Raw genomic sequence first — 57,671 nt, 5'->3', positions numbered from 1 at the left:
TACCACTGAGCTATTCCCGATCGACTCGAGGGCGAATTATACGCATCGCTGCGCGCTTGTCAAACAATCAATTTATCAACGGGTTCAAAGAGCTACTGTGCTGCTGACATTTATGCTGCCTACATTGAGCGACTAAGGTGCGGCCAAGCAGCTTTTAGATACTGAGCCATTGACCAAAGCGTGAGAGCAGCGGCAGCGTACAGAACAACCACGCCCAGTAGCGCGATTTCGTGCCCTGGCGGGAAGGCCAGCAGCACCAGAATGGCGACCATCTGCAGCGTGGTTTTTAGTTTGCCAACCCAAGAGACCGCCACCATGCCGCGTTTACCCATTTCGGCCATCCACTCCCGCAGGGCTGAAATAACGATCTCACGACCGATAATCACCAGTGCGGGCAGCGTCAGGATCAGCGTGTCGAAACGCTCAATTAACAGTGCAAGCGCCACGGCGACCATAAGTTTGTCTGCCAAAGGGTCTAAAAAGGCACCGAAGGGTGTCGACTGATTCCAGCGGCGGGCCAGGTAGCCATCGAGCCAGTCGGTGACCGATGCTAGGGCAAATAAACCAGCGGCAATCGGCATGCTGCAACTGAAAGGTAGATAAAACAGTACTACCAGTAGCGGGATAAAAAAGATTTTTGCCAGTGTAAGTATGTTGGGTATATTCATCGCAGGGCGCGATCCTTGCCGGAGAATCATGAAGTCGGAGTGTAATGTGCGGGTTATTCTATCCCCCTTAGCGCATTGCATCCATGTTAAGAACAAGTTTATCCATTCAGTGCCGTATAAATGCTCTCTGCGAGGGCTGCATTAATTCCGGGCACCCTGGCTAGTTCATCACGGCTGGCCTTTTGTACGCCCTGTAGGCCACCAAAAAAGCGCAGAAGTTCACGCCGCCGTTTAGGGCCTATGCCAGGAATATCCTGCAAAGTAGACGTGCGTCGCGCTTTGTCTCGCGCTGCCCGGTGGCCTGCAATCGCAAAGCGGTGGGACTCATCGCGGATATGCTGGATTAAATGCAGTGCCGGAGAAGCCGGATCTAAAGGCAGCGGGTTATCGCTGGTCTCTAAGAAGAGAGTTTCCAGCCCGGCCTTGCGAGTGGTTCCTTTGGCAACGCCTAGTAGAATGATGTTGGTGACCGAAAGGTCGTTTCGTACCCCGCGTGCCATATTGAGCTGCCCTTTGCCGCCATCCACAATCAGAATATCGGGGGCCACTGCTTCTCCGCTTTTTACCCGCTTCAGGCGCCGCGTCAGCGCTTGTTGCATGGCGGCGTAATCATCCCCTGCTGCGATGCCTTCAATGCGGAAGTGGCGATAGTCACTTTTACGCGGGCCTTGATGGTCAAACACCACGCAAGACGCCACGGTGGCTTCGCCCTGGCTGTGGCTGATATCGAAACACTCAAGCCGCTCTGGCAGTTTTTCCAGTCCCAGCGCTTTTTGCAGTGCCTCAAACCGCTGAGTGAGCTGGGTTTTATTGACCAGCTGTGATGCAAGCTGCTGCTCGGCGTTGGTCATGGCGAGGTGCTGCCATTGGGCGCGATGCCCGCGCACTTGGCTTGCTACTCTGACTTTTTTGCCTGCTTGCTGAGAGAGGGCATCGGCAATCAGAGTGCTATCTTCCAGCGGGAGGCTAGTAATTACTTCTCCGGGTACGTTATGCGGCTGGCCAAAATAGTATTGACTAACCACTTCGGTCAGCAGCATTTCTGGCGGCAGGTCTAGATCATTCTTTGGCGTATGGTGCCGAGCACCCAGTAGACGACCATCACGCACGCTCAATATGGAGATGCCGAGTGCGCCAGGGCGTTGGGCTAAGGCGAAAACGTCTGCGTCGCCGCTCTCGTTATCCACAAACTGGCGCTGCTGCAGCTGGCGTAGCTGCTGGATTTGGTCACGCAGGCGTGCGGCCTCTTCAAAGTTGAGCGCTTGGCTGGCTACTTCCATTTCTTGGGTTAATAGCTGGGTCACGTGCTCGCTTTTGCCTTCTAGGCACATCACCGCATGTTCCACATCCCGGCGATACTCCTCTTCTGAGATGTAATCAACACAAGGGGCGCTGCAGCGCTGAATTTGATACTGCAAGCAAGGGCCGAGAGCGGTGGTCAAAAACACTGTCTTCGCAGTTACGGATGCGAAAAATTTTCTGCATCAGCGTCAGGCTCTCTTTTACGGCCCCGCTGCTGGGGTAGGGGCCCAGGTAGCGGCCATCGTCGCGACGCTGGCGTGCTCGCTTATATTCCAACGCGGGGTAGGGGTGGCGGTCAGTGACAAACACAAACGGGTAGGATTTATCATCCCGTAGCCGGATGTTGTAGGGCGGGCGAAGCTCCTTGATTAATGTTTGTTCAAGCAGCAGTGCTTCGGTTTCGCTACGGGTGACCGTAATTTGAATATCGGCAATGCGTGCCACCATCGCCTGGGTTTTGGTATTGAGCTGGCCGCGGAAATAGCTTGCCAGTCGTGCTTTCAAACGCTTCGCTTTGCCGACATAGAGCGTGTTTTGCTCCTCATCCAGCATGCGGTAAACACCGTGTGAAGTGCTGACAGAGCTTAAAAACTGCTTGGCATCAAAAGTCATAGCTGGGCATTGGAGCTCTTAAATGGCAGAAGCTGCGATGGTAGGTCTATCCCATAGTGGCGTCAAAACCTTCGACTAGACCGTGGCGTAAGGCGAGATGGGTCAACTCGACATCACTGGTGACATGTAGCTTATCAAACAAGCGATAACGGTAAGTGTTAACGGTTTTAGGGCTAAGGTGTAGACGGTCAGAAATATCTTGTACTCGCTGACAGTTGACGATCATCAAAGCAATTTGTAGCTCGCGATCAGAAAGCTGGTTAAATGGGCTATCTTCGTCAGTGAAGTGGGCGAGTGCTAGCCGCTGTGCAATTTCTTGGCTTATATAGCGCCCGTTGCGGAAGACTTGGCGAATGGCATCGGTCATTTCCACCGCATCAGCCCCTTTGCTTAAAAAGCCCGATGCCCCGGCTTCAAGCATGCGCCTCAGGACGCTGTCCTCTAAGTGGGCGGTAAGAATGATAACCTTAATGTAAGCCAGGGTGCGTTGAATACGCCGTGTGGCTTCTAGCCCGCCGATACCCGGCATACGAAGATCCATGAGGACAATGTCAGGCTTTAGTTGTCGGCACTGGGCGACGGCGCTCTCTCCATCATCCACTTCGCCCACAATTTTAATATCGGACTCTTCGTTTAGCAGGTGGGCGATGCTGGTTCTCACCAGGTGGTGATCATCGGCAATTAAAACGTTGATCAAAGGTCTGGCTCCTGCAGGTAATCATCGTGGACTCAAGCGATACGCACGCTGCGAACCTATAGAGTGCCACAGCTCTCAGCAAAGGAGAATTAGATGATTCTGGTTTGCTTTAATGCTTGACTCTTACAGTGCTGTGAATTAGTATTCGCCCCGCTGCACGAAACTGGCAGCATGTGGGGCCTTAGCTCAGCTGGGAGAGCGCAACACTGGCAGTGTTGAGGTCAGCGGTTCGATCCCGCTAGGCTCCACCAATATTTCTAAACGCTACGTTATTTATAACGTGGCGTTTTTTTATGCTTGCTTTGTACCCGGTGTAGTGGCGTTTGCTTTCGAGGGCATTGTGCACAAGCCCGCCCTGCAAAGCATACAGGGCGGGATAGAGGTTAGGCGATAGAGGTTATGCGTCGACTTTGCCTAGCAACAAAAACTCGATCAATGCTTTTTGAGCGTGTAGGCGGTTGCCGGCTTCCTGCCATACTACTGCCCTTGGGTCGTCCAGCAGCGTGAGGCTGATCTCTTCGCCTCGATGAGCAGGCAAGCAGTGTAAAAACAGCACGTCAGATTGGGCGGAGTCGAGCAGGGCTTCAGTTACCTGGAAGCCTGCAAAGTCGGCTTCTCGTTTTGCCTGCTCCTCTTCCTGGCCCATGGAAGCCCATACGTCAGTAGTGATTAAGTCAGCACCTTTAGCCGCTTCTTGTGGGTCGTGGAGCAGGGTGACGCAGTCACCCGCAGCGGCCATGATATCTTCGCGTGGTTCATAGCCTTCCGGGCAGCAGACCCGCAGATGAAAGCCGAACTGGCGGGCGGCGTTGATCCAGGAGTGGCACATATTATTGCCATCGCCAATCCACACCGCGGTGCGACCTTTGACGCTGCCGCGCAGCTCTGTCCAGGTATCACATCTGCCAGCAGTTGGCAGGGGTGGTAGTCGTCGCTTAGGGCATTAATCACCGGCACGCTGCTGGCGCTGGCATAGGTTTCCAGGCCTTGGTGGGAGAAGGTGCGAATCATGACTGCATCCACCATCTCAGAGAGCACGCGTGCGGTGTCTTCGATTGGCTCACCGCGGCCAAGCTGGGTATCACGAGGAGAGAGGAAGAGCGCATGGCCACCAAATTGCGCCATGCCTGTTTCAAAAGAGACGCGGGTTCGGGTGGACGATTTTTCAAAAATCATCGCCAGCGTGCGGTTTGGTAGCGGTGTGTACACCGGGCCATTAGCTTTAAGATCCGTCTTGATCTTAATGGCACGCTGGATCAAATACGCCAGCTCATCTGGGGTCAAATCCAATAGGGTAAGGAAATGGCGTGTCGCCATGGACTTCTCTCCGCGCAAAAACACCATCCTAGCGATGCGGCAGGGGATGCGCAACGCGGGCGGCATGCGTAGAATGGCTGCCACGCGTTAAGGCCGAGTAGTTTGCTCGGGTATTGGTGTAATCACCAATCCATGGCATTACTAGGTCGTGGGGTTAAAGCCAGTTGACGAATTGCGTAAACTGACTTGGATCACATCACTTGTTTAGGAGCACATCATGAGCACCACTGCCGAAAATATTCAGCGTCAAATCAGCGAAAACCCGATTTTGATCTACATGAAAGGCACCCCCCAACTGCCCCAGTGCGGCTTCTCTGCACAGACAGTGCAAGCGCTGATGAGCTGCGGCGAACGTTTTGCCTTCGTCAACGTATTGGATAACCCGGATATCCGTGCTGAGCTGCCGAAAATTGCCAACTGGCCGACCTTTCCCCAGCTATGGGTAGAAGGCGAGCTGGTAGGCGGCTGCGATATTGTGATTGAAATGCATCAAAACGGTGAGCTTGAAAAGTTGGTAAAAGAAGCCGCCCAACGTGCTGGTGCCGCTGAAGGTGGCGATAACGCCTAAGCGTAACGCCTCATGCCGCTCGGCATCTGCCGGGCGGTTGGCGGGCTGCGGTGCAGCCGCTAGAATGGTGCTCTATGAAGCACCAACAATTAGCATCTACGGTTTACGATAGGCTGTTTAGCATCGACAGTCAGCCCGCCTAAGGAAGTTTTGCTCAATGAGCTATCAGGTTCTGGCCCGCAAATGGCGGCCGCGTACATTCCACGAGCTCGTGGGCCAGGCCCATGTTCAACGCGCCTTGGTCAATGCCCTTGATCAGGGCCGCTTACACCACGCTTACCTGTTTACTGGCACGCGTGGCGTCGGCAAAACCACGCTGGCGCGCATTTTGGCGAAATGCCTTAACTGTACCGCTAATGGGCGCGGGGATGAGGGAATTACCTCGACACCCTGCGGTCAGTGCGATAGTTGCCAAGCCATCGATGAAGGCCGTTTTGTCGACCTGATCGAAGTCGACGCTGCTTCGCGAACCAAAGTAGAAGATACCCGCGAACTGCTCGATAACGTTCAGTACGCGCCTACCCAAGGGCGCTACAAGGTATACCTCATTGATGAGGTGCACATGCTCTCCACCAGCAGCTTTAATGCGCTGCTTAAAACGCTGGAAGAGCCGCCACCCCATGTAAAATTTCTGTTAGCGACCACCGATCCGCAGAAGCTCCCCGCCACGGTACTATCCCGCTGTTTGCAGTTTACGCTCAAGCATATGCCGCCTGAGCGGGTAGTCGAGCACTTAACTTATGTGCTGGGCGAAGAGGGGGTTGAGTATGATGAAAGCGCGTTGTGGCTGTTAGGCAAGGCTGCTGAAGGCTCCATGCGCGATGCAATGAGCCTGACTGATCAAGCCATTGCCTTTGGCCAAGGGGCTGTGCGCCATGCTGATGTAGCGGCAATGCTGGGCACGTTGGATCATCGCCATGTGCTGGCCTTGGTTGAAGCGCTAGCAGCGGTAGATGTTCAGAAGTTGCTGGCAGAAGTGGCCCAGCTAGCCGAGCAGGGACCTGATTTTGCCGCCGTGCTAGATGAGTTAACTGCCATACTCCACCGCTTGGCCGTGGCGCAAATGGTGCCGGATGCAGTGGATAATAGCCACGGTGACCGAGCGCAAATTCAGCAGCTGGCCAGCCGTTTTACCGCTGAAGATATCCAGCTCTACTACCAGATTGGTATCCAGGGGCGTGGCGATATGGTACACGCCCCAGACTTGCGTAGTGCTCTGGAGATGACGCTGCTACGGATGCTGGCTTTCCGCCCTCAGGGTGTTCCCAAGCCACCTGCGACGCCGCTGCCGCTACGCCCTGAGCCTGCGCCTTCAGCAGATGCAACGCCAGCCCCCGCAGCCCCGCCAAGCGCCCCTGTGTTAGCGGAGCCAGCCGCAAAAAAGCCTGAGCCTGCACCCGCCGCTGCCGAGGCTGAGCCGCCTGAGCCTGCGGTGCAGGCAGCTCCACCAAGTGAGGCGCCCGAGGCATTAGAGCCGCAATATGATGCGCCGCCGCCCTGGTCGCTTGAAGAGGTAGAAAGCGCCGCTACGCTCTGCCAGAGCCAGAGCCAGAGCCAGAGCCAGAGCCAGAACCCGCTCCATCCTTTAATGTGGCGCCTTCCTCTCTCTCGGCTGAATCGCTGGCCTCGGGAGATCTCTTAAACCACGCCGCATGGCTGGCTTGTTTTGACGCCTTAGGTTTAGGCGGGCTGACGCGTAACTTGGCGGCACATTGCCAGTTAGCAAGCGATGATGGTGGCACTGTGGTGCTGCGGCTTGACCCCAGCCAGTCCGCCATGAAGGCCGAGGTTCATAACGTGCGCATTGAGCGAGCGCTGAAAGAGATCGGCATACCAAGAAGGGTTCAGTTCAGCGTGGCTGAACTTGACGCCACGCTGGAAACACCCCGGCAACAGGAAGAGCGTTTACAGCAAGAACGCCATGCGCAGGCTGTTGATCTATTGCATCACGACCCCAATATTCAGAAGTTGCAGCAGGCGTTTGGGGCTACGCTAATTGAGTCAACCGTAAAACCAGCGCCAGAGCCACGTTCCTAACGGCCGACGGCTACCAACTCGCTTATTAATGATTTAGGAGAAGACCGCATGTTTAAAGGCGGAATGGGCAACATCATGAAGCAAGCCCAAGAAATGCAGGAAAAAATGCAGCGCGTTCAAGAAGAAGTGGCCAAAGCTGAAGTGCACGGCGAAGCGGGTGCGGGCATGGTAAAAATTACCATGAACGGCCGCCATGATGTCAGCGATGTCACGATCGACCCAAGCGTGCTGGAAGAGGATAAAGAGCTGCTTGAAGATTTGCTGGCGGCAGCGGTCAACGATGCTGTACGCAAAGTAGAAGCGAACTCCAAAGCGAAAATGGAAGAAGCAACAGCCGGTTTAAATCTACCGCCCGGCTTTAAGATGCCGTTCTAAACCATGCGCTTTTCTCCGCTTGTTGAGCAATTGATGGACGCGTTTCGCGTGTTGCCAGGCGTTGGGCCAAAAACGGCCCAGCGCATGGCGATGCATTTACTAGAGCGTGAACGCCCAGGTGGCCAGCGATTAGCCGCAGTGATTCAGCAGGCGATAGAGGAAGTAGGCTACTGCCAGCGCTGCCGTACGCTCACCGAAGCCGATATTTGCGCGCTGTGCGAGAGCTCTCGCCGTGATGATGCACTGTTGTGCGTGGTTGAATCGCCCGCAGACCAGCTAGCGATTGAAGAGGCTGGCGGTTTTCAAGGGCGCTATTTTGTACTGCATGGTCACCTTTCACCGCTAGATGGTATTTGCCCGGCAGCTATCGGGCTGGAGTTGCTAGAAAGCCGTGTAGCTGAAGGCAATATTCGTGAAGTCGTTCTTGCTACTAACCCTACGGTAGAGGGTGAGGCGACAGCGCATTACATTGCCTCCCAGCTTGCGCATTACGGTGTATCCTTTTCTCGTCTCGCCTATGGCGTGCCGATGGGCGGTGAGTTGGAGTATGTGGATGGCGGTACATTAAGCCGCGCTTTTAATGGTCGCCAGCCCTTTGCTAGCGATTAATGCTGATAATAAACGCAAGCGCTGATGCGGTTGTGCCAACCCGGAAGATTTCTTTGTCCTCTTCAACTTCTGCTTTGTATCAATGGATTGATAGCGCCGAGGCGTTAGACGCCGCCTGTGAACAGGTTTCCGGTGCCAGCGTTATTGCCTTAGACACCGAGTTTTTCCGCGAGAATACGTTTTTCCCCATACCGGCGCTGATTCAGTTTGCCAGTCATGAAGTGGCATATTTAGTCGACCCGTTATCAACACGCTGCACCAACGCTTTTAAAGCGCTATTGCAAAATAGAGCGGTGAAGCTGCTGCATGCCTGCAGTGAAGATTTAGAAGTCTTCCAACACTGGGCGGGCGTGTTGCCTACGCCGCTGGTGGATACCCAGGTGGCGCAAGCCTTCTTAGGCGAAAATCCTGGCATGGGTTACCAAAAACTCGTAGAGCACTGGGTAGGCGAAACGCTTCCCAAAGAGGAGACACGCTCTAATTGGCTGGAGCGTCCGTTAACGTCTTCTCAATGTGAGTACGCCGCGCTAGACGTAATTTACTTGCTTAAGGTGTGGCAGTTTCAAGCGGAAAAACTCGACGCCTTAGGGCGGCGTGAGTGGTTGGACAGCGAGTGCGCCAGCTTGATCGAACAGGCAGGACGCAGCGTTGAAAACGACGGCCAGTGGTATACCCGCCAGCGCCAGCTTTGGCGATTGACGCCTCGCCAGCTTGAGGCCTACCGGCTAATGACGATTTGGCGCGAGGGCGAAACCCGCCGTCGAGATTTACCGCGTAATTGGCTGGTGAGCGATAAGCTGCTGTTCGTTGTGGCAGAAAAAATGCCCAAAAACCGCTATGAGCTAGCCGAGGTTGAGGGCATTAAGCCGCCGCTGGTCAAAAAAGAGGGCGATGCTCTACTGGCGCTAGTGAAGCAGGCCCAGCACGGTCCAGAAAGCGACTTACCTACGCGTTGGCCAGACCCCATGCAGCCTGCGTTTAAGCGCCGTTTCAAGGCGATTAAGGGAGTAGTTGCCGAAAAAGCAGCGGCTCTTAATATTGCTCCGGAAATGTTGCTGCGTCGCCGGGATATTGAGGCGCTGGTCATGCAGCGGCTTGCACACCAGCCATTACAAGAACTGAGTGGTTGGCGCGATACCTGCTTAACGCAAGCTATTCATCAGGCGCTTGAGGAGTCATCTTTATGAGCGAAAAACTGCTATGCGAGATTTTTAAAAGCTCGCGCAAAGACGAAATGTACCTCTACGTGGATAAGCGTAAAGGAATGGAGACAGTGCCTGAGGCGCTGATGGAGACCTTTGGTAAGCCGGTTCCTGTGCTAACGATGATTCTGACCGCTGATAAGCCGCTTGCCCGCGTGAAGGCCTCCGATGTGATGGCTGCGATTGAGGAGCAAGGATTTTACCTACAAATGCCGCCTGCCAAAGAGCCCTACTTACTGGACATTCATCGCGCTCAGACGACAGATCGCTCGTGAGTTATCGGCGCATTAGCGTGGCGCAAAAGCGATGAACTTTCTTGCCCACGCATGGCTGGCTCAGCCGGGGGACGACGGCTTTCTTTACGGTAATTTGATTGCCGATGGTGTGAAAGGCAGCGACCTTTCTGCTTGGTCGCCAAGCGTTGCCTGTGGCATTCGCCACCATCGGCGAGTTGATGCCTGGGTAGACCAGCACCCTAGCGTTATGATGGCCAAGCAGCGCGCTCCTCGGCTCAAAGACGCTATGCGGGCATTGCGCTGGATGTTGTGTGGGATCATTTTATTTCTCGCCAGCAGGAGGGGGCTGATCAACATCAGCTGATTGATCGCTGCTATCGATTACTCAGCGCGTGGCCCGCGCCACAACGTCTAGCGACGATGATGCCGGTGCTGGTTGAGCACGACTGGTTGCGCCGTTACGCTGATTTTGATTTTACATGTCGTGCGGTGGCGGGCATCGGGCAGCGCCTTTCCGGCTCCAACCGTCTGGCTGAATTAGTGCCCTGGCTGCGTGAAGACTACACTGCTTTAGAGGCGGATTTCAGCGTGTTATGGAGTGAGTGCCGGGAGGCGCTGACCAGTGATGGTAAGACAAGCTGAGATTAGCCGGCTGCTATAGCCTGCCTCTAACGTTAACGTTTAACCGAGGTGATTAGACGATGGAAACCGCGTTGCGCGAGCGCTTCTGGGAACACTATTCGTTGGAAGAGCTAACGCCTCCAGAATGGGAAGCCCTGTGTGACGGCTGCGGTCAGTGCTGTTTGCTAAAGCTGCATGATGATGAGACGCAAGAGCTGGCCATTCTTAACGTAGCGTGCCGCCTGCTGGATACTCATAGCTGCCAGTGCAGCGATTATGAAAACCGCTTTGAGAGCGTGCCTGACTGCACCCAGCTGACCCCAGCGCTGGTAAAAGAGTTTACCTGGTTGCCGCAAACCTGTGGGTACCGACGAGTGGCGGAAGGTCGCAAGCTGGCAGGATGGCATCCATTACTAAGTAACGATGCTGAACGAGTCCATCGAAAAGGCATCAGCGTCAGAGGGTTTGCTGTGTCCCAAGATGAGGTGCCAGAAAGGCAACTCGAAGAGCATATAATTGCCGTTCTTCCTATGTCGTGATTTTCATGTTTGAGCCCCTGCCGTAGCCTTCCTTGGCGTACGCTTAGACCGCTGGCGAATGCACTGTTAGCTAGCGGTTTTCGTTTTGCTGCTATCCCAAATCGTTAAAAAAGCCTCTTTAAGAGCCGAGGGTTGCGGCTTGGCAGCGGTTTTTTTGGTTGCCTGAGTGTTAGCGGGCTTCGTTGGTGATCCCAAATGGTGGGAAACTGTTCCTGATATTTCATCGTGTTACTCCTAATGATCAGCTATATAGACGTTGGTATATAAAACTTATGGCTAGTATGCCGTAAAAATTATTTTATGGAAAGTATTTTCATAAAATAAATGGCGTAAAAAAAGCAGCGCCTTGGCGCTGCGAGTGGTTGTATTGGTGGCTGTGTGAAAGCGCGTTTTGCTGCTGTACTGCTAACCAGTGGGTCAGAGGCTCAAAGGGCAGGGGGTTGGCAAATAAGAAGCCTTGCAGTACATCGCAATTCAGTGCCAGGAGGTGTTGCTGCTGCGCGCTGGTTTCTCCGCCTTCGGCTACCACGTTCAGTTCCAGGTGATGCGCCAGTGCAATAATCCCATGTACGACCGCCGCATCCTTGCTGCTTTCGACAATATTCAAGATAAAGCTGCGATCTATTTTGATTTTGTCGATGGGTAGATGGCGCAGATAGCTCAGACTGGAAAACCCAGTGCCAAAATCATCAATGGCAATACTGATCCCCATGCCGCGCAGTGCATGGAGCGTATCAATAGCCGCCTCGGTGTCATTCATTAAAATACCCTCGGTGAGCTCAAGCTCCAGCGCCGTGGGAGGTAAGCCGGTGACCTCAAGGGTTTTGCGTAACGAGCTTAAAAAGCTGGGACGATGAAACTGCATCGGAGAAAGATTTACCGCCATTCGACAATGATTGGGTAGTAGTGGCTGTAGCTTTAAAAAATCTTTGGCAGCGCGCTCCATTACCCACTGGCTTAAGCCAATGATCTGCCCCGTCTCTTCGGCAATCGGAATAAAGAGCCCAGGTGAAATGCGGCCTTTGACGGGGTGGTTCCAACGGACTAACGCCTCGAAGCCGTGTATGTCACCATCGCGGGTTAGTAGCGGCTGGTAGTGCAGTTCAAACTGCTCTTGAGTAATGGCCTCTTGTAAATCATTGCGCAATGTTACCCGCTGGGTGAGTTTTTGATTAATGTCGTAGGTAAAGGTTTGCAGCGTATTGCGGCCTTGCTGCTTGGCTTTATACATCGCCATATCCGCCTGCTGTAGCAGGGCCGCTGGATTTTCAAGCGCTTCATCACTTAACGCAATGCCGATACTGGCAGAAAGATATAATTCATGACGGTCAATGCGATAGGGTTGTGCCAGCTCCAGCAGCAGGCGTTCAGCAACTTCCTGAGCATGGTGAGGATCATCTAAATCGGGCAGTAGCAGTACAAACTCGTCGCCACCAAAGCGACACAGCGTATCGGAAGGGCGGATGGCTTCCTCTAAACGTCTTGCCACATGAATCAAGACTTGGTCACCGACAGCATGACCGAGAGTGTCATTGATAGGTTTAAATTCGTCCAAATCAATAAACAACACCGCTAGCTGTTGGTGATGGCGTCTTGCCAAATCTACATCGTGTTGTAAGCGGTCTTCAAAAAGCGCGCGATTGCCAAGCCCAGTCAAAGCATCGTGGGTGGCGTGAAAAGCCCACTCATTTTCATGATCTTTATATTCTGAAATATCGTTAATAACGCCTACAAAGTGGGTGGCGTGACCATCGTTAGCCCGTACAGGTGAAATAAACACATTGTTCCAGAAGGCGCGTCCATCTTTGCGGTAGTTACGAATGGTCAAGCTGATATCGCGCTGCTGAACAAGGGCTTGGCGAATGTCGTTGATCTGAGCAGGGTCTGTATCTGGGCCTTGCAGAAAACGGCAGTTGCGGTTTTGTACTTCTTCTAACTCGTAGCCGGTAATCTCTACAAAAGCAGGGTTAACGTAGATGATCGGAAAATCATCTGATCGTGCTTCACAAATCAGTACACCGTTGCTGCTTGCTTCTAAGCTGCGCTGAAAAATACGTAGCTGTGCCTCGTTATGGCGCAACGCGGTCATCTCCTTCACTACACCATACACACCTACAACATTATCCATTACCACAGTGGGTAAAAATGAGATATCGACGTAATGTAGGTCGCCTGACCGGCTGGCTATTTCAATTTCAAACCGTTGGGCGATACCCGTTAATGCGTGGCTAAAGGCGTCATTGATAGCCTCACATTGTTCGGTGGGCACCATGGTGTACAAATGACTGCCAATAATATCGGCTTCGCTAATGGCGAGTAGCGTCAGCAGTGATTGATTCACGCTTTGAAAATAGCCATCAATATCCAGCGAAAATACGCCATCAGGGTTTTGGGTAAACAGTGACCTAAAGCGTTGCTCGCTATCCTGTAGTGTCTGTTGATGGTTATGGCGCTCTATGGCTAGACGCATCAACCTTAATGCGCTTGGTAGCAGGGTGGGCTCAATATCGTCGGCGGTGTGCGGTTGGTTTGATGCTTCTTTAGTTAACAGCGCTACGGTGCCAAGCGGTAGCGTTTCGCTACTATTGAGTACATGGAGAGTCGCTTGGGTATAACCATGCTGATAGGCAAGTTTTTCAAAGGCAGTGACCGCTGGGCTGTCTGTCAGTGATAGCGTCGTTTCCACTAAACCTTGCTGGTGTAGCTCGGTTGCTAGAGAGATAGCGCTTTCGTTAAACGGCATCGACTCCTGAAGGGCAAATGGGAGGGTGCAGGAGAGCAGTTCGACTCGGTAAGTGGCTGTATGATCTAAGCGCCAAATAGCGACATGTACCTGCTTGCCTTGTTGCTCAAGTAGACGACAAATCTGCAATAAAGTGGCGCTGCAGGGTTCGTCCCGAGCGATCATCGCCTGGATTCGGTGCTGGTCTTCAAGTGCTTCCTTTGCTTTCGCAAGCTCCAGCGAGCGCTGTGTACGTGCAGCCATCAAAGCAAGGCTAAGCACTAATTGATAGGTCAGTAGCAGTCCAGAAAGCCCTACTCCTGCCGCAATAAAATTGGCGAGATCAAAGGTCGAATCTACGCGTGGCATAAGGCTTAAGTGCAGTGTGGTCCCACCAGGAAGAACAAGGTGCTGCTCGCTTAATGGCGTCCCTTCTGGCAGCTTGCTATGCGGAGTTAGCTCTCCGTCTTCAGTGACTAAGTGGCCGCCGTGGTGGCTAATATGCAACGCTGAATGCCTGTTCTGCAATGCTGGCTTCACTTGTGACTAGGCGAGCAAGATTAATGACTGCGACGAGCTGATAACGCTGCGCATTAGAAGGCTTTAGGGCGAGTAGGGCTAATTCAGGGCGCGATGGGTCAGGGAGCAACCATTGTGTAGATTGCTGCTGTTGGTTCAGCCAGCGCAGTACGGGTAAGCTAACCAACTGGTCATCAAGCCATAGTAGATCTTGACCCTGCTGAGCACGCCGCCAAGTATCCCTAGTGATAGGGTTAAAGTAGGCGAGCGCTAAGATACTAGGGTAATCACTCCAGTAACGTGCTACCTCTCGCTGGCGTGACTCCTCATCCTCAAACACTTCTTGCCAACGCTCTGCTAAGCGTTCAAGGACAATTGCCCGTGAATTAAGCGTGCGCTCAATGCTGGTTGTCACGCTTTCCAGTGAATGTTGAGCTTCTAAACGTGTTGTTTCGTGCTGGTTCCAGCTGATTAAAAACCAGCCACTCATGCTTAGGCTGACGCCAATAATCCCTGCCGTGACTGCGGACTTGCTAAGCGAAGAGGTAAGTCGGGGTACTCTACGGCTTACCATGACCATGGCCAAGCCAAACGAGAAGCAGAGCAGCCCTGGGAGTAATGCACTCGCACGAGGTAGCCAGCTGGGTAATTTGGCTCCGGCATGATAAGCCAGTGTAATAGTGCCGATCAGCCACAAAAAACCGCCCCCGAACTGCCATACACGATGCTGCCACTGGCCTTGAGGGCCGACCCATAAACAGAATGCAGCAAGAATGAGAGTGGGTACTGCCTGGGAAGGCAGACGGGGCTGACCGGTCAACCAGGAGTGCCCGGTTCCTGCATCTATTACATTATGCACCAAGGTATAAAAAGCCAAGAGGGCTAAACAAACGCTGGATGCCCGGCGCCACTTGGGCAAATTAGCCATGACCGAACTAAGCCCTAAGCCACATAAAAGGATAACCAGTGAGCTGTCGGGCAACACGGCCAGTGCCTGGGGTTGCGGCAGACTTGGTGTCACGCTGAATACAAGGCTAGCACCACCGATAATAACGGTGGTGGTCAGTAGCATCAGCAGGCCTGTCTGAAGTGCTAACTCACGGTTGTGTGCATCCATTGAGGGAGAGTCGTCTAGGCAGAGTGGGAGGGGGAAGTATTGTCAGCGTAGTAAGCTAATAGTCTCAGTGAATGTGGGAGGTGGCAAGGCATAAACAGTATGAATGTAATGTGTATAGATCACACTGATTTGTAGTGGCTGTGTAATTTTAGGTGTTGATAAGGTTTTAGTAAGTTTCGAACCGCTGCTCCCTAGTGGTATGATGAGATACACGATGCTTTGGAGAGGCCAAATCGTTCGGTGAGTGTGATCGTGAAGCTAGAAAATTGCGTAAACTGCCAATGTGCTCCTTGATGCAGACAGTGGTTTTAAGCTGCCCGATAGGTTGGTGAATAAAGTGCTTCAGACGCCTAAAAGTAGCCTATAAATTACTTGCGCTGAACGAATATATGCTAACCAGCGCTAACGTTGATAGTTTATCGAAAGAGACCGTATAGCTTTGCTATCGAGCTGTGTAGACTGGCGAAAAGATCTCTCGATTAGCAAAGGAACCTCATGACTGCTGCAACCTCTGCCTCCGTTTCGCCATTGGTGGTGGGAATAGGCGCCTCTGCTGGCGGGCTCGAAGCTATCTCGAAATTGATTCGTCCGCTTGATCCCGCATTGCCGGTGGCGTATGTAGTGCTGCAGCATGTCTCGCCTACCCATAAGAGTATGCTAGTGGATATTCTTAGCCGTGAAACCCAGCTACGGGTAACACGGCTTGAAAGCCTCCAGCGCCCTGAAGCAGGGGTTATTTATGTAGTACCTGCTAATACCAATGCCACTATAAAAGAGGGCGTGTTTTACACAACACCCGCCTTGCCGCATGTAGTGCCGAAGCCTTCAATCAATGATTTCTTTGTGTCATTAGCCACTGATGCTCATGAGGCCTCGGTGGGTATTGTCCTGTCAGGAACCGGGTCGGATGGCACTGCAGGTTTACGGGCTATTCTAGCGGCGGGCGGCGTGACCATGGTGCAGACGCCTGAAAGTGCTAAATATGATGGGATGCCTCAGTCTGCAATAGACGCAGGAGTTATTGATTACATTTTAAATGTTGAAGAAATGGCGTCACGCTTGGCCAAGCTTGCCCGGCTTGAATGCGCCAGCCTTGAAGGCAATCAGATTGAGGTACCAAGGCGGCTACTTGAGCTGCTAAAAGAGCGTCGTCAACTGGACTTTTCTGGCTATAAGCAGGGTACCTTAAGCCGACGTATACGCCGTCGTTTGATAGCAACAAATGTTACGGATATGAATCAGTATCTTGCCTTAGCTGAAAGTGAACCTGCTGAACTTGAGCAGCTAGGCCGCGACATTCTCATATCGGTTACCGCCTTTTTTCGTGATATTAGCGCGTTTGAAGCGCTTGAAAAAGCGGTACGCCATATGGTCGAGCAGGTGGACAACACGCCTTTGAGAATCTGGGTGGCGGGTTGTGCAACTGGGGAGGAGGCCTACTCGATTGCGCTAATGATCGCTGAGGCAAAGCGTATTTTAAGCAGCCAAGTGGTTGTACAGATTTTTGCCACTGATATTGATGAAGACGCGCTGGAAATCGCTCGTAGAGGCCGGTTATCTCGGCGCAGCCCTAGAGGCGCTGCTCAAGCCTATGCTAGAGCGTTACTTTGTAAAGAATGATCACACCTTTGAAGCCAACAAAATCCTACGCGATATGATTGTGTTTGCTAAACACAATCTTTTTGATGACCCGCCGTTTTTGCGCTTAAACCTGATTACCTGCCGCAATGTATTGATCTATTTCGATCATGAACTTCAGACGAAAGTGCTACAGCGTTTTCATTTTGGGCTGCGAGTCACGGGTGTTCTCTTTTTGGGGCGCTCCGAGAGTGTTGGTCGCTCTGAGACGCTGTTTACCCCACTAGATCGACGTGAGCGCTTATTTACCAAGCAGGGCGAAAGTCGAGAACTCAATGAACATGCTCCGGTTGCCCAGCGGGCCGCCTCGCCCTTAAAACGGCGTGATCGGGATATGCAGCAACTGCTTGATGCGCTAGTGGCCCATATGGGCGCCACCGTTGCACTGTGCGATGCGCGCGGCAATGTTCAGCATACGGCAGGAGATGTGGAGCGCTTTTTACGTTTTCCTGCAGGCCGCACCCAAGTAGGCATTCAGGACGTCATGAGTGCCCCCTTTCGTGGCGAGCTAATGTCCCTGCTTCACCAGTTCCAAAAGCAACGGATACCTCAGCTAGGGCGGCGTCGACGCTATGAGGGCGAGTGGTGGCGTTTGAGTGTGCGGGGGCTCACTGAGCAAGAAGATGACCGACGAATATTGGTAGTATTGTCGCCACTTTTAGAGAGTGAAAAGCCCACCAACGTGCCATTAGACCAGCTCATGGAGCCGCCGCAACTTGATGGTCTTGAGAGCCTTGAGGAGGAGTTGGAGGCTACTCGAGAGCACTTGCAGTCGCTCATTGAAGAGTTGGCGACGGCCAATGAAGAAATGCAGTCACTCAATGAAGAGGCGCAGGCTTCCAATGAGGAATTGCAGGCAACTAACGAAGAGCTAGAGGCTGCCAATGAAGAGTTGCAGGCCACCAATGAGGAGCTAATCAGCCTTAATGAAGAGCTTAATATTAAGACTGGCGAGCTCACTAAGCTAAATGATGAATATGCCTATCTCTATGATGCGCTAGATTTTCCGCTGCTTGTATTCGATAACGAATTTTGTCTCAAACGCTATAACGCTCCAGCGGCGCGCTACTTCAGCGTTCGCCCGACGGCATTACAGCGTCATGTCTCTGGGCTTAGACTGCCTGCTGTCCTTAACGATTTAGAGGACGCGTTGATCCAGGTAGCACATCAGGCAACGCCAGATGAGAACATCCTCGAGCTTGATGGGAGGCTGCTCCAGCGGCTGATTACACCTGGAGTTAATCAACATGGAGATGTTGAATTATTAGTCGTCACTTTAATGGACGTTACCGACCTTAGCCAGGTACAGGCCAAGCTCCGCCAGTCCCAGGCACAGTTGCATGCGCTGATGGAAAGCAGCACGGTGATGATTGCGCTGAAAGATCTTAACGGACGATATACTTTTGCGAATCCCCAGTTTTTGAACACGTTTGGGCTAACCCAGGAGCAGCTCATTGGGCGGAATGTATTTGAGTTATTTCCTGACGCCTATGCAGGTTCAGTGTGGTCGCGGGATCTAGAAGCACTTCGCTATCAGCAGATAGTCAAGGCAGAACACCTGCTACCAAGCGAGGGTGGTGGCTTGCGTATTATGTCGTGTGTACACCAAGTGCTTCGTGATGAACAAGGCCACCCTTACTTGATTCTGACCGAGTCAGAGGATATCACCGCGCGTAAGCACGCTGAGCGGGATATGCAAGTGGCAGCCAAAGTATTTGAGCAGGCTGGAGAAGCGATTGTTGTGATCAATGCCCTGGGTGAGGCGCAATCGGTCAACAACGCTTTTAGTCGCATTACGGGGTTTCTTGCTAGTGAAGTGGAGGGGCAACCTGCACTTCCCCTATTGTACTGTGATGAAGAGAACCAAGGAGGAGGTCAAACTCCTGAAACTTGCTATGTCTTATGGGATGTCGTACAGCAACACGGCTATTGGCAGGGTGAGGTCTTCAACAAACGTCGTGATGGGACGCTCTTTTCGCAATGGTTAACGCTTAACATTATTGCACCCGATAGCCATGATGATGCACTTTATGTGGCTGTTTTTTCAGATATTACACATATTAAAGAGTCTCAACGCCAAGCCGAATATCTGGCTACCCATGATGCTTTCACTGGGTTGCCTAATCGCACCTTGTTTCAGGACCGTTTGCAGGTTGTGATTGCTCATGCAAAGCGTAGTGAGCAACTAAGCGCATTGATGTTTCTTGACCTGGATAACTTCAAAAGCATCAACGATACCTTAGGGCATGACGTTGGCGACGAACTTTTAATTCAGGTGGCAAGCCGGTTAAAGGAATTAGTGCGCGATATGGATACCGTGGCTCGCCTGGGGGGAGACGAGTTCACGATTATTCTCGTGGATACCACCATCGAAGGTGCGGAGCAGGTTGCCAAGCGCATTGTGGAAGCGCTCTCAAAACCCTTTGATGTTCGTCGACATGCGTTGTTTGTGACTTCCAGCATTGGTTTGGCGTTTTGCCCTGATGATGGTGATGACGTAGCAGGGCTGACCAAAGCAGCTGATACTGCCATGTATCGGGCCAAAGAGAACGGCCGTGACCGTTTTGAGCTGTTCAAGCCCGAGCTTCAAGCACGTTTAATGCGCGATGTAGCCATTGAGCAGGCGCTGCGTGAAGGCAGGGAGAACAAACGGTGACGGTTAGTGTACCAACTTAAATTTTCTTGCGTGTCTGAGCAGCGACTCTCTGGCGCGAAAGCGCTATTGCGTTGGAACGACCCGGTCTTGGGCGCAGTGAGTCCCGCCGATTTTATTCCCGTTGCCGAGGCCACTGGGTTGCTACTGGAACTCGACCGCTATGTAGCCCTGCTATTGATACGCCAGTTAGCCGCATGGCGAGATGAGGGGCTCAACCCACCGCCTATTGCTATGAATGTCTCAGCGCGTAGTTTTCAGGAAGAGCGGTTTGTGACGCATCTTTTTAATTGCTTGAAGCAATATCGAGTACCGCACTCGCTGGTGCAGGTTGAAATCACCGAAAGTACTTTGGTAGATCGCTCCAGTGCAGCGCTTGGCAACATCGAAAAATTGCGCGAAGCAGGTATCAAGCTAGCGGTAGATGATTTTGGTACCGGCTACTCGTCGCTGGCGTACTTGAAACGCTTGCCCTTGGCAGAATTGAAAATTGATAAAAGTTTTGTTGATGGGTTAGGCGGAAAAGATGAAGGAGATCAAGCGATTGCCCTAGCTATTTTAGGGATGGCAAAAGCACTCGGTATTTGTACTGTTGGCGAAGGGGTCGAGACGCAGGCGCAGCTTACTTGGCTAGTTGAAAACGGCTGCGACTTTGTTCAAGGCTATTTGCTGTCCATACCACTAGCGCTGGCTGATTTTGCCGCTTTAATTTCCGTCAATGGTAGTAATACCGAATACCACCCGCAGGATGCGACTTAATGGACCAACCCCGTGGTTTTATACATCAGTGCGAGCAGGAAGAGCTCCACCTATCTGGGGCTATTCAGCCCCACGGTGCACTGATCATAACCGATTCATCAGGCATCGTTACGCACCTTTCCGCCAACTGTAAAACGCTACTGGACGATGCTGCTGACAGCGTTTCACTTGGCCAGTTTTTGCCAGCGATGCTGCGCGACATTGCCTCGGTGCTGCCTGCGTTACCCCCTGGTGGGCGTTATGTGGGCCAGTGCGATAGCCCACAGCAAGAATTTGATGTGGTGGTCACGCCCAATGAGGGCGGATGGGTGTATGAGCTCTATCCGGTGGAAACTCACCCAGACCCCATGGCGATGCTTAATGGCGTTATTCCAGTGCCAGTAAGCGCGGATGAGCTGGCAGAGCAGTGCCAGTCACTTATAGAGGCACTATTAACGCTGAGTGGTTTTGATCGGGTGCTCTATTACCGCTTCATGCCTGAAGGTGATGGTGAAGTGCTGGCGGAGGCCCGCCGGGAGGGAGTGACAGGAAGCTATCAAGGGCTGCGCTTTCCGGCGAGCGACATTCCCTATATTGCTCGCGAACTTTATCTAAAGAACCCGTGGCGAACCATTCCAGACGCTACTGCTGCGCCAGTACCTATTTTCGCGGCAGAGGCCAATGTAACGCCTGACTTAAGTTATGTCGATTTGCGCAGCGTTTCACCCGTTCACTTGGAATATATGGCCAATATGGGCGTGAGTGGGGCGATTTCTCTACCGATTATTCAAGCGGGAGAGTTGGATGCGTTGATTTCCTGCCACTGTGCACAGCCTCGGCAGCTCACCGTTAGCCAGTTGCAGGCCATGCGTTCGCTAAGTGAGGGATTTAAGCTGCGCTTACGTGATTATAAAGCGCGCAGACGCCTGGATGTTATCGATGGTCTTCAGCACTATTTTGACCATGCGAAAGCTGTATTGATGCGCCACGGCGAGCTTGAGAGTGCCTGGGACGAGCTCAGCGCGTCGTTAATGGAGACGGTTGCAGCAGATGGAGTGATGTTGCAACTGGGTGGTGAGTATTATCAGAAAGGGGTTGGTTTGACGCCCAATGTAATGCAGATAGTGGCGCAACAGGCGGCTCAGGCGTCCTCTAATGTATGGATCAGTGATTGCTTGCGGCGTGATTGTAGCGATATGCCATTGAGTGAGGTGGCCGGTGTGGCTCTAATCAGTGATTTGCCATTAGATCAGCACCATTTCGTCAATCTTTACCTATGCCGTGTTGAACATCTTTACGAAGTGGTTTGGGGCGGTAACCCTGATAAGCCCGTTGACTACCGGGAAGGTAGTAGGACGGTTTCGCCAAGACGCTCCATTTGAATCCTGGATTGAGCAACGAGTTGGCTATAGCCGACCTTGGTCAGCGAGCACTCGGCTCTATTTGTTGAAGTTACGTACCTTACTGCAGCAGGCGAAAAGTATGCCATGGAGGAATGATGGAGAGTGATTCTTCCGTCACGCTGGCCTACTGGTTAAAACAGGAAACACAAGCAGACCATCATCGGGTGGATCATCATCCAGCATTGAGGGCTCTTCTACGTCCCGACGTGACTATGGCTACCTACGGCGCAGCGCTAGCTTGCTTATATCCTGCCACAGCGGGGCTTGAGAATGCGTTAAGTCAAGCCATAGAGAAGCGCAACAGCCGCTATGCACTGACGCTGCGTGAGCCGCTATTACGTCACGATCTAACGCAGTTAAATCAGCCGTTGCTGCCTGCATGGTGTTTTGCAGTGCCAGCTAGCGTTTATGAAATGGTAGGCATGTTATACGTGCTAGAAGGTTCTCGCCTGGGAGGCGAAGTGATAGGCCGACACGCCAAACGCTGCCTTGGTGAACAGATTCCCTGCCGATTCTTTACCGAGACGCCGCTAACACCCGCCGGGTGGGCGGGTTTTTGGCGCTTTGCCGAGGCCATTTGCCCATCGGGTTCATGGCCCCAGATATTGCGGGGCGCACAGCAAGCGTTTAGTGGTTTTACTAAGGCGTTAACGGACTCTCTGCCAGCGACGGCTACGCCTCCGCTAACCCTAGCGCCCACAGAATAAACGCATCCTGGCGGGCCGTATCGCGCCACGCCTTAAACCTTCCCGATGCGCCGCCGTGGCCGCTGCTCATATCGGTATGCAGCAGAATAGGCGCAGCCCCTTGCTGTGCCTGGCTCACTCGGGCGTAGAATTTAGCGGGTTCCCAGTAGCTAACGCGGGTATCGAACCAACTACCCTCAATCCAAAGCGCTGGGTAGCGCTGCGAGCGGATGTTATCGATAGGTGAATAACCGGCGATGCGTTCAGCCACATCGGGTGCTTCAGGATTACCCCACTCGGTGTACTCGGCGGTGGTGAGCGGCAGCTCTGGGTTCTGCATGGTGCGCAGCACATCTAGGAAAGGCACATCCAACCCGCCGCGCAGAAGGCCTCCGGCGCACGGTTGATGCACGTACCCACCAGCAACCCGCCTGCACTGGCACCGCAGGCGACTATCCGCTCAGGCTGGCTGATATGGGTGGCCACAAGCGCTTCACGGGCGGCTAAAAAGTCGTGAAAGCTGTTCTCTTTATGAGCCATCTTGCCTGCTAAGTACCACGGTTCGCCGCGCTCACCGCCGCCGCGCACATGGGCCACAGCAAAGGCCACGCCGCGCTCCAGTAGCTCTAGGCGGGCAATAGAAAACCAGGGGTCCAGCGCTTCACCGTAAGCACCGTAACCGTATAACAGGGTGGGCAGTGGCTGGTCTGCCAAATCTGCTCGCATGACCACCGATACCGGGACTTGCTCGCCATCGTGGCTGGTGGCCCATACTCTGCGGCTAACTAACTGTTCAGGTGCCAAGTTGCCGTGAACGGGCACCTGTTTTAACAGCGTACGTACACCGCTATCGAGGTCTAAGGCATACCAGCTCGGTGGGTGGGTAAACGACTCTTCGCGCAGGTGCAGCGTGCGCGCATTAAAGTGTGGCGAGTCTTCCAGCAGCTGTGAGCAGGGCGTTTCGGGCAGGTCAATGTAACTATCAAGCAGCGTTTGATGGTGGCTATCCAGCTCCAAGCGCCGCAACAGTACCTGCGCATCCTGATGGCTTCTCTCAGCGAGTATTAAGCCCCACTCAAATGCATCAACCCCCTCAAGCGTAGCGTCATCGCGATGCGCAATCAGCGGCTGCCAACTGGTGTTATCGCTTTCGGCGCGCATATCCAGCTGAAAGTGAGGGCCCGTCTGGTTGTGCAGGCGATAAAAGACTCCTGGCCGATGATCAATGCTGACTTCCACACCCGGCTCGCGGGCATGCAGGCAAATGAGGGGTGTTTCGGGCTGATCGGCAGGCAGGGCGAGAACTTCGGTAGTGTCTTTTGAGCCGCTCTCGATGATCAACCACGCTTTAGAGCGCGTTTTACCCACGCCTACCCAAAACTCTGGGTCTGCCTCGCGTAACACCAGGTTCGGTGTTTGCATGGGCACATGTTCTGCGAACGCGACCCATAAACGCCATAAGCTGTCAGGGCGCTGGGTATCGTCGAAACGGGTAAACAGCAGCGTGGCGCCGTCAGCGTTTTGGTCCTCTGCCCAGCAAACGCTGGGGCCGATATCGCTAAGCAGTTGGCGCGGCGTGCCGTTTGGCAGTGCTTTTAACCAGAGTGTGAAGCGTTCGTCGCCCTGGGTATCTTCGGTCCAGGCGAGCCACTGCTCATCCGGGGAGAGCGCCATATCTCCCATATCGTAGAATGGCTGCTCGGCAGCGCGCGCGCGAACGTCTAAAAAGCAGCTTTTTTGCTCAGGTTGGCCGTTGGGGTAACGCCACCAGCAGTGGTAATCATCTTCCGCGCCGGTCTCGCTCCAGAACGTAAAGTGGTCAAGCGCTGTCTCTAAGCTTTTCACCGCCAATTCACGGCGCGCTAAATGCGAGTGGTAGAGGGTGTCCGCCAGGGGCGAGAGCGGTGCAAACCAGTCGGCATGCTGCTGGTTAGCTGCGGTAAGGAAATCGCTGACATCAGCGCTTTCGCGGTCTTCTAACCAGTGCCATTCAGGGTCATCGGCGCGATAATAGCGCGCTACGGGCGAGCCTTCGTGCATACCAGGCTGTGCTTTCATAAATTGATAGGTACCATAACGGGAAATCAACGTCGGGTGCTTCCACCCACATGAGGGGTATTATGCTGTTTGCAGACTCAATGTCACTGCTGTGGTTCAGTTATTACGGTCTTTCGCTGCTGGTGCTGCTAGCGGTTTACTTTGGAATGGCATTTTTGCCGCGTTTGCCTCGGCTCATCATGACATGGGGCGTGGCGGGGGCGATGTGGATGCCTGCCAGTTATCGGCTGCCACTGGTCGAAGAGGGTGGGTTCTATAGCGGTTGGGCACCGTCCGCTATGGTCGCCGCCGTGGGTGTTTTTGAGAACAGTGCCAGTGCTCTGCGCAACGGCTTGCTCTGGTTAGTCTTAGGGATAGCCCTAGGCGCGGGGATTGGTGTAGCGCTGTGGTGGTGGCGTCGTCCTGCGCCTGTTGAAGACACGCCTGCCCGCCGCCAAGTGGAGGAGGACCCACAGCCTACTCGCCGCCGCGAACCGGTTATCCGTTAATGCGACTGGCATCAAGGGAGTGGGCCAATGTGTGAGCTACTGGGCATGAGTGCCAATGTGCCTACCGATATCTGCTTCAGCTTTTCAGGCTTTTTACATCGCGGTGGCGGTACAGGCCCTCATCGCGATGGGTGGGGCATCGCCTTTTTTGAAGAGGGCGGCTATCGCGAATTTAGAGACCCGCATCCTTCCGTGGACTCACCGATTGCCCGCTTGATCTGTGATTACCCGATTAAGTCCAATGTCGTCATCAGCCATATTCGCCAAGCCAACGTAGGCGGCGTGCGATTGGCCAACACGCACCCCTTTACTCGTGAAATGTGGGGGCGGCCCTGGTGCTATGCCCATAATGGGCAATTAAGTGATTGGCAGGAACTGCCTTTGGGGGTTTACACCCCGGATGGCAATACCGATAGCGAACACGCGTTTTGCTGGTTAATGGGCGAGTTGCGCCAGGTGTTTCCAACGCCACCGGCTGCCCCAGAAGCGCTTTGGGAAAAGCTCCATGACCTCTGCGAGCAGCTACGAGGGCTGGGCGTTTTTAATCTACTCCTCTCTGACGGCGTCTATCTTTATAGCTACTGCTCGACCAAGTTAGCGCATATCACCCGGCGTGCTCCCTTTGGAGAGGCGGAGCTATCCGATGCGGAGATAACCGTGAACTTCATCGAGCATACGACCCAACACGATATTGTCTCTGTTATTGCCACTGAGCCGCTAACCCAAAACGAGGCGTGGCATCGGATGGGGCCTGGGGAGCTATTGGTATGGCGGGAAGGAGAAATTCACGCTCGATACTGCCCATAGTGTTATCCATTTCTATGGGTTATAAGCTAAAGTTGAAACGTAAGTTTCAATCGATCGTTTTACAGTATCTTGAACGTCGTATATCGTTGGCGTTTAGTCTCTTTAAATAACCTCGCCACAATAACAAGGTCGGTCAAACATCGACACGGATAGCGGAGATTGACCATGAGCGAACACGCCAGCACCCCCATTTTACGCGGCCCAGCGCTTGAAGGCTTGGAACAGTACAGCTCTATTACGGATGTTTTTCAGTCAGCCGTCTCGCGCTTTACCAGCAAGCCCGCCTTCACCTGCATGGGCAAGACGCTGAGCTTTTCCGACCTTGATCGTCTTTCAGCTGATTTTGCTGCGTGGCTGCAGCATGAAACCGATTTGGGGCCGGGCGACAGAATCGCCATTCAGTTGCCGAACGTACTGCAGTTTCCTGTCGCCGTATTTGGTGCTTTGCGGGCGGGGTTAGTAGTGGTCAACACCAATCCGCTGTACACCGAGCGGGAGATGGCGCATCAGTTTAAAGACTCCAATGCCAAAGCCATTGTGATTCTGGCTAATATGGCCGACAAATTAGAAAAAGTGCTCGATAAAACGGATATCAAGCACGTCTTAGTCACACAGCTTGCTGATCTGCACGATGCGCCTAAACGCTGGTTGATGAACGCGGTGGTGAAGCACGTTAAAAAAATGGTGCCTGCCTATTCGCTTCCGAGTGCCGTCGGTTTCCGAGATGCTCTGAAGAAGGGGGCGTCGCTGAAGCACACCCCCGTCGAGCGCAATATGGATGACCTAGCGGCGCTTCAGTACACCGGCGGCACCACCGGTATGCCCAAGAGGGTCGGTGCTGACCCACCGTAACTTGGTGGCCAACATGCTCCAGGCGCGCTCAGCGATTGGCGAGCATCTCACGGACGGCGAAGAGCTGGTGATTGCACCGCTGCCCGTGTATCACATCTACACCTTTACCGTTAACTGCCTGTTCTTAATGGAAACTGGCAACCATTCGTTGTTGATCACTAACCCCCGTGACTTGCCTAATTGCGTTAAAGAGCTGAAGGTGCTGCCGTTCACGTGGTTTATCGGCCTCAATACGCTGTTTAACGCGCTGTGCAATCGGGACGATTTCAAGCAGCTCGACTTCTCTAAATTGAAGCTGACTATTTCAGGCGGCATGGCGTTAACCAAAGCGGCTGCCCAGCGCTGGGAAGATACCACTGGCTGCCCGATCGCCGAAGGCTATGGCCTAACGGAAACCTCGCCGATTGTCAGCTTCAACCCTAACGATGCGATCCAACTGGGGACGATTGGTAAGCCGGTAGCGGGCACCTCGGTGAAAGTGGTTGATGCTGATGGTAACGATGTACCGTTTGGTGAGCCGGGCGAACTTTGCGTGCAAGGCCCGCAGGTCATGAAAGGGTACTGGCAGCGTGAGGAAGAGACGCGCAACGCCATTGATGAAAACGGCTGGTTCCATACCGGCGATATTGCCGTGCTGCAGGACGATGGCTATATCAAGATCGTTGATCGTAAAAAAGACATGATCCTGGTGTCAGGTTTTAACGTCTACCCCAATGAGGTTGAAGACGTAGTAGCCGCCCACCCCGATGTGTTGGAAGCGGCGGCCGTCGGTGTTGCCGATGAAAACGCGGGTGAAGCTATTAAACTGTTTGTGGTGTCCAAAAACAGTCAGCTTGACGCTGAAACGCTGCGTGCTTGGTGTAAGAAAGAACTAACGGCCTATAAAGTACCCAAGTACATCGAGTTCCGCGACGAGCTACCGAAAACCAACGTCGGTAAGGTGCTGCGTCGCCAACTGCGCGACCAGGAAACAACCCATGCGCCGTAAGGGTTGAACACTCGGTCAAGTAGGCGTTAGGCGTCTCGTTCGCGAAAGCGTTACAATGGTCGGCCCACTTACGAGTGGGCCGACGTTTATTCTGAGATGGAACCGAGCCTAACGTGACCACCGACACGCACTCACCCCGCATCGATACCCCACAAGACAACGCCTCCTCGCTAACAGCGCTCACTGAGTCGCTGAGCCACGTTATGCTGCGTGATCAGGAGCGGCTCTCGCGTCGTGTGGCGGGCCTGCGGCGTCGGCAGCGAGAAAAGAAGCCGATCGACCGCGGCTTGAACGAGGTGGAGCGAGAAGTCGACAAAGCTAAGCAACTGCTGGCACAGCGCGAAGCCCTACGCGTGACGCTGGATTACCCGGCAGAGCTGCCGGTGGTAGAGCGCCGTGAGGATATTCTCACCGCGATTCGCGACCACCAGGTGGTGGTGGTGGCGGGGGAAACCGGCTCGGGTAAAACCACTCAGTTGCCCAAGATGTGTCTGGAGCTTGGCCGTGGCCGGAAAGGCCTGATTGGGCATACGCAGCCACGACGGCTGGCGGCACGCAGTGTCGCGGGGAGGCTGGCGGAAGAGCTAAGCGTGCCGCTTGGCGAGCAGGTGGGCTATCAGGTGCGCTTTAACGACCAAAGCTCGCCGAGCACACTCGTTAAGCTGATGACCGATGGCATCCTGCTGGCTGAGACGCAGCACGACCCGCTGCTGCTGCGCTACGACACGCTGATTATCGACGAAGCTCACGAGCGCAGCCTCAACATTGATTTCTTACTGGGCTATCTCAAGCGGCTACTGCCCAAGCGTCCTGATCTGAAAGTCATCATTACCTCCGCAACGATCGATGTGGAGCGCTTTGCGGCCCATTTCGGCTCGACGAAAACGCCTGCGCCGGTGGTCGAGGTGTCAGGCCGCACGTTCCCGGTAGATGTCCACTACCGCCCGCTGGTGCGCAGCGAAGAGGACGAGGATGACCGCACGCTGCAGGAGGGGATTTTGCATGCCGTGCGTGAGATCGAAACAATCGAGCGTGAAAAAGGCTGGCTGCATGGCCCCCGTGATGTGCTGGTGTTTCTACCCGGTGAGCGGGAAATCCGCAAAACCGCCGATACGCTGCGCCGCGCGGATTTAAAGGGCACCGAGATTCTGCCGCTGTATGCGCGCCTCTCTAATGAGGAGCAGAACCGTGTGTTTGCTCCCCATCGGGGGCGTCGCATCGTACTGGCGACTAACGTGGCTGAAACCTCCCTCACCGTGCCGGGGATTCGCTACGTGATTGACCCTGGCCTTGTACGCATTAGCCGCTACAGTTACCGGGCAAAAATTCAGCGGCTGCCCATTGAGCCGGTCAGCCAGGCAAGCGCCAACCAGCGTAAAGGCCGCTGCGGGCGGATTGCGGAAGGCGTGTGCATTCGCCTTTACGACGAAGAGGATTTCCTGTCACGCCCCGCGTTTACCGACCCGGAGATTCAGCGCACCAACTTAGCATCGGTCATTCTTTCAATGCTGGCGCTCAAGCTCGGTAATATTGAAGACTTCCCCTTTGTTGATCCGCCCGATGGCCGCTTTGTCAAAGATGGTTTCCGGCTGCTATTTGAACTGGGCGCAGTAAATGATAAGCAACAGCTTAGCGCCCTGGGGCGTAAGCTGGCGAAACTACCCATGGACCCGCGTTGGGCCCGTATGGTGTTGGCCGGTGCAGAGCGAGGCAGCCTGAGGGACGTGCTGGTCGTGGTCTCTGCGCTGGCGATTCAAGACCCTCGTGACCGGCCCGCCGACAAGCGCCAAGCCGCTGACCAAGCTCACCAGCGCTGGCATGACCCAGACTCCGATTTCGTTGCGCTGCTAAATTTATGGCATGGCATCGAGAATGCTCGTGAAGCGTTATCGGGCAACCAACTTCGCCGCTGGTGCCGTGACCACTACATTAACTACCTGCGCATGCGCGAGTGGCACGATACGTTCCGCCAGTTGCGCCAACTGCTGCGGGATATGGACATTGAGGTGCCTGCGCCGCTGCCTCGTGATGAGAACGAGAGCGAAGAGCAGGCCAAGCAGGCAAGGCGAAAAACATCGGGCAAGCTGCATCAGGCGCTGCTGTCTGGCCTGCTCTCCAATTTGGGTACGCTGCTTGAGAACCGAGAGTACCTCGGCGCGCGTAACCGCAAGTTCATGATTCACCCCGGTTCTGGGTTGGCGAAGAAAACGCCCAAGTGGGTCATGGCCTTCGAGCTGATTGAAACAACCAAGCTGTTTGCGCGCACCGTTGCCAAGATCGACCCGCAGTGGATCGAGCCACAAGCGCAGCACCTAGTGAAAAGCAGCTACAGCGAGCCTCACTGGGAAATGAAGCGCGCTCAGGTCGTGGCGTTTGAACAGGTCACCCTGTTTGGCCTGCCGATTGTGGCGCGTCGTCGCGTCCATTACGGGCCCATTGCGCCCCAGGAGTCGCGGGAGCTGTTTATTCGCCGGGCGCTGGTGGAAGGCGAGTTCCAAACCAAAGGAGAATTCTTCACCCATAACCGTGCGCTAATCGAAGAGGTAGAGGCGCTAGAAGATCGTGCCCGCCGACGGGATATCTTGGTCGACGAAGAGACGCTGTTCGCCTTCTATGACGATCGGATACCTACCGATATCGTTAACGGCAAGGGCTTTGAACACTGGCGCAAGCAGGCAGAGCGCCAAGACTCCACGCTGCTGAAGTTTGACATCGAAGCGCTAAAAGCTCGGGATGCCCACGACGTTACTCAGGCGCAATACCCTGATCATCTAACGCTTTCTGGGGTGGCTTACCCAGTGAGCTACCACTTCGACCCGGATGCCGACGATGATGGCGTGACGCTTACGGTGCCCGCCGCCATGCTGCCGCAGCTGCCGGTGCATGCGTTGGAGTGGCTGGTGCCGGGGCTGCTGCGTGAAAAGTGCATTGCGCTGCTGAAATCGCTGCCGAAAAGTATTCGTCGCCAAGTGGTGCCCATTCCCGACTGGGTCGATGCCGCGCTGGAGACCCTCGTGCCCGATGAGCGGCCGCTCACCGAAGCGCTGGGGGAGTTTATCCGCCGCCGCACTGCTACCCGCGTTCACCCGGATGATTGGCGTCTCGATCTGCTGCCGCCGCACCTCATTATGAACGTGCGGGTCGTTGATCATGCGGGTAAAACGTTAGGCCAAGGACGAGATGTGCGTGCGCTGGAGCGGCGTTTCGAAGAGGCGGCGAGTGCAGGCGCCCAGGCGCTGGCCGATCAGGCAAGCCAAGCGCCCGCCTTGGATGAGTTACCAGAGTCGCCGCTGCCCGAGTCGCGGGTAACGACTCAGGCCGGTATCCGAGTGGAAGCCTACCCAGCACTAATGGCCGAGGCCCATAGCTTTAAAGTGGCGCTTTTTGATCATCCCGCGAAGGCGGCGGCGGTTCACCAGGAAGGCGTGGCACGCTTGGCCATCGCCAAGCGGCCGGAACAGGTCAAAGCCATCAAGCGCTTACCTGGCGTGGAAAAGTGCGCTCTACTCTTTGCTAAAGTGGGTAGTAAACAAGCATTAGTGGATGATTTGCTGCTGGCGGTCTTCACGCAGGTGGTGGCAACACATCCGTTGCCACGCTCTGCCAATGAGCTCACCGAGCGGCTTAAAGCAACCGAAAGTGAGCTGATTCCCTATGCAACATCGCTACTGACGCGCATTGAAGAGGCGCTTAAAGGGCATCTAGCGGTGACCAAAGTGCTTAAAGGGAAGCTTAACTTTGCCCTAGCGCTCGTTTACAGCGATGTGAGCGCGCAGATGCAGCGCTTGGTTTATCCTGGCTTTATTCGTGACGCAGGGGAATGGCTTAGCGAGTATCCACGCTATACCGAAGCAGCTCTCATCCGCCTCGAAAAAGCGGCCCGTGAACGCGGCCGTGACCAAATGATGATGCAGGATGTCCAAGCCCTAGAGGCACGTTTTGATGCGCGGCGAAAAAGCGAACGTAGAGGCGCCGCTGAAGACCCTGAACTCGTGGCATTTGGCTGGTGGATACAAGAATTGCGCGTATCGCTCTTCGCCCAGCAGCTAGGCACTCAGATGCCGGTATCCGTGAAGCGCTTGGAAAAGCGTTGGGAAGAAATTACCAGCGTTTAATGCTACACAAGAAAGCGCTTAGATAGAGCGGGGTGGACAACCTCGCCATACGCTATTTTACTGACGGTTTCGGCTATTTGCCTTGAGGCCGTAATAAGGAGACAGGCATGACCAATGTAGTGATCACCGGTACAGGACTCTATACACCGGAAAACGCCATTGATAACGCGGCGTTGGTCGCTGCTTTTAACGCGTGGGTTGATCTCCATAACGCCCAGCATGCGGATGCCATCGCGCGTGGAGAGCAAGAAGCACTGGCTTATTCCAGCAGTGAATTTATTGAGAAAGCCTCGGGAATTAAAAGTCGTTATGTGCTCGATGCTCAAGGGATCCTTGACCCTGAGCGTATGCGGCCTAAACTGCCTCAACGTCATAACGATGAACCGTCTATTCAGTGCGAGATGGCGACTCAGGCCGCGCGTCAGGCGCTAGAAACGGCCCAGGTTGATGCCGCTGATATTGAGCTGGTGATTGTGGCCTGTTCAAACCTAGAGCGTGCCTATCCGGCGGTCGCGGTAGAAGTACAGCAGGCCCTAGGAACAATGGGTTATGGCTTTGATATGAACGTGGCCTGCAGTTCTGCCACCTTTGCCTTGGAAACGGCGGCGAACGCGATTGCGTCAGGTAGCGTTAAACGTGCGCTGATTGTGAATCCTGAAATTTGTTCTGCCCATTTGAATTTTAGAGACCGTGACAGCCACTTTATTTTCGGCGATGCTTGTACGGCTATGGTACTAGAAAATAGCGATGTTGCCGTGGCCGATGAGCGCTATGAAATTCTGGGAACGCGACTGGTGACGAAGTTTTCCAATGCGATTCGCAATAACGCGGGCTTTTTAAACCGCGTGACCGATAGCGATCCGCAGGCGTTAGATAAGCTGTTCGTTCAGGAAGGGCGCCGCGTTTTTAAAGAGGTGTGCCCTATGGTCGCTAAGCTTATCACTGACCATCTCGCTTCATTAGAGCTGTCGGGGGCGGATTTGACGCGGATGTGGTTGCATCAGGCCAACCGCCATATGAATGATCTGATTGCACGTAAAGTATTGGGTGAAGAGCCCAGCGAAGCACAGGCACCGATTATTTTAGATCGCTATGCGAATACCAGCTCTGCGGGCTCGATTATCGCTTTCCACCTTCACCGTGAGGCACTGTCGGAAGGGAATATCGGCGTTATTTGCTCGTTTGGGGCGGGGTACAGTGCAGGTAGTGTGGTGCTACGTCGCCAGTAATAGGCCGATTTTGCCTATCACCGGTTATGTTAGAAATAGCGTTCTATGTTGAAAGAGGAAATCGCATGCTGAAGCTGTTGGCACCGCAAAAAGAGGGTCTAAGCACATGGCAGAAGCTATTGCCTATCGTGTTGCTAGCCACGTTAAGCATGGGAGGGTGCGCCAGTACGGGGTCTTCTCAAGAGGGAGACACTGCGCAAGAGCGTGTAGCGGCTGACCCGCAGGACCCTTGGGAGGGCTTCAACAGGCGTGTGTTCGCGTTTAATGATGTGCTGGATCGCTACGCCCTCAAGCCCGTTGCACGAGGGTATAAGGCGGTCACTCCTGAGCCGGTGCAAACTGGGGTGGGCAACTTTTTCTCCAACTTAGGCGAAGTGCGTACCGCGCTCAATAGCCTGCTGCAGGGCAAACCCGCCAATGCGGGTTTAGCAACATCACGATTCTTGATCAACTCGACGGTGGGTATTGGCGGCTTGCTTGACTATGCCACGCTCATGGAAATTACCGCGGATAAAGAAGATTTTGGTCAAACCATGGCCGTGTGGGGCTGGGAGGACTCGCGCTATTTAGTGTTACCTCTGCTAGGTCCGCGCACGCTCAGGGATGCCTCTGGCTTGCCAGCCGATTTCGCAGCGCATCCCATTACGTATATGGACGATCACCAGCTACGTGCAGGCCTGACGGCACTCGATATTATTCACCTTCGCGCGGGCTTGTTAGACCAAGAATCGTTGATTTCGGGGGATCGCTATCGGTTTGTCCGTGATGCCTATTTGCAGCGCCGCCAGTTTGAGGTGAATGACGGTGTGCTTGGCGAAGACCCGTTTGCCACAGATGATTTTGATTTCGACGATACCGACTTCGGTGACGACGATTTCGCCGATTGAGGCCTAACATGGATCACGCTAAGCAGTTGATCGCGGTAATCGACGAGCCCGGCGCAGAGCGTGACGCGCTTGCTGAGGCGATTACCTGTGACGGTATGTGGGTGTTTGCTGCAGATAATATTGACCATCTGCCTAGTGGCACGGCGCTGATTGTCGCGCATGCTCGGGCAGTGCCGCGTCAACAGTGGTCTCAGTTGACCCACCGGTTGCCAACCCTGGTCGTCAGCGACTCTCGTCAGGATGCTGACTTGATTAAGGCCATTGATGTGGGGTTGGTGGACTACATCGTTCATCCTCTGCGACATACCGAACTGCTGCGCCGAATGATTCGTAAGGCGATTGAGCTTCACACCTTGGCCCAAGAGCGTGATCGTGATCGTGAACGTCTCGCTGAACTCAATGAGAGCCTTGAGACTCACCTCGCGCTACTGCGGATGGACCAGCAAAGCGGGGGGCATATTCAGCGGCGTTTGTTGCCAGCGCATCCTAAAGTGATCAACGGCGTTTATTACGACTACTGGTTTGCGCCGTCGCTTTATTTGTCGGGGGATTTTCTCGACTATCAGCGTTATAACGACCGTTTTAGCGCGTTCTATTTTGCCGATGTCTCTGGGCATGGAGCGTCGTTCGGCCTTTGTCACGGTGCTGCTGAAGTATTTGTGCAACCGATGGTTAAGCGAGTGGGATGGCCAAGCGCCAGAGCGGCTGCCGCCTGATTGGTTAGCGGCGATGAATCGTGAGCTTCAGGATACCAACATTGGTAAGCATGCCACGTTATTCGTCGGTGTTATTGACCATGAAGCGCATACTCTTCACTATTCGCTCGGCGCACAGCTACCGATGCCGCTGTTGGCGGCTGACGGTAAGCTGGAGCGCTTAACCGGGGAGGGAATGCCGGTAGGCCTTTTCCCAGATGTGGAGTATCCTGCGCTTAGCTGTGCTTTACCGGCCAACTTTCGTTTGTGGCTGTGTTCAGACGGTGTATTGGAATGCTTGCCGGGTAAAACGCTCGACACGCGGCTCACGGAACTTGAGCAACTCGTTAGCGAAAGTGTCACGCTTGAGCAGTTGCGCGACCGGCTAGCCAAAACCAATTCGCTTTTGATAGAGGGCGATGAGGATGATGAGGCGAACCAGGACCGCGATGCTTTACCCGATGACCTGACAATCATGATGGTGAGCGGATTTGGTCATGCTGATTGAAGAGGGCCGCATTAAAGCGGCGTTCAACTCTGGTGTTTTTGTGTTAAAGCTCTGTGGCGATGTGCGGTTAACGCTATGTGCCACGCTAGATACCCAAGCGCAACGTCTTGCTGAAACCCCTGGCCTTCAGGCGGTGATGATTGACCTGCGCGAAGCGACCAATGTCGACTCAACGGCGCTGGGTTTTCTGGCCAAAGTAGCCATGGCGGTTAAAGGGCGGCTGGAACAGCCTCCGACGATTATTGCCGATAACCCCGACGTGCGTCAGATGCTGGACGTCATGGGTTTTGCGCGTTTTTTTACCTTGATGGAAGCGCCATTAAACCAAACTGAGGGGTTAAGTTCTGCATTAGAAGATTTGCCAGAAGTACCGGCAGATGAAGAGGGTTTGCGCGATCGTATTTTAGAAGCTCACCGCATTCTAATGCACATGAATGAGCATAATCGCGAGCAGTTTCAGCCGCTGGTTGAAATGCTTGAATCGCAATCCTCTACCGTTCATAAATAAAACGCCCTCCATCCCTAAAGATAAGAGGGCGCTGCTACGTCGCTGTGAGTATTAATATACTTAGTGTTTGCGTAGCGTGCTGAGTAGCTCTTCAAGCTTGCGCTGGTCGGCCATGAACTTGCGAATGCCTTCAGCCAGCTTGTCAGACGCCATTTCATCTTCGTTCATTTCCCAACGAAAATCTGCTTGGGCTAGCGCCTGCTCTGCTGAGCTGCTGGCACCCATGGGCGTTAGCTGGCGGGGAAGGTCGCCCTGTAATTCATCTAACTCGTTAAGCAGCGCAGGGGATATAGTGAGGCGGTCACAACCTGCCAAGGCTTGTATTTCGCCTACGTTACGGAAGCTGGCTCCCATCACAATCGTTGGATAGCCGTGTTCCTTGTAGTAGTCATAAATACGCTTAACCGATTGTACGCCAGGGTCATTGGCGCCGCTGAAGTCAGCTTCCGGCGAGCGCGCTTTGTGCCAGTCGAGAATACGGCCCACAAACGGTGAAATCAGCGTAGCGCCAGCATCGGCACAGGCCTGCGCCTGAGCAAAGCCAAACAGCAGCGTCAGGTTGGCGTGAACGCCATCGCGCTCAAGCTGGCGGGCCGCTTGAATGCCTTCCCAGGTGGACGCCATTTTAATCAAAATACGCTCAGGGCCGACACCATGCTGGGCATAGCGCTCAATTAGCGAGTGCGCTTTGGCAATGGTGGCATCACGGTCAAACGAGAGGCGGGCGCTGAATTCTGTCGACACATAGCCCGGCACCAGCTTGCTAATCTCGCTGCCAATATCCACCGCGACACGGTCTACCGCGTCGTCGAGATCGGTGCTCTCTTTGGCAATGCTTGCCAAGCGAGCGCGGCGCTCTTCCTGTTGGGCAGCTTGAAGGATGAGCGAGGGGTTGGTAGTTGCATCCTGGGGCTGGAAGCGGCGAATAGCCTCAAGGTCGCCCGTATCAGCAACCACGGTGGTCATTTCTTTTAATTGGCTTAATAGGCTAGTGGCCATGCAATGCTCCTTGGTTGTCCTGTGGGTTACTTTAGCAAGGGCCGCGCGTGACGAACAGACACCGACAAATGAATTGAAATCGATTATGATTAGCGGCCTACCTTTTCGGCGGCACGCGCCGCTTTTTTTATGCCCATTTTAAGGAGGCTTATGGAACTTAATCCTCGTCGGGTGGCTTGGTTGGTGGCCGCCAACACAGCGCTTTCGCCTTTCGCGATTGATGCCTATCTGCCTGCCATCGGCATACTGGCCGAGAGTATTAATGCCAGCATTCACCATACTGAACTCTCGATCAGTATGTTTTTGTTTGGGTTTGCATTGGGCCAGCTCTGCTTTGGGCCGTTATCAGATCGGTTAGGCCGGAAGCCGGTGCTGTTAAGTGGGCTAGGGGTCTTTATGCTGGCCAGCTTAATGATTACCACCGCCGATAGCTTAACGTCGCTATTGGCTTGGCGCTTTATTCAAGCGTTAGGGGGCGGAGCCTGTGTGGTGAACTCGGCTGCCATCGTGCGTGACTGTTTCAGCGGGCGTGAGGCGGCTAAGGTGATGTCCACCATGGCCATGATCATGATGCTGCCCCCGCTGGTGGCACCGGCGGTGGGTAGCCTGCTGCTTCACATTGCTGGCTGGTGGCTCATCTTTATTTTCCTGGCTGTTTATGCCGGTTTCTTACTTTGGCTGTTAGGTACGCGCTTACCTGAAACCCGCGATACCAACTTGCCTGCGGCCTCGCCTCGGCAAGTGATCCGCAACTATGCAAGCGTGCTGCGCCACAAAGAGGGCATGGGCTATATCTGTGCGGTAGCCGCTTCGTTTGCCGGGCTATTTGCCTTTGTGACCGCATCGCCATTTTTATACTTGGACTATTTTTCGCTTTCGCCAAGCGTCTACCCACTGGTGTTTGGGGTGAACGTAGTGGTGATTGCGCTCTCCAACCGCGTCAATATTCACTTGCTGCGCAATCGCACACCACAGCAGAACCTGCGCTTAGGTCTGGCTGTTCAACTAGTGGCCGCCCTGGGTCTTGTGTTGGCCACGGCGCTTAACGTGGCGTCGCTCTATGTGGTGGTGCCGCTGGTGATGATGTTTACGGGCATGATTGGTCTGATTACGCCCAACGCCATCTCTTCATTGTTGGATCATTTTGGCCATATAAGTGCCACCGCGACAGCGCTGTTGGGTGGCATACAGTTTAGCTGTGGGGCGCTGGCAGGTGTCTTAGTAGGGCTGTTCCAGGTTGAGCACTTATGGCCCATGGTGCTGACCATGTTAGGTGCTGCCCTGCTGGGTAATATCGGTGTGAGAATGCTAACCCAAGCCCCAAAGGTGGATGACGCGTTGTAATGGATAGCCTGCTGCAGTGGTTAGAGGTGCCCTTGGATAGCTGGTTAGCCTGCGCAGCTGTACTGCTGCTAGGTGCCTTTGTACAGCGGGCCACGGGCTTTGGCTTGGCGGTGGTGGGTGCGCCACTGCTGTTGATGATAGAGCCACGGCTGGTGCCGGTGATTTTGGTGCTGTTTGGTTTCACCGTCTCTTTGATGATGGTGCGCCGTTACTGGCATGAGGTGAGGTTAAGGGAAATAGGCGTTGCCCTGATTGGACGCTTACCGGGTAACGGATTGGGCATTTGGCTGTTGCTGGCAGCGCCGATGGTTGTGCTGGAAAAGTTAATTGCCGCCATCGTGCTATTTGCTGTGCTGGTCACGGTATGCCGCTTCGAACTGCCGGTGAACCGCTTCACGCTATTTGTGGCGGGTATTCTCTCCGGCGTTTTTGGGACGGTGGCGGCCATCGGCGGGCCGCCCATTGTGCTACTGATGCATGGTTTTTCACCTGACCGCATGCGCGGCAACTTAGCAGCCTTTTTTGTCCTGACCTCTCTATTAACCCTGCTGACGCTGGCGCTGGCAGGGCAGATCAGCGTTTGGCATTTCAAGCTGGCGCTTACCTTTCTTCCTGCTGTCTTACTGGGCAATGCACTGGCCGATACCATCGCCCATCGATTGGATAAACAACTGCTGCAGCGCTTGTCATTGGGGTTATGCACCCTCGCAGCGCTTGGCTTACTGCTATAGGCGAAGCAGCCGAACAAAAAGTTTGGCTGTTTTTTTCGATGTCATAAAGATGTCATCGAAGCAGTGCAAAGTACGTCATGCGAAGGCCAGAACCCTAAATCGACAGGAGTATTTCGCATGAACCGTATTCTAAAAACCACCGTTATCGCGGCGGCTGTAATGAGCGTTGCCGGTGTGGCACAAGCACGTGACCAGATTCGTATCGTCGGCTCCAGTACTGTTTATCCGTTCGCCAGCTACGTTACTGAAGAGTTTGGCGCGCTGACCAACTTCCCGACGCCGGTTATCGAGTCTACAGGTTCTGGCGGTGGTATTCGTCTGTTCTGTAACGGTGTTGGCGAAGGTACGCCGGACATCACCAACGCGTCTCGTCGCATGAAGCTTTCTGAGCTTGAGCGCTGCGAAGAGAACGGTGTAACTGATATCACCGAAGCGAAAATCGGTTCTGACGGTATCGTTCTGGGCTTAGCCGCTACTAATGAACCGATCGACCTGACGCTTGAGCAAATCTTCCTGGCGGTAGCTGCACAGGTGCCGGTAGACGGCGAGCTGGTAGAAAACCCCTACACCAACTGGAGCGACATCGACGCTTCTCTGCCGGATCGCGCCATCTCTATCTATGGCCCGCCCAGCACTTCTGGTACCCGTGACGCGTTCGAAGAGCTGGTCATGGAAGCCGCTTCTTCCGAGATGGATATCTATGGTGAAGAAGGTTACACCGACATTCGTACCGACGGCGTTTATATCGACGCGGGTGAGAACGACAACCTGATCGTTCAGCGTCTGGCGGAAGACACTGGCGCCTTCGGTATCTTCGGTTACTCCTTCCTGGTCGAAAACCCGGACACCATCATGGGTGCGACCATTGGCGGTGTTGAGCCTGACGTAGAAGCCCTTAGCTCTTGTGAGTACCCGGTTGCTCGTTCACTGTGGTTCTACCTGAAGAACCAGCACGCTGACGAAGTACCGCCGATGTACGAATATGCCAACATGTTCATGGAAGATCAGATGATCGGTGACGATGGTTACCTGATCGACCTCGGCCTGATTCCGCTGCCGGAATCAGAGCGTGAGCAATCGCGTCAGAAAGTGGCTGACCGCACCAAGCTGGTGGCGGCTGACCTGAAATAATCGCTAGCACATAGCGAGTACATGGCCGGTAGCGAATGCTACCGGCCATTTGTTTTGGGGTGTGCTGCCTTTGTCATATTGCTGTCATGTTTTTAATCCAAAGTAGCAGCCAACACGATTTCATTAGGTGATGCGAGAGAAATTCGATGCAAACTAACCAGCTACTTTTACTCTTTTGCACAGTGCTCTTGCTGCTTGGGCTAGTGGCTTTTTTTGTAGGTCGAGCGAAGGCTGCGCGAGTGCGTGCTTCTGGCGCGTAGATGTATGCACAGCCTGATCAGTATGCGTGGTTTGCTGTTCTCTCAACGGCAGGGCCTGCGGTGCTGGTGGGGGCGCTGGGTTCACTGCTGCTACTGTTGTTAGGAGCGGATATTCCGCCAATGTATTTGCTGGCAGCGAGTTTAGTGGTCGCTGCGGCTGGTTTGGCAGTTGGTGTGGCTCAAGTGAAGCCACATTTTCATGCTCGTCAGGCTATTGAACGGGTGATTCGTTGGGTGCTGACCGGCGCGGCGATGATCTCGATCTTCACTACCTTCGGTATTCTGTTTTCGATCATCTCGGAAGCTCTGCGCTTTTTCCAAATGCACAGCTTCTGGGACTTCATTACTGGCACTACTTGGAACCCCGGGGCTAGCTTCCTAGCCGCCGCCGGACGCGGTGACGGTAGCAGCGCTGAATTTGGCTCGGTACCGCTGTTCGCGGGTACCTTCATGATCACTGCCATTGCGCTGTTGGTGGCAGTGCCTATCGGCTTGCTGTCAGCTGTTTATATGTCCGAGTATGCTCCTCAGCGGGTGCGTACGATCGCTAAGCCAGTGCTCGAGGTGTTGGCAGGTATTCCCACGGTGGTTTACGGCTTCTTCGCCGCCATTACCGTTGCGCCTATCATCGTCAACATCGCCGGCTTCTTTGGCCTGGATGCCTCTTATAACAACGCCGTTGCCCCTGGCATCGTGATGGGCATCATGATCATCCCGTTTATCTCGTCGCTCTCTGATGACGTGATCAACTCCGTACCTGACAGCATGCGCCAAGGCTCGCTGGCACTAGGGATGACGAAAGGTGAAACCATCCGTGACGTGGTTATACCTGCGGCGCTGCCCGGTATTATCTCTGCCGCACTGCTGGGCATGTCCCGAGCGCTGGGCGAGACCATGATTGTGGTGATGGCGGCCGGTATGCGCCCGAACCTAACGGCCAACCCGCTAGAAGATATGACCACCGTGACCGTACGCATTGTGGCATCGCTGACTGGCGACCAAGAGTTCGAGAGTGCCGAAACGCTCTCTGCATTCGCGCTGGGTCTTGTGCTGTTTGTCGTGACCCTGACGCTCAACCTGGTATCTGTGTTAATGATTCGCCGCTTCCGCGAAAAATACCGCGTGAACAACCTGTAACGCCGAGGAACTGATTCGATGAGCCACTCTTTTGACGAGATCAGCCAGCAGCTTAAGCGGCGTCACCGTAAGTCGGCACGCCTGAAGTGGGCCTCCATGGGCGCGCTGGGCTTAGCAGGACTATTCTTAGTGCTGTTCTTTGCTGACATGCTGAGCAAAGGCCTACCTGCTTTTCAGCAGGCTTATATCAATACCGAAGTTCGCTACACTGAAGAAGCGAGCCGCGATGGCCGCCAAGCGTTTGACCAGGATTTGATACCACTTATTAGCCGCACGGTGGTACGCGTTATTCCGCTACAGCTGCGCAACAACCCAGAAATGATCGGCACCTCTGAGCAGCGCTGGATGCTAGCCACCAGCGAAGTGGACCAGTACCTGAAAGGGCATCGGAACCGTCTAAGCGACGAAGAAAAAGCGGAGATTGATGAGCGCGTTGCTGCAGGTCAGGTTGATTTGCGTTTCAACAAAACGTTCTTCGGTTCGGGGGATTCGAAAATCGCCGAGAACGCCGGTATCTTGTCGGCGGTGGTCGGTACCATCATGACCATGATCGTGACGCTGTTGATCTCTTTCCCCATCGGCGTGATGACGGCTATTTACCTAGAAGAGTTTGCCCCGGATAACCGTTTTACCCAGATTATTGAGATCAATATCAACAACCTGGCAGCGATTCCGTCAATTCTGTTTGGTTTGCTGGGTCTGGCGATTTTCATCAACTTCTTCGGCGTGCCGCGCTCATCTCCGTTGGCAGGTGGTATGACGCTGGCGCTGATGACGCTTCCGGTCATCATTATTGCCACCCGTACCGCTCTGCGTAGCGTGCCGGATTCCATTCGCCACGCGGCATTTGGTGTAGGCTGCTCGCGCTGGCAAGTGGTGCGCGACCACGTTCTGCCGCTGGCGATGCCCGGTATCATGACAGGCTCGATTATCGGCTTGGCCGAGGCCATGGGTGAAGCTGCACCGCTGATCATTGTGGGGATGGTGGCCTTTATTCCGGATGTGGGCGCTTCCTTTACTCAGGCAGCAACTGTTATGCCTGCACAGATCTTTACCTGGTCAGGTGAGCCGGAACAGGCTTTCGTTGAAAAAACCGCTGGTGGCATCCTAGTGCTACTGTCTGTGCTGATTTCGCTCAACGCCTTTGCCGTTGTGCTACGCAAGAAATTCGAGCGTCGCTGGTAAGCCGGCGCCCAAGAGGACACTTTATGAATAGCCAAGCACCCGTTATGAATCAGCAGCATACACCAGATGTTGCCCAGCCTTACACACGTAATGAGCAAGCATGCCACGATCTCAGCATTCGTGTTCGCGACCTCAACCTGTGGTACGGCAAGAGCCAAGCGTTGAAAGGGCTGAATATCGACCTGTTTCAGAAGAATGTGACCGCGCTGATTGGCCCTTCGGGGTGCGGTAAGTCGACCTTTTTGCGCTGCTTGAACCGTATGAACGACTTGATTCCCAGCGTGCATATTGAAGGTCTGGTAGAGATGGACGGCCAGGATGTGAATGCTGGCAAGATGGATGAAGTGGCGCTGCGCCGCCGGGTAGGGATGGTGTTCCAGAAGCCGGACCCGTTCCCGAATTCTATCTACGAGAACATCGCCTACGCACCGCGTATGCACGATTTGGTGAGCCGTAAAGCCGACCAGGATGAGCTAGTGGAAAAAGCCCTGCGCGATGCCGGTTTGTGGAACGAGGTGAAGGATAAGCTGCAAGAGCCGGGCACCTCGCTCTCTGGTGGTCAGCAGCAGCGTTTGTGCATTGCTCGGGCGATCGCTGTACAGCCTGACGTCATTTTGATGGATGAACCGACGTCAGCACTGGATCCGATCTCCACGGCCACCATCGAAGACTTGATGGATAAGCTGAAAGAGCAGTTCACCATCGTGACCGTGACGCACAACATGCAGCAGGCGGCGCGCGTGGCGGACTACACGGCGTTCTTCCACCTGGGTGAAATCATCGAGTATAACGACACGAAAGTGATGTTCTCGACCCCGGCACAGAAGAAAACCGAAGACTATATTTCTGGCCGTTACGGCTAAATAGATCGCTGCTTGTTGGCCCGCTACCGTAGCGGGCCTCCAAGCAGCGTTTTTTTATCTACCAATATATGATTTTTCGTATATAAGCGATAGGCTTTGGCTTTATTGCACATTTGGAGGGTCGACCTATGTCACTTCGCATCGGTATTAACGGATTTGGCCGTATTGGACGTTTAGCGCTGCGCAGCCTTTGGCCGCAGGTGGCGGCAGGCGAGGTGGCGTTGGTGCGTATTAACGACCCTGGTGGTGATGCGGCCACCTTTGCCCATTTATTGGAGTTTGATTCCGTCCACGGCCAATGGATGCCAGGGCAGGGCATGACGGCGCGTCAGGATGCTATTGTCATTGATGGTCATGAGGTGGCCTTTAGTGCCCATCAAACCATTGTAGAGAGCGACTGGTCGGGCTGCGATGTGGTCATCGAGTGCTCTGGTAAAATGAAAAGTACCGACAAGCTACAGGCCTACCTGGATCAAGGCGTTGGGCGCGTAGTGGTGAGTGCGCCGGTGAAAGAGGAGGGCGTGCTCAATGTGGTGGTGGGTGTGAACGACCACCTGTTTGAGCCAGCCAAGCACCGTATTGTCACGGCCGCTAGCTGCACCACTAACTGCCTAGCGCCGGTCGTCAAAGTGATTCTTGAGCATTTTGGTATTCGTCACGGTTCCATGACCACCGTGCATGACATTACCAATACCCAAACCATTTTGGATGCACCCCACAAAGACCTGCGCCGGGCCCGCGCCTGCGGTATGAGCCTAATCCCCACCACCACGGGCTCAGCGAAAGCCATTACGGCGATTTTTCCTGAGCTTGAAGGCAAGCTAAACGGCCACGCGATTCGCGTACCGCTGGCTAACGCATCTCTCACCGATATGGTGTTCGAGCTTGAGCGGGAAGTGACCGTCGAGGAGGTGAATCAAGTGCTCAAGGCTGCCGCCGATGGCCCCCTCAAAGGCATTCTGGGCTATGAAGAGCGCCCGCTGGTATCGATCGACTACCGCACCGACCCGCGCAGCTCAATTATTGATGCCCTCTCTACCATGGTGGTGAACGGCACTCAGTTAAAGCTCTACGCGTGGTACGACAACGAGTGGGGTTACGCCAATCGTACCGCCGAGCTGGCACGTATGGTGGGTGGGGAGCCGGTTGGCCGTGGCTGAATCGCTGCTGGATAAAGTCAGGGCGCTACCGTTCGAGGTGCGCCAGTACATGCTGATTACCGGCAACTACTGGGCGTTCACCATTACCGACGGGGCGCTGCGGATGCTGGTGGTAATGTATTTCCACCAGCTCGGCTACTCGCCGCTGCAAATCGCCATGCTGTTTCTGTTCTATGAAGCGTTTGGTGTGGTAACGAACTTGGTGGGCGGCTGGCTAGGGGCGAGACTGGGCTTGAACCGCACTATGAATGTGGGGCTAGGGCTGCAAATTGTGGCGCTCGCCATGCTAATGGTCCCTGCTGGTATGTTGACCGTTGTGTGGGTAATGGCCGCCCAGGCGCTGTCGGGCATTGCCAAAGACCTCAATAAAATGAGCGCTAAAAGCGCCGTGAAGGTGCTGGTGCCGGCCACGAGTGCCAATGCCAACAGCGCCTTATACCGCTGGGTCGCTATGTTGACCGGCTCTAAAAATGCCCTGAAAGGCCTGGGCTTTTTTGTTGGCGGTGTGCTGCTCACGCTGATTGGCTTTCGTGGGGCGGTCATTGCCATGGCCATCATGCTGGGTGCTGTGCTGCTACTATCGCTCTGGCGCCTCAAGGCGGATTTGGGCAAGCAAAAAGTCACACCCAAGTTCTCCGAGATCTTTTCAAAATCCCGTGCTATCAACGTGCTCTCTGCCGCGCGGTTTTGTCTGTTTGCTTCTCGTGATGTGTGGTTTGTCGTGGCGCTGCCGGTCTTTCTTTATGATCAGCACGGCTGGAGCCACTGGACCGTGGGCGGTCTATTAGCGGCTTGGATTATTGGGTACGGCGGAGTGCAAACCCAAGCGCCGAAGCTCACTGCCTTACTAAAAGGCGATGCGAGAACCATCACCGCTGGCTGGGCCGCCGCCCTGGCCGTTTTGGCCATTGTGCTAGCGCTACTTCCCTTGGCGCAGGTGGGCTGGCTGGTGGTGGGCCTGTTGGCGTTTGGCGTGCTGTTTGCCGTGAACTGCAGTTGGCACAGTTATCTGATCGTTCACTATGCCCGCGCTGACGGCGTCTCGATGGACGTAGGGTTTTACTATATGGCCAATGCCATGGGGCGCTTGGTCGGCACGCTGCTCTCCGGGTGGCTCTACATGGAATACGGCCTGAGTGCCTGCCTTTGGGTGGCGGCTGCCTTGGTGGCGGCAAGCTCTATGATGGCCCTTGCATTGCCTAAGCAGGCAGCGTGAGCGATGTGCACCATGCCGATTCACGGCGCGGGCGTGTCCTAGTGCCCAGCGCGTAGCGGGGCACCATCGACGAATAGCCGCTGCAGCTTCCACCACCCTTCCACCCGGAGTCGTAAGCCCTGATGGGTAAGCTCCGGGGCTATCCAGAGCGTCGCTCCTTGCAGCTGGTGGCATTCAAACGTTGAGGTCTCTTTGGGGGCAGACGTCTCGGCGATGGCGATGCGCGACGTGCCTCCGCAGCAGCCGTGACGGGGTGAAAACCGTACCGTGACCACGCCCCCTTGTTGCTTGATAAAAGCGGCAGCTTTTTCTTCTATTTCAATGATCGGGTCCATCGCTTCTTGAGCGCCTCTTACGTGGGTGGGTAGTCAACATGCTCACCATCCTCTTTCACAAAGTGCGCCACTGGCCGCTTCAGCAGCGCCAATACCTGTTCGGAAGGTCGGCAGAGTTTTGCGCCTTTGGGTGTGATAACGATAGGGCGATTGATGAGGATCGGATGTGCCAGCATGACGTCGATAAGCTGATCATCGCTTAACGTAGGGTCATCCAATGTGAGCTCATCGTAAGGCGTGCCTTTGCGGCGCAGCAGTTCTCGCGGTGGCAGCTTCATCATCGCCAGCAGCGCTACCAACCGCTCTCGGCTGGGCGGCGTTTCCAGGTAGTGGATCACGTCAGGATCTTCCCCTGAGGCTTTGATCATGGCCAGCGTGTTGCGCGATGTGCCGCAGTTGGGGTTGTGGTAGATAGTGACTGACATTAAGGGGCGTCACGCTGAGAGGGTGTTTGGTTAATAGCTGGCGATAGGCTAGTAGGATCTTGCTTGGCCTTGTGCGCTTTGGCCGCGTTTGCCCACCATATCAACTGTGCTAGCGTGCGGCCAAAATAGCCTTCCCAGCGCTCTTGCTCTGCACGAAATTGCCCATCGCTATCGAGGGCTTCATGAGCCTTTGGGATATGTATCATCGCTGAGACAGGCAAGCAGCCCAGCTCAGATAGAAACGAACGCATATTCACCGCAGCGCGGGTGCCGCCCCACTGGCCCATGGAGTAGGTGACGATGGCGCTGGGTTTAAACGCAAATAGCGACGCGCCAAAGTGATTCAGTAAATGACTCAGTGCTGGGCTCATGGCGTGGTTGTACTCAGGGCTGACCATGACGTAGCCATCTGCTTGATCAATTTTTATTGCCAGGGCGTCCAGATCATCCGGAACCGTAGAGGCGGAGTAGGCAAAATGCGGTTTAAACGGGCCGCTCAAATCGAGTGAGAGCGGGTCAATAATCTCCGCCGTCGTATCGCGCTGTGCGCTGAGTAACTGCAAGCACGCTTTGGCTACCCGCTCGCCCAGGCGGGCGGGCGCGGGAGGCGTTGACGTTCTGGTCGAGCCGAGAAAAATCAAATAGTGCGCCATCAAGCAGGCTCCTTAAGCATGAGTAGGGAAGTGCTGACGCGTGTTATTGGCAATGCGCACCAGGGCCAGCATCAGCGGTACCTCTACCAGTACACCCACCACCGTTGCTAGAGCAGCGCCCGATTGCAGGCCAAACAGCGCAATGGCGGCGGCCACGGCAAGCTCAAAAAAGTTGCTGGCACCAATCATCGCCCCAGGTGCAGCAATAGTGTGCGGCACGCGCCACGCTTTCGCCCAGCCATAGGCAATGAAGAAGATCAAAAACGTCTGCAGAATTAGCGGAATGGCGATCAATACGATATGCAGTGGATTGTTCAGAATGACATCGCCTTGAAACGCGAAAAGCAGGACCAGCGTAATGATCAGACCCATCGGCGTGACCGGGCCAATGCGCTTCATAAAGACGTTGTCGTACCACTGGGCACCGCGCTTAGCGATAAGGGTTTTCCTCGTGAGGTAGCCTGCCGCCAGGGGAATGACGATGTAGAGCACTACCGACAGTAGCACCGTATCCCAGGGTACCTGAATATTGGAAATACCCAGCAGCAAGACAACGATCGGCGCAAAGGCAAACAGCATGATGAGGTCGTTGAGGGCGACTTGTACCAGCGTATAGGCCGCATCGCCCCGCGTTAGGTAGCTCCAGACGAAGACCATCGCCGTGCAGGGCGCAGCGCCCAGCAAAATGGCCCCCGCAAGGTACTGGCTGGCCAGCGCATCAGGGATCCAAGGTTTAAAAATCACCATAAAAAATAGCCATGCCAGGGCAAACATGGTGAAGGGTTTGATGAGCCAGTTCACCGTGGTGGTGATGGCCAGCCCTTTTGGCTGGCGGCGCACGCCAGCGATCGCGCTAAAGTCAATTTGCGCCATCATGGGAAAAATCATCGCCCATATCAGTACGGCGATCGGGATCGACACCTGCGCGTATTCAAAGTGTGAAAGAGCCTCGGGAATGGCGGGAGCCCACTGGCCTAACGCAACACCGGCCACAATCGCCGCGGCGACCCAAAGCGACAGATAGCGTTCGAAAAGCCCCATGTCAGCACTGCTGGGGGCTGCTTTCTCCTGATGTGACATGCTCGCTCCTTGATTAGATGGCCCGCTGGTTAACGCGCTTGGAGAGCTCTTCGGCGCTCTCTTTACGCTCTGAGTATCGGTCGGTGAGCAGGTCGCTGCGCTCTCGTACCAGTAGAGTGAATTTTACGAGTTCTTCCATGACATCCACGATGCGATCATAAAACGGCGATGGCTTCATGCGGTCGTTGTCATCGAACTCCATAAAGGCTTTGGGTACGGACGATTGGTTAGGGATCGTCACCATGCGCATCCAGCGGCCCAAAATGCGCAGCTGGTTCACCGTGTTAAAAGATTGTGAACCACCGCAGACCTGCATCACGGCCAGGGTTTTGCCTTGGGTAGGGCGTACGCCGCCCAACGCCAGGGGTATCCAATCAATTTGTGCTTTCATAATGCCTGTCATCGCCCCGTGACGCTCTGGCGAGCACCACACCATCCCATCTGCCCACTGTGCTAGGGAGCGCAGCTCTTCCACCTTAGGATGGCTGGCATCTTCGGCATCTTCGGCATCTTCGGCATCTTCGGCATCAGGAAGCGGCAGGCCGCGCGGATTAAAAATGTGTGTTTCAGCGCCCATCGCGTTCAGCAGGCGGGCGGCTTCTTCGACCGCCAAGCGGCTAAATGAGCGCTAGCGTAGGGATCCGTACAGCAGCAAAATCTTAGGGGCAGGTTTGGTAGAGGACGGCAGCCCTAACGAGTCTAGACTGGGCGTGCGGAAGAGTGCAGGGTCTAGGTTGGGTAAATCCTCAAGTAGGGCCATGAGGGCTCCTTAGTGAGTAAATGCGATCAATAACACTTATGATATATGTTTTATCGTATATTTCTAGCAGGCCGTTCAGGTTGCAATATTGCCGTCATCATCTGGGTGTATGGTTGGGCTGTAAAATTAAATAAGAGGTTGTTTATTTATGTCGAAGCGTCGCGTGCTCTTTCTCTGTAATGCCAATTCTGCGCGCTCTCTCATGGGAGAAGTGCTACTTCGCCATATGGCCGGTGATCGCTTCGAATCCTTCAGTGCAGGCTCTGAACCCGATGAGCCCCATGCGCTAACCCTTGAAGCCTTAAAAAAGCAGGGTCTTTCGACAGATGGGCTGCACAGTAAGTCGCTGGATCAGTTCGAGAACGAAACGTTCGACGTAGTGATCGTGCTGTGTGACAAAGCTCAGCAGGCGTGCCGCGATTGGCAAGGGAAAGCAGGCGAAATTCTATTCTGGGACATCCGTGACCCTCGTCTGATCAGTAAGTTGGACGCTTACGAGCAGGCGCTGTTCGAGATCCGCCGACGTTTACAGCTGTGGCTACCGCTGCAAAAAAGCTGATCATTTCTATCTCGACGGGGTGCACCATGAAATTTATCAATAATTTAAGCGTCAAGGCGAGTTGGACGCTGGTACTCGTGACTTTTACTGGCCTTGTGCTCGCCATTGGTGGCTTAGGGCTTTTTGCCAACCAGTTTGGCCGCGATGCCTTTACATCGATGCAGCAGCGCGACATGGCTCAGGTGCGCGAGCTAAATAGCGCTTACACACAGCTGTTGCGTGCCAGGGTACAGATGAATCGGGCAGCTGAGCTGATTCGCACTCCCTCGTTTGATCGTCCAGAGCCGCTTCTGGAAGAGTCGGATCGGTTGCTGGCATCGGCGGCCACGCATTTTGAAGCTTTCCAAGCGAGCTTTCCGGAGGGGGAGCAGCCCGAGCTGGTCGGCCAGTTGGCGAGCAATTTTCAATCCCTGGTAAATAACAACCTTAGCCTGCAGATGATGATGCTAGAAGAGCGCGATGTGCGCGGCTTTCTTTCTGGCGAATCTCGGGTTGATGATAGCAGTCAGCAGTTTGTTAACACCGCAGAAGCGTTTTACGGCTATTCGGTGGCCCGTGGCGCTGGCTTGTCTGAGCGTTTCGAGAACGTCTCATCGCTGCTCTTCATGGGCGTAGTTGGGGTCGTCGTGCTGGCGCTGCTGGTGGTAGGCGTGGTGGTGTGGGGGGTACGTCGTAACGTGCTGCGGCCGCTGCGGGTTATTACTCAACACTTCAAGCGTATTGCCAAGGGCGATTTATCCTCCCCGGTGGAAGCGCACGCCAATAATGAAATTGGCCTGCTGTTTAGCGAGCTGGCGAATATGCAGCGCTCGTTAACCACCACCGTGAATCACCTCAATAACAGCAGCCAGCAGGTGTATAGCGATAGCCAAGCCATGGCAACACAAAGCCAGCAGTTGGCTGGACAAACCGATTCTCAAGTATCGGCGCTTCAGCAGATGGCCGCGAGCCTTGAGCAGCTCACAGCGACGGTGAATCAAAACGCGGAAAGCGCAGCGCATGTAAATCGCTCTACCACCGACGTGTCTCATAAAGCGCAGCAGGGCGATGAAGTGATCGCTCAGTTTATTGCCACCATGCAGTCTATCAACGAGCACTCCGAAGAAATTCAAAGCATTATCAAGGTGATCGAAAGCATTGCGTTCCAAACCAATATTTTGGCATTGAACGCCTCTGTAGAGGCGGCGCGGGCTGGCGAGCATGGACGCGGATTTGCTGTAGTGGCTAGTGAAGTTAGGGCGCTGGCAACGCGCAGTGCCGATGCTGCTCACGATATTCGTGCACGTATTGAGGCCTCCAGTAAAAGCGTTGAGCAGGGTAGCGAACTTTCTCAACAGGCAGGCGAGCACACTCGGGCAATCATGCAAGCGGCGACTCAGGTTGAGCACTTGATGGCTCAAATGGCCAAAGCCTCTGAAGAGCAGCGTCGCGGTATTGAAGAAGTGAACGTTGCTGTCACGCAAATCGACGCGACGACTCAAGATACGATGCGCCTGGTCAACCAAACGGCACAAAGCGCCGAGGGGTTAACCCAAGAAGCGCTGCAGATGCGTGAGTATGCGGGGCAGTTCCGTATTGTTGAGGAGGCCCCAGTACCTGACGTACATGATGACGAAGAGGCGGAGCAGCCTCTGGAGCAGTTGGATTGGCAGGCAATGGCAAGCGCTGAATCGAGTGATCGCGATCATAAAGAAGATATGCGCGCCTTGGCATAGTGGCTGCCAAGACGCGGATGGGAATTGTACTGTGTGATGCTGCGGTGAGTGTTTAATCCATGAGCTCAACGGCAACGGCGGTGGCTTCGCCGCCGCCAATGCAAAGGCTTGCAATACCGCGTTTGCCGCCTTTCGTGCGCAGGGCATGAATTAGCGTGGCGATAATACGTGAGCCGGTGGAGCCAATAGGGTGGCCTTGAGCGCAAGCACCGCCAAACACGTTCACCTTCTCATGGGGTAAACCCAGGTCGTCCATGGCCATGAGGGTCACGACGGCGAAAGCTTCATTGATCTCAAACAGATCGACATCGTTAACGCCCCAGCCAAGCTTTTTCATCAGCTTTTCAATTGCGCCTACAGGGGCGATGGTAAATTCGCTTGGATGACGGGAGTGAGTGGCATGTCCTAGCATTCTGGCCAGCGGTTTGATGCCGTGACGCTGGGCTGCTTCTTGGCTGGCAAGAATCAGGGCCGACGCTCCGTCGGAGATAGAGCTGGCGTTGGCAGCGGTGATGGTGCCATCTTTTGCAAACGCGGGGCGCAGCTGACGGATTTTATCCAGCTTGGCTTGGAAGGGCTGTTCATCGTGAGAAACAACGGTGTCGCCCTGGCGCGTGGTGACCGTGACAGGGGCCATTTCGGCGTCTAAATCGCCATTGTTGGTGGCGGCCATCGCTCGTTCAAGCGAAGCAATGGCGAAGTCGTCTAGCCGCTCGCGGGTATAGCCGCGCTCTGTAGCTACCATCCTGCGCAAAGACGCCCATCAGTTTGCCGGTTTCGGCATCTTCAAGGCCATCCAGGAACATATGATCTTTGAGCTCGCCGTGGCCCAGTCGATAGCCGCCGCGTGCCTTAGTGAGTACATGAGGCGCATTCGACATAGACTCCATGCCGCCTGCTAATAAAATCTCTCCGCTACCGGCCTTGATCAAATCATGCGCGAGCATGGTGGCTTTCATGCCTGACCCGCAGAGTTTATTGATGGTGGTGGCACCGTTGGCATCGGGAATGCCTGCTTGGCGCATCGCCTGGCGTGCGGGGCCCTGTTTAACGCCAGCAGGCAAAACGCAGCCCATGATGCCCTCTTCAATAGCGGCAGCGTCGATACCTGCGCGTTCAATAGCGGCACGGATGGCAACTGCGGCAAGTTCGGGGGCGCTCATGCTGGAAAGGCTGCCCATCATACCGCCCATTGGGGTGCGGGCGGCGGATAAAAAGACGACGTCGGTAGCGCTACTCATTGTCTATCTCCTGATAGATTTTTTGTGATTATCTGGCTGAGTGATTAGCGATGCGTTGACCCATTCGCGGGGCTGTGGTCTTCTCCTAAGTAACCAAGCAAGCGCTAGTGTAAATGACATGAATGTAATGAATGCATCTCCTCGCCGCAAGGAATTGACGCGCTTAGCAGCTCAGCTATTCGTCCAAGAGGGCTTTGATCGCACCACGGTGCGCATGTTGGCCCAGGAAATGGGCATCAAGTCCGGCAGCCTGTTTCATCACTTCAAAGATAAGCAGGAAATTCTGGCAGCAGTGATTGAGGAGGGCACCCAGAACGCACTAGGCATCGCAAAAGCCGCGTTGCAATCTTGCCCCGACAGTGCAGAAGCTCGGCTGCATGCCATGGCAAGGGCGCACCTGGAAACGCTGTTTGCAGATCGTAATGCTCACGTGGTGGCGCTGTTTGAATGGCGGCGTTTAGACCCCGCCGCCAGCGCCCACCTTAGCCACCTACGCGATGCTTATGAGGCGATGTGGGTTGAGGTGATTGATGACGCTCTGGCGGCAGGGTTGATTCATGGCGACCGCTTCCTCGTTTCCCGCTTTATTTTAGGCGCGTTGAACTGGACCGTTCGTTGGTATGACCCCAACGGCCCGCGCACCCCAGACGACCTTGCTGATGAGCTTGTGGCAATGATCCTGTCGCGCTAATGCTTGGCGCTGTCTCTTCCCAATCGACCAACGTCTAACCTCATAGCCGCGCTTGTGGCTTGCGCTCTTGGGAAATGCTTTTAGCGTTGGTCTATCGGTAGGTTTCCGTTAACGTAAACGCACAATAATGCCAACACTACGTTGAATCCTGCCTGTCCGGGTGCTCACGACCAACAACATAAGAGAGCCGTCATGACAGCAACATCCACGTCACTTCCCCCGTATTCGAGTTTTCTTGAAAGCTTTTCGGTTGATAGCGTCGTCGCCAAGCTTGACGACCATCAGGATGGATATTTAAACGCCTTTGACGCCTGTTGTGGCCGGCATGTGCGCCAAGGGCGTGGTGATGTATTGGCGCTAGTGCATGAAGATACCCAGGGCCAAACCCATACGCTGACCTATTCTGAACTTGATCAGCAGAGCGGCCAATTAGCGGGCTGGTTCAAAAGCCAAGGGCTCGGTGAGGGCGATCGAATTGCCTGCATGTTGCCCCGTTCGGTCAATTTGCTGATTACCGTGCTGGCAACCTGGCGCATTGGGGCCGTCTACCAGCCGCTGTTCACTGCGTTTGGGCCGGACGCCGTGGATTATCGGCTTAGCCGAGCAGACACCAAGCTGGTGATTACCGATCGCGTAAACCGCTATAAATTCGATGGTTTGAGCCAGTGTCCACCGGTATTGGCGGTGGGCGGCGCAACCCGAGAGCACCCTAACGATCACGACTGGCAGGCTGCGTTGACGTATACGTCAATGAGCGACAGGCCGCCTAGATTGTCGCCGGATAAGCCGTTTCTACAGATGTTTACTTCCGGCACGGTGGGCAAGCCCAAAGGGGTAGCGGTGCCGTTATCGGGTATGACCGCATTTGCGCTCTATATGGAGCTGGCGGTTGATCTTCGTGAAGATGACCGCTTCTGGAATATGGCGGACCCTGGCTGGGCCTATGGTCTCTATTACGCTATTGCTGGGCCGCTCTTACTGGGTGTTACAACCCATTTCTGTGAAGCAGGGTTCAGTGCAGAGGGTGCGCTGGCATTTATGAAGCGCCACCGCATCACCAATTTTGCAGCGGCACCTACGGCATACCGTTTGATGAAAGCGTCTGGCCTGTTTGATGACGCCCATCAAGCATTAACGCTGCGAGCAGCCAGCTCTGCTGGGGAGCCGCTGAACACGGAGGTTGTTACCTGGGTAGAAAGATCGCTGGGTTGCCCGGTGATGGATCATTACGGCCAAACGGAAACCGGGATGACCTGTAATAACCACCACTCTCTTGAGCACCCAAAACACGTGGGGGCCATGGGCGTTCCTATGCCAGGCTACCGGCTGGCCATTCTTGATGCGGAATATAACGAGCTGCCGCCCGGTGAGCCTGGTGTTTTAGCGGTGGATATCAAGAATTCACCCGCCCACTTTTTCCAAGGCTATACCTGGCAGGAGAAAGACCCCTTCGTTAACGGTTACTACCTGACCGGCGATGTGGTGATTCGCAATGAAGATGGTTCGTTCCAGTTTGCAGGCCGCGACGATGACATCATCACTACTGCAGGGTATCGGGTGGGACCGACAGACGTTGAAAATAGTGTGATGACACATCCAGCGGTGGCGGAATCCGCCGCGGTGGGGCAGCCGGACGAGATTCGCGGCGAAGTGATTAAATCTTACATCGTTTTGCGCGACGGCTTCGAACCCAGCGATGCCCTGGCGGAAGAGATTCGCCAGCAGGTGCGCGAACGGCTCTCTACCCACGCTTTCCCCAGGGTGATTGAGTTTGTCGATGAGCTACCTAAAACCCCCAGCGGCAAGATTCAGCGCTTTAAGCTGCGTGCCCAAGCGGCAGAGCAAGTGCGCGATAACTCATAATTCATAGGAAGAGTGCTATGCAGGTAAAGGATCGTACGTTTTTGATTACTGGCGCTGCCTCAGGTCTTGGTGCGGCCACGGCAGAACGGCTGGTAAACGCTGGTGCCAATGTAGTGCTGTGCGATATGAGTGATCGGGTGTTGAATCTAGCAGAACAGCTGGGTGCTCAGGCTAAAGCCTGTGTCGCTGATATCACCTCTGCCGCTGATATGCAGCAGGCGGTGAATACGGCGGTGGCGTGGGTGGCGAAAGGGGGGTTTCTGGGGTGGTTCACTGTGCGGGGGTGGTGAGCGTCGCCAAGTTAGTGGATCGAGAAGGCAATCCTGCCGACCTTGACAGCTATGCACGCACGGTCAATATCAACTTAGTTGGCACTTTTTATGTGATGCGGCTAGCGGCCGCTGCGATGGCTAAAAACCCGCCCGGTGATAGCGGTTAGCGTGGTGTGATTATCAACACAGCGTCTATTGCGGCGTTCGATGGGCAGGTGGGGCAGTGTGCCTACAGCGCCTCTAAGGCGGGGGTCGTGGGAATGAGCCTGCCAGCGGCGAGAGAACTGTCCCGACATGCCATTCGCGTTATGGCCATTGCCCCTGGAGTGGTTGAGACGCCAATGATGAGCGAGATTCCTGATGAGGCCGCCCAAGCATTAGCTGCTGCAGTGCCTTTCCCCAAGCGTTTGGGGAAACCTGAAGAGTTTGCGCTGTTAGCAGAGCAAATCATTACCAACTCCATGCTTAATGGAGAGGTGATTCGTCTGGACGGTGGAATACGCATGCAGTAAGCCGCTTTAAGCATACCGCTCTTGGTCAGCCTGCTCATATTTCGAGCAGGCTTTTTTGTATTTAAAACAGGTGCTTGTATTTGTGGTGACCAAAGTCGTAGTCGGTTTTTTAGCTTAATTCAAACGACTGCTTGACTGGATTGTGTGAGCGCGCTAGTTTTCAAACATGTGTTTGAAAGGCGTTGGTGAAGCCCAGCCCTTTCGGCCCCCTGTTTAGGAGAAGTGACATGCCCAGCTATCAAGCCCCTCTGCGTGACATGCGTTTCGTGATGGACGAAATGTTTGATTACCCAAGCCACTACGCCGCATTACCCAATGGTGAAGATGCTTCGCCAGATGTCGTGAGTGCTATTTTGGAAGAGGGTGGTCGCTTTGCTCGTGAGGTGCTGCTACCTCTCAATCAAAGCGGTGATGAGGAGGGTTGTTTGCTGGAAGGGGGCGAGGTGAAAGCTCCTAAAGGGTTTAAAGAAGCCTATCAGCAGTATGTTGAAGGCGGCTGGCCGAGCTTGGCGGCAGATCCTGAGCAAGGTGGTCAGGGCCTTCCGCACTCATTGGCGATGATGCTCTCTGAAATGATCTGCGCTACTAACTTAGCGTGGGGTATGTACCCGGGCTTGTCACATGGTGCGGCGGATGCGCTGCGTCATCACGGTACCGACGAGCAGAAGGCGACATACCTCACCAAGCTGGTAGAAGGTGTTTGGACTGGCACCATGTGCTTGACGGAGCCGCACTGCGGTACTGACCTGGGTTTGATCAAAACCCGTGCAGTGCCCGCTGAAGTTGGTGCTTATCACATTACGGGTACCAAAATCTTTATCTCGGCCGGTGAACACAATCTCGCTGAGAACATCGTCCATCTCGTGCTGGCCAAACTTCCAGATGCTCCTGAAGGATCTAAAGGTATTTCGCTATTCGTTGTGCCTAAATTTTTGCCGGACGCTGCGGGCAACCCTGGCGAGCGCAATGGCGTCAGCTGTGGTTCGCTTGAGCACAAAATGGGTATCCATGGTAACGCTACCTGCGTCATGAACTTTGATGGCGCAACGGGCTATCTAGTTGGCGCGCCGAATAAAGGCCTGGCCTGCATGTTCACCATGATGAACGCGGCTCGCTTAGGCGTGGGTATCCAAGGCTTAGGGTTGATGGAGGCTAGCTTCCAAAACTCGCTAAGTTATGCCCGTGACCGCTTACAGATGCGTGGGCTGTCTGGCGTACAAGCGCCGGATAAAGTCGCTGACCCTATTATTGTGCACCCTGATGTACGCCGTATGCTGCTGACACAAAAAGCCTTTGCCGAAGGCGGCCGCATGCTAGTGCTGTATACCGCTCAAATGCTCGATATTGTTGAGCACGGCGCGCCGGGCGAGGAGAAAGAGCGAGCGGAGACGCTGCTCGGTCTATTAACACCCATCGTCAAAGCTTTCCTGACGGAAGTAGGCTTCGAGTGTACCAATGAAGGCGTGCAGATTTTTGGTGGTCACGGCTTTATTAAGGAGTGGGGCATGGAGCAACTGGTGCGCGATGCGCGCATCACACGTCTCTATGAAGGTACGACCGGTATTCAAGCGCTTGATCTGCTGGGGCGCAAAGTGCTGATGAGTCAAGGTGAGTCGCTGAAGGTATTCACCAAAGAGATTCACAAGTTCTGCAAAGCAGAAGCGGATAACTCCGCATTAAAAGAGTTTATTGAGCCGCTGGCTAAGCTGAACGCCGAGTGGGGCGAGCTCACCATGGGCATCGGTATGAAAGCGATGCAGGACCGTGAAGAAGTAGGGGCTGCCAGCGTCGATTACTTGATGTACTCAGGCTATGTGACAGTTGCTTACCTGTTCGCACGTGCTGCCAAGCAGGCGGCTGCCTCCCAGGACGGTGATGATGCCGCTTTCTATCAGGCAAAGTTGAATACAGCGCGGTTCTATTACCAGCGCTTGTTACCGCGTACCAAAGCGCACGCGGCAATGATCCAAGCGGGAGCGGGCAGCTTAATGGCCATCTCAAGCGAAGATTTTGGCTTGGGCTTTGAGATTTAAGCCTAGGCGTTTACCAGGCACTCTCTGGTCAGGGTACTGATCGGTGGTTTGCGGCAGACTTGCCTTTGGCATCGTCTGCGGCTTTTTTTTCAAAACCCTCTTGCCAACCCGG

38 protein-coding genes, 1 tRNA gene and 11 pseudogenes are annotated in these 57,671 nt (G+C 54.5%); 36 read left to right on the top strand and 14 right to left on the bottom strand.

The features are described 5' to 3' along the window. Positions 1-119: 119 nt before the first annotated feature. The 3 genes and pseudogenes from pgsA to uvrY form a co-directional block, all read right to left on the bottom strand. Complete coding sequence (gene pgsA / locus B4967_RS07890) at positions 120-668, bottom strand: CDP-diacylglycerol--glycerol-3-phosphate 3-phosphatidyltransferase (RefSeq protein ID WP_083024572.1); 549 nt, start codon at positions 666-668, stop codon at positions 120-122. Positions 669-766: 98 nt separating this feature from the next. Next, positions 767-2,582 (bottom strand): annotated as a pseudogene (gene uvrC / locus B4967_RS07885) (excinuclease ABC subunit UvrC). A gap of 46 nt (positions 2,583-2,628) precedes the next feature. Continuing rightward, positions 2,629-3,279: a UvrY/SirA/GacA family response regulator transcription factor gene (uvrY, locus tag B4967_RS07880; protein ID WP_083024570.1), complete on the bottom strand. Its 651-nt coding sequence runs from the start codon at positions 3,277-3,279 to the stop codon at positions 2,629-2,631. A 175-nt stretch (positions 3,280-3,454) separates the two neighbouring features. Between uvrY and B4967_RS07875 the strand changes: the two genes are divergently transcribed. Next, positions 3,455-3,530: transfer RNA gene (locus tag B4967_RS07875), tRNA-Ala, on the top strand. A 146-nt stretch (positions 3,531-3,676) separates the two neighbouring features. On the opposite strand, the pseudogene argF reads toward B4967_RS07875, so the two are convergent. After that, positions 3,677-4,596: pseudogene (argF, locus tag B4967_RS07870) on the bottom strand (ornithine carbamoyltransferase). A gap of 217 nt (positions 4,597-4,813) precedes the next feature. Between argF and grxD the strand changes: the two are divergent. The 8 genes and pseudogenes from grxD to B4967_RS07830 all read left to right on the top strand — a co-directional run bounded on the left by grxD (position 4,814) and on the right by B4967_RS07830 (position 10,783). Next, on the top strand, positions 4,814-5,164 hold the full coding sequence (gene grxD / locus B4967_RS07865) for a Grx4 family monothiol glutaredoxin (RefSeq protein ID WP_044630132.1): 351 nt from the start codon (positions 4,814-4,816) through the stop codon (positions 5,162-5,164). 157 nt (positions 5,165-5,321) lie between these two features. Further along, positions 5,322-7,201: pseudogene (gene dnaX, locus B4967_RS07860) on the top strand (DNA polymerase III subunit gamma/tau). A 48-nt stretch (positions 7,202-7,249) separates the two neighbouring features. Beyond that, entirely contained in the window at positions 7,250-7,576 is a 327-nt protein-coding gene (locus B4967_RS07855; protein WP_044630130.1) for a YbaB/EbfC family nucleoid-associated protein, read from the top strand. A 3-nt stretch (positions 7,577-7,579) separates the two neighbouring features. Then, positions 7,580-8,185 (top strand): recombination mediator RecR, encoded by a 606-nt coding sequence (gene recR / locus B4967_RS07850; protein WP_083024568.1) that lies wholly within the window; start codon positions 7,580-7,582, stop codon positions 8,183-8,185. A gap of 53 nt (positions 8,186-8,238) precedes the next feature. After that, positions 8,239-9,372: a ribonuclease D gene (rnd, locus tag B4967_RS07845; protein WP_243470403.1), complete on the top strand. Its 1,134-nt coding sequence runs from the start codon at positions 8,239-8,241 to the stop codon at positions 9,370-9,372. Continuing rightward, a complete protein-coding gene (locus B4967_RS07840) occupies positions 9,369-9,662 on the top strand; it encodes a YcgL domain-containing protein (protein ID WP_058576298.1) in 294 nt (97 codons plus the stop codon). Before rnd ends, B4967_RS07840 begins: the two co-directional genes overlap by 4 nt. A 31-nt stretch (positions 9,663-9,693) precedes the next feature. Beyond that, a pseudogene (locus B4967_RS07835) lies at positions 9,694-10,265 on the top strand (acyl carrier protein phosphodiesterase). 59 nt (positions 10,266-10,324) lie between these two features. Then, a complete protein-coding gene (locus B4967_RS07830; protein WP_083024564.1) occupies positions 10,325-10,783 on the top strand; it encodes a YcgN family cysteine cluster protein in 459 nt (152 codons plus the stop codon). 313 nt (positions 10,784-11,096) lie between these two features. On the opposite strand, the gene B4967_RS20210 is transcribed toward B4967_RS07830, so the two are convergent. Both B4967_RS20210 and B4967_RS07820 read right to left on the bottom strand, forming a co-directional pair. Then, positions 11,097-14,012 carry a putative bifunctional diguanylate cyclase/phosphodiesterase gene (locus B4967_RS20210; protein ID WP_083024562.1) on the bottom strand — a complete coding sequence of 972 codons (2,916 nt, stop codon included), beginning with the start codon at positions 14,010-14,012 and terminating at the stop codon, positions 11,097-11,099. After that, positions 14,002-15,141 carry a hypothetical protein gene (locus tag B4967_RS07820; RefSeq protein ID WP_083024560.1) on the bottom strand — a complete coding sequence of 380 codons (1,140 nt, stop codon included), beginning with the start codon at positions 15,139-15,141 and terminating at the stop codon, positions 14,002-14,004. Before B4967_RS07820 ends, B4967_RS20210 begins: the two co-directional genes overlap by 11 nt. 495 nt (positions 15,142-15,636) lie before the next feature. On the opposite strand from B4967_RS07820, the gene B4967_RS07815 reads away from it, so the two are divergent. From B4967_RS07815 to B4967_RS07795, 5 genes are all read left to right on the top strand, one after another. Continuing rightward, a complete protein-coding gene (locus B4967_RS07815; protein ID WP_083024559.1) occupies positions 15,637-16,761 on the top strand; it encodes a chemotaxis protein CheB in 1,125 nt (374 codons plus the stop codon). Continuing rightward, entirely contained in the window at positions 16,661-19,435 is a 2,775-nt protein-coding gene (locus tag B4967_RS07810; protein ID WP_083024557.1) for a diguanylate cyclase domain-containing protein, read from the top strand. The genes B4967_RS07815 and B4967_RS07810 overlap by 101 nt, the downstream gene beginning before the upstream one ends. A 6-nt stretch (positions 19,436-19,441) precedes the next feature. Further along, a complete protein-coding gene (locus tag B4967_RS07805) occupies positions 19,442-20,191 on the top strand; it encodes an EAL domain-containing protein (protein ID WP_083024554.1) in 750 nt (249 codons plus the stop codon). Then, positions 20,191-21,552, top strand: coding sequence for a GAF domain-containing protein (locus tag B4967_RS07800; RefSeq protein WP_083024552.1), 1,362 nt, complete (start codon positions 20,191-20,193; stop codon positions 21,550-21,552). The genes B4967_RS07805 and B4967_RS07800 overlap by 1 nt, the downstream gene beginning before the upstream one ends. A 116-nt stretch (positions 21,553-21,668) precedes the next feature. Further along, positions 21,669-22,280 carry a biliverdin-producing heme oxygenase gene (locus tag B4967_RS07795; protein WP_083024550.1) on the top strand — a complete coding sequence of 204 codons (612 nt, stop codon included), beginning with the start codon at positions 21,669-21,671 and terminating at the stop codon, positions 22,278-22,280. Here B4967_RS07795 and B4967_RS07790 read toward each other — a convergent pair. Then, a pseudogene (locus B4967_RS07790) lies at positions 22,246-24,317 on the bottom strand (S9 family peptidase). The gene B4967_RS07795 and the pseudogene B4967_RS07790 sit on opposite strands and share 35 nt — an antisense overlap. A gap of 62 nt (positions 24,318-24,379) precedes the next feature. Between B4967_RS07790 and B4967_RS07785 the strand changes: the two are divergent. The 8 genes and pseudogenes from B4967_RS07785 (at position 24,380) to B4967_RS07750 (ending at position 35,394) form a co-directional block, all read left to right on the top strand. Continuing rightward, positions 24,380-24,805 (top strand): hypothetical protein, encoded by a 426-nt coding sequence (locus tag B4967_RS07785; RefSeq protein ID WP_083024548.1) that lies wholly within the window; start codon positions 24,380-24,382, stop codon positions 24,803-24,805. A 27-nt stretch (positions 24,806-24,832) separates the two neighbouring features. Continuing rightward, positions 24,833-25,612, top strand: coding sequence for a class II glutamine amidotransferase (locus B4967_RS07780; protein ID WP_083024546.1), 780 nt, complete (start codon positions 24,833-24,835; stop codon positions 25,610-25,612). A gap of 165 nt (positions 25,613-25,777) precedes the next feature. Further along, a pseudogene (locus B4967_RS07775) lies at positions 25,778-27,452 on the top strand (AMP-binding protein). A 203-nt stretch (positions 27,453-27,655) separates the two neighbouring features. Further along, complete coding sequence (hrpA, locus tag B4967_RS07770) at positions 27,656-31,567, top strand: ATP-dependent RNA helicase HrpA (protein ID WP_243470409.1); 3,912 nt, start codon at positions 27,656-27,658, stop codon at positions 31,565-31,567. A gap of 107 nt (positions 31,568-31,674) precedes the next feature. After that, positions 31,675-32,796: a beta-ketoacyl-ACP synthase III gene (locus B4967_RS07765; RefSeq protein WP_083024542.1), complete on the top strand. Its 1,122-nt coding sequence runs from the start codon at positions 31,675-31,677 to the stop codon at positions 32,794-32,796. 65 nt (positions 32,797-32,861) lie between these two features. Further along, entirely contained in the window at positions 32,862-33,683 is an 822-nt protein-coding gene (locus B4967_RS07760) for an MlaA family lipoprotein (RefSeq protein WP_083024540.1), read from the top strand. Positions 33,684-33,691: 8 nt separating this feature from the next. Continuing rightward, positions 33,692-34,886 (top strand): annotated as a pseudogene (locus tag B4967_RS07755) (PP2C family protein-serine/threonine phosphatase). Next, the gene (locus B4967_RS07750) at positions 34,876-35,394 is read left to right on the top strand and encodes an STAS domain-containing protein (RefSeq protein WP_083024539.1); all 519 of its coding nucleotides are present in this window, start codon (positions 34,876-34,878) and stop codon (positions 35,392-35,394) included. The pseudogene B4967_RS07755 and the gene B4967_RS07750 overlap by 11 nt, the downstream one beginning before the upstream one ends. A gap of 60 nt (positions 35,395-35,454) precedes the next feature. Here the strand turns inward: B4967_RS07750 and tal are convergent, their stop codons facing one another. Beyond that, positions 35,455-36,393: a transaldolase gene (tal, locus tag B4967_RS07745; RefSeq protein WP_083024537.1), complete on the bottom strand. Its 939-nt coding sequence runs from the start codon at positions 36,391-36,393 to the stop codon at positions 35,455-35,457. Between the two features lie 150 nt (positions 36,394-36,543). On the opposite strand from tal, the gene B4967_RS07740 reads away from it, so the two are divergent. The 8 genes and pseudogenes from B4967_RS07740 (at position 36,544) to arsJ (ending at position 45,420) form a co-directional block, all read left to right on the top strand. Beyond that, positions 36,544-37,737 (top strand): multidrug effflux MFS transporter, encoded by a 1,194-nt coding sequence (locus B4967_RS07740; RefSeq protein WP_083024535.1) that lies wholly within the window; start codon positions 36,544-36,546, stop codon positions 37,735-37,737. After that, complete coding sequence (locus B4967_RS07735) at positions 37,737-38,468, top strand: sulfite exporter TauE/SafE family protein (RefSeq protein ID WP_083024534.1); 732 nt, start codon at positions 37,737-37,739, stop codon at positions 38,466-38,468. Before B4967_RS07740 ends, B4967_RS07735 begins: the two co-directional genes overlap by 1 nt. A gap of 117 nt (positions 38,469-38,585) precedes the next feature. Beyond that, positions 38,586-39,599: a substrate-binding domain-containing protein gene (locus tag B4967_RS07730; protein WP_083024532.1), complete on the top strand. Its 1,014-nt coding sequence runs from the start codon at positions 38,586-38,588 to the stop codon at positions 39,597-39,599. A 146-nt stretch (positions 39,600-39,745) separates the two neighbouring features. Next, positions 39,746-40,996 (top strand): annotated as a pseudogene (gene pstC, locus B4967_RS07725) (phosphate ABC transporter permease subunit PstC). Positions 40,997-41,014: 18 nt separating this feature from the next. Then, entirely contained in the window at positions 41,015-42,181 is a 1,167-nt protein-coding gene (gene pstA, locus B4967_RS07720) for a phosphate ABC transporter permease PstA (protein ID WP_083024530.1), read from the top strand. 23 nt (positions 42,182-42,204) lie between these two features. Then, the gene (gene pstB / locus B4967_RS07715) at positions 42,205-43,044 is read left to right on the top strand and encodes a phosphate ABC transporter ATP-binding protein PstB (protein ID WP_083024528.1); all 840 of its coding nucleotides are present in this window, start codon (positions 42,205-42,207) and stop codon (positions 43,042-43,044) included. Between the two features lie 128 nt (positions 43,045-43,172). Next, positions 43,173-44,204 carry an ArsJ-associated glyceraldehyde-3-phosphate dehydrogenase gene (locus B4967_RS07710; RefSeq protein ID WP_083024527.1) on the top strand — a complete coding sequence of 344 codons (1,032 nt, stop codon included), beginning with the start codon at positions 43,173-43,175 and terminating at the stop codon, positions 44,202-44,204. Between the two features lie 49 nt (positions 44,205-44,253). After that, positions 44,254-45,420 (top strand): organoarsenical effux MFS transporter ArsJ, encoded by a 1,167-nt coding sequence (arsJ, locus tag B4967_RS07705; RefSeq protein ID WP_243470408.1) that lies wholly within the window; start codon positions 44,254-44,256, stop codon positions 45,418-45,420. Between the two features lie 38 nt (positions 45,421-45,458). Here arsJ and B4967_RS07700 read toward each other — a convergent pair whose 3' ends face one another. The 5 genes and pseudogenes from B4967_RS07700 to arsH all read right to left on the bottom strand — a co-directional run bounded on the left by B4967_RS07700 (position 45,459) and on the right by arsH (position 48,673). Beyond that, complete coding sequence (locus B4967_RS07700) at positions 45,459-45,755, bottom strand: CC/Se motif family (seleno)protein (protein WP_083024525.1); 297 nt, start codon at positions 45,753-45,755, stop codon at positions 45,459-45,461. 17 nt (positions 45,756-45,772) lie between these two features. Continuing rightward, positions 45,773-46,180 (bottom strand): arsenate reductase (glutaredoxin), encoded by a 408-nt coding sequence (arsC, locus tag B4967_RS07695; protein ID WP_083024524.1) that lies wholly within the window; start codon positions 46,178-46,180, stop codon positions 45,773-45,775. Further along, entirely contained in the window at positions 46,180-46,833 is a 654-nt protein-coding gene (locus B4967_RS07690) for an NADPH-dependent FMN reductase (RefSeq protein WP_083024522.1), read from the bottom strand. The genes arsC and B4967_RS07690 overlap by 1 nt, the downstream gene beginning before the upstream one ends. 12 nt (positions 46,834-46,845) lie before the next feature. Beyond that, entirely contained in the window at positions 46,846-47,913 is a 1,068-nt protein-coding gene (gene arsB / locus B4967_RS07685) for an ACR3 family arsenite efflux transporter (protein ID WP_083024520.1), read from the bottom strand. A 13-nt stretch (positions 47,914-47,926) separates the two neighbouring features. Next, positions 47,927-48,673 (bottom strand): annotated as a pseudogene (gene arsH, locus B4967_RS07680) (arsenical resistance protein ArsH). 148 nt (positions 48,674-48,821) lie between these two features. On the opposite strand from arsH, the gene B4967_RS07675 reads away from it, so the two are divergent. Together B4967_RS07675 and B4967_RS07670 are read left to right on the top strand one after the other, a co-directional pair. After that, positions 48,822-49,232, top strand: a complete 411-nt coding sequence (locus B4967_RS07675) for an arsenate reductase ArsC (RefSeq protein WP_083024519.1) — start codon at positions 48,822-48,824, stop codon at positions 49,230-49,232. A 26-nt stretch (positions 49,233-49,258) separates the two neighbouring features. Then, positions 49,259-50,947 carry a methyl-accepting chemotaxis protein gene (locus B4967_RS07670; RefSeq protein WP_083024649.1) on the top strand — a complete coding sequence of 563 codons (1,689 nt, stop codon included), beginning with the start codon at positions 49,259-49,261 and terminating at the stop codon, positions 50,945-50,947. A gap of 52 nt (positions 50,948-50,999) precedes the next feature. Here B4967_RS07670 and B4967_RS07665 read toward each other — a convergent pair. After that, positions 51,000-52,188 (bottom strand): annotated as a pseudogene (locus B4967_RS07665) (acetyl-CoA C-acyltransferase). Between the two features lie 127 nt (positions 52,189-52,315). On the opposite strand from B4967_RS07665, the gene B4967_RS07660 reads away from it, so the two are divergent. The 4 genes and pseudogenes from B4967_RS07660 (at position 52,316) to B4967_RS07645 (ending at position 57,559) form a co-directional block, all read left to right on the top strand. Continuing rightward, on the top strand, positions 52,316-52,879 hold the full coding sequence (locus B4967_RS07660) for a TetR/AcrR family transcriptional regulator (protein ID WP_083024517.1): 564 nt from the start codon (positions 52,316-52,318) through the stop codon (positions 52,877-52,879). 192 nt (positions 52,880-53,071) lie between these two features. Then, positions 53,072-54,742, top strand: a complete 1,671-nt coding sequence (locus B4967_RS07655) for an AMP-binding protein (RefSeq protein ID WP_083024515.1) — start codon at positions 53,072-53,074, stop codon at positions 54,740-54,742. 17 nt (positions 54,743-54,759) lie between these two features. Continuing rightward, positions 54,760-55,526, top strand: a pseudogene (locus tag B4967_RS07650) (SDR family NAD(P)-dependent oxidoreductase). Positions 55,527-55,753: 227 nt separating this feature from the next. Continuing rightward, a complete protein-coding gene (locus B4967_RS07645) occupies positions 55,754-57,559 on the top strand; it encodes an acyl-CoA dehydrogenase C-terminal domain-containing protein (RefSeq protein WP_083024514.1) in 1,806 nt (601 codons plus the stop codon). Positions 57,560-57,671: the final 112 nt, after the last annotated feature.

It is taken from the genome of Vreelandella lionensis, from assembly GCF_002087295.1.
Lineage (GTDB): Bacteria > Pseudomonadota > Gammaproteobacteria > Pseudomonadales > Halomonadaceae > Vreelandella > Vreelandella lionensis.
This window is presented reverse-complemented; position numbering and strand designations above follow the sequence as displayed.

Coding starts and splice junctions, on each gene's coding strand:
- pgsA (WP_083024572.1), bottom strand. CDS start 668: ATGAATATACCCAACATACTTACACTGGCAAAAATCTTTTTTATCCCG.
- grxD (WP_044630132.1), top strand. CDS start 4,814: ATGAGCACCACTGCCGAAAATATTCAGCGTCAAATCAGCGAAAACCCG.
- B4967_RS07855 (WP_044630130.1), top strand. CDS start 7,250: ATGTTTAAAGGCGGAATGGGCAACATCATGAAGCAAGCCCAAGAAATG.
- recR (WP_083024568.1), top strand. CDS start 7,580: ATGCGCTTTTCTCCGCTTGTTGAGCAATTGATGGACGCGTTTCGCGTG.
- B4967_RS07840 (WP_058576298.1), top strand. CDS start 9,369: ATGAGCGAAAAACTGCTATGCGAGATTTTTAAAAGCTCGCGCAAAGAC.
- B4967_RS07830 (WP_083024564.1), top strand. CDS start 10,325: ATGGAAACCGCGTTGCGCGAGCGCTTCTGGGAACACTATTCGTTGGAA.
- B4967_RS07820 (WP_083024560.1), bottom strand. CDS start 15,141: ATGGATGCACACAACCGTGAGTTAGCACTTCAGACAGGCCTGCTGATG.
- B4967_RS07815 (WP_083024559.1), top strand. CDS start 15,637: ATGACTGCTGCAACCTCTGCCTCCGTTTCGCCATTGGTGGTGGGAATA.
- B4967_RS07810 (WP_083024557.1), top strand. CDS start 16,661: ATGAAGACGCGCTGGAAATCGCTCGTAGAGGCCGGTTATCTCGGCGCA.
- B4967_RS07800 (WP_083024552.1), top strand. CDS start 20,191: ATGGACCAACCCCGTGGTTTTATACATCAGTGCGAGCAGGAAGAGCTC.
- B4967_RS07795 (WP_083024550.1), top strand. CDS start 21,669: ATGGAGAGTGATTCTTCCGTCACGCTGGCCTACTGGTTAAAACAGGAA.
- B4967_RS07785 (WP_083024548.1), top strand. CDS start 24,380: ATGCTGTTTGCAGACTCAATGTCACTGCTGTGGTTCAGTTATTACGGT.
- B4967_RS07780 (WP_083024546.1), top strand. CDS start 24,833: ATGTGTGAGCTACTGGGCATGAGTGCCAATGTGCCTACCGATATCTGC.
- hrpA (WP_243470409.1), top strand. CDS start 27,656: ATGCTGCGTGATCAGGAGCGGCTCTCGCGTCGTGTGGCGGGCCTGCGG.
- B4967_RS07765 (WP_083024542.1), top strand. CDS start 31,675: ATGACCAATGTAGTGATCACCGGTACAGGACTCTATACACCGGAAAAC.
- B4967_RS07760 (WP_083024540.1), top strand. CDS start 32,862: ATGCTGAAGCTGTTGGCACCGCAAAAAGAGGGTCTAAGCACATGGCAG.
- B4967_RS07750 (WP_083024539.1), top strand. CDS start 34,876: ATGCTGATTGAAGAGGGCCGCATTAAAGCGGCGTTCAACTCTGGTGTT.
- tal (WP_083024537.1), bottom strand. CDS start 36,393: ATGGCCACTAGCCTATTAAGCCAATTAAAAGAAATGACCACCGTGGTT.
- B4967_RS07740 (WP_083024535.1), top strand. CDS start 36,544: ATGGAACTTAATCCTCGTCGGGTGGCTTGGTTGGTGGCCGCCAACACA.
- B4967_RS07735 (WP_083024534.1), top strand. CDS start 37,737: ATGGATAGCCTGCTGCAGTGGTTAGAGGTGCCCTTGGATAGCTGGTTA.
- B4967_RS07730 (WP_083024532.1), top strand. CDS start 38,586: ATGAACCGTATTCTAAAAACCACCGTTATCGCGGCGGCTGTAATGAGC.
- pstA (WP_083024530.1), top strand. CDS start 41,015: ATGAGCCACTCTTTTGACGAGATCAGCCAGCAGCTTAAGCGGCGTCAC.
- pstB (WP_083024528.1), top strand. CDS start 42,205: ATGAATAGCCAAGCACCCGTTATGAATCAGCAGCATACACCAGATGTT.
- B4967_RS07710 (WP_083024527.1), top strand. CDS start 43,173: ATGTCACTTCGCATCGGTATTAACGGATTTGGCCGTATTGGACGTTTA.
- arsJ (WP_243470408.1), top strand. CDS start 44,254: ATGCTGATTACCGGCAACTACTGGGCGTTCACCATTACCGACGGGGCG.
- B4967_RS07700 (WP_083024525.1), bottom strand. CDS start 45,755: ATGGACCCGATCATTGAAATAGAAGAAAAAGCTGCCGCTTTTATCAAG.
- arsC (WP_083024524.1), bottom strand. CDS start 46,180: ATGTCAGTCACTATCTACCACAACCCCAACTGCGGCACATCGCGCAAC.
- B4967_RS07690 (WP_083024522.1), bottom strand. CDS start 46,833: ATGGCGCACTATTTGATTTTTCTCGGCTCGACCAGAACGTCAACGCCT.
- arsB (WP_083024520.1), bottom strand. CDS start 47,913: ATGTCACATCAGGAGAAAGCAGCCCCCAGCAGTGCTGACATGGGGCTT.
- B4967_RS07675 (WP_083024519.1), top strand. CDS start 48,822: ATGTCGAAGCGTCGCGTGCTCTTTCTCTGTAATGCCAATTCTGCGCGC.
- B4967_RS07670 (WP_083024649.1), top strand. CDS start 49,259: ATGAAATTTATCAATAATTTAAGCGTCAAGGCGAGTTGGACGCTGGTA.
- B4967_RS07660 (WP_083024517.1), top strand. CDS start 52,316: ATGAATGCATCTCCTCGCCGCAAGGAATTGACGCGCTTAGCAGCTCAG.
- B4967_RS07655 (WP_083024515.1), top strand. CDS start 53,072: ATGACAGCAACATCCACGTCACTTCCCCCGTATTCGAGTTTTCTTGAA.
- B4967_RS07645 (WP_083024514.1), top strand. CDS start 55,754: ATGCCCAGCTATCAAGCCCCTCTGCGTGACATGCGTTTCGTGATGGAC.